The organism is uncultured Ramlibacter sp. (assembly GCF_936925435.1).
GTDB lineage: Bacteria > Pseudomonadota > Gammaproteobacteria > Burkholderiales > Burkholderiaceae_C > Ramlibacter.
The window spans coordinates 161,139-215,662 of sequence record NZ_CAKZHQ010000023.1 but is presented as its reverse complement, the minus strand read 5'-3'; the positions used below and the strand labels follow the sequence as shown (position 1 = coordinate 215,662).

Annotated in this window: 61 protein-coding genes and 1 tRNA gene (2 of these 62 cut by a window edge); 28 read left to right on the top strand and 34 right to left on the bottom strand. The window is 67.5% G+C overall.

The genetic code is table 11. The features are described from left to right. Positions 1–264 carry the end of an ABC-F family ATP-binding cassette domain-containing protein gene (locus Q0632_RS12215; protein ID WP_298929817.1) on the top strand. The gene continues 1,695 nt to the left of window position 1, outside the view, so 264 of the gene's 1,959 nt are visible here — the last part of the coding sequence; its start codon lies off the left edge, out of view; its stop codon occupies positions 262–264. A gap of 41 nt (positions 265–305) precedes the next feature. Then, positions 306–803, top strand: a complete 498-nt coding sequence (locus tag Q0632_RS12210; RefSeq protein ID WP_298929813.1) for a hypothetical protein — start codon at positions 306–308, stop codon at positions 801–803. Here the strand turns inward: Q0632_RS12210 and Q0632_RS12205 are convergent. Then, a complete protein-coding gene (locus tag Q0632_RS12205; protein ID WP_298929808.1) occupies positions 800–1,381 on the bottom strand; it encodes a GAF domain-containing protein in 582 nt (193 codons plus the stop codon). The genes Q0632_RS12210 and Q0632_RS12205 overlap by 4 nt on opposite strands. A gap of 147 nt (positions 1,382–1,528) precedes the next feature. Here Q0632_RS12205 and Q0632_RS12200 point away from each other — a divergent pair, with 147 nt between their 5' ends. Then, positions 1,529–1,861, top strand: coding sequence for a helix-turn-helix transcriptional regulator (locus Q0632_RS12200; RefSeq protein WP_298929924.1), 333 nt, complete (start codon positions 1,529–1,531; stop codon positions 1,859–1,861). 684 nt (positions 1,862–2,545) lie between these two features. Here the strand turns inward: Q0632_RS12200 and Q0632_RS12195 are convergent. The 3 genes from Q0632_RS12195 to Q0632_RS12185 form a co-directional block, all read right to left on the bottom strand. Next, positions 2,546–2,695, bottom strand: coding sequence for a hypothetical protein (locus tag Q0632_RS12195; protein WP_298929804.1), 150 nt, complete (start codon positions 2,693–2,695; stop codon positions 2,546–2,548). A 173-nt stretch (positions 2,696–2,868) separates the two neighbouring features. After that, the gene (locus Q0632_RS12190; RefSeq protein ID WP_298929799.1) at positions 2,869–3,609 is read right to left on the bottom strand and encodes a hypothetical protein; all 741 of its coding nucleotides are present in this window, start codon (positions 3,607–3,609) and stop codon (positions 2,869–2,871) included. A gap of 168 nt (positions 3,610–3,777) precedes the next feature. Beyond that, positions 3,778–4,020 (bottom strand): helix-turn-helix transcriptional regulator, encoded by a 243-nt coding sequence (locus tag Q0632_RS12185; RefSeq protein WP_298929921.1) that lies wholly within the window; start codon positions 4,018–4,020, stop codon positions 3,778–3,780. A 60-nt stretch (positions 4,021–4,080) separates the two neighbouring features. Here Q0632_RS12185 and Q0632_RS12180 point away from each other — a divergent pair, with 60 nt between their 5' ends. Next, the gene (locus Q0632_RS12180) at positions 4,081–4,386 is read left to right on the top strand and encodes a helix-turn-helix domain-containing protein (RefSeq protein ID WP_298929796.1); all 306 of its coding nucleotides are present in this window, start codon (positions 4,081–4,083) and stop codon (positions 4,384–4,386) included. Between the two features lie 90 nt (positions 4,387–4,476). On the opposite strand, the gene Q0632_RS12175 is transcribed toward Q0632_RS12180, so the two are convergent. The 7 genes from Q0632_RS12175 to Q0632_RS12145 all read right to left on the bottom strand — a co-directional run bounded on the left by Q0632_RS12175 (position 4,477) and on the right by Q0632_RS12145 (position 9,703). Then, a tRNA-Lys gene (locus Q0632_RS12175) sits at positions 4,477–4,552 on the bottom strand. A gap of 38 nt (positions 4,553–4,590) precedes the next feature. Next, positions 4,591–5,313, bottom strand: a complete 723-nt coding sequence (locus Q0632_RS12170) for a tRNA threonylcarbamoyladenosine dehydratase (protein WP_298929918.1) — start codon at positions 5,311–5,313, stop codon at positions 4,591–4,593. 82 nt (positions 5,314–5,395) lie between these two features. After that, complete coding sequence (gene ybgF, locus Q0632_RS12165; protein ID WP_298929793.1) at positions 5,396–6,118, bottom strand: tol-pal system protein YbgF; 723 nt, start codon at positions 6,116–6,118, stop codon at positions 5,396–5,398. 116 nt (positions 6,119–6,234) lie between these two features. After that, the gene (gene pal, locus Q0632_RS12160) at positions 6,235–6,765 is read right to left on the bottom strand and encodes a peptidoglycan-associated lipoprotein Pal (protein ID WP_298929788.1); all 531 of its coding nucleotides are present in this window, start codon (positions 6,763–6,765) and stop codon (positions 6,235–6,237) included. Between the two features lie 24 nt (positions 6,766–6,789). Further along, entirely contained in the window at positions 6,790–8,070 is a 1,281-nt protein-coding gene (gene tolB / locus Q0632_RS12155) for a Tol-Pal system beta propeller repeat protein TolB (RefSeq protein WP_298929784.1), read from the bottom strand. Between the two features lie 17 nt (positions 8,071–8,087). Then, complete coding sequence (locus Q0632_RS12150; RefSeq protein WP_298929780.1) at positions 8,088–8,942, bottom strand: galactosyltransferase-related protein; 855 nt, start codon at positions 8,940–8,942, stop codon at positions 8,088–8,090. Next, the gene (locus Q0632_RS12145; RefSeq protein WP_298929775.1) at positions 8,939–9,703 is read right to left on the bottom strand and encodes a glycosyltransferase family 2 protein; all 765 of its coding nucleotides are present in this window, start codon (positions 9,701–9,703) and stop codon (positions 8,939–8,941) included. The genes Q0632_RS12150 and Q0632_RS12145 overlap by 4 nt, the downstream gene beginning before the upstream one ends. A gap of 82 nt (positions 9,704–9,785) precedes the next feature. Here Q0632_RS12145 and galE point away from each other — a divergent pair, with 82 nt between their 5' ends. Genes galE through Q0632_RS12125 form a run of 4 tightly spaced genes read left to right on the top strand, consistent with a single transcriptional unit; the run spans position 9,786 to position 14,852 of the window. Then, positions 9,786–10,799 (top strand): UDP-glucose 4-epimerase GalE, encoded by a 1,014-nt coding sequence (galE, locus tag Q0632_RS12140; RefSeq protein WP_298929770.1) that lies wholly within the window; start codon positions 9,786–9,788, stop codon positions 10,797–10,799. Further along, complete coding sequence (gene msbA, locus Q0632_RS12135) at positions 10,796–12,523, top strand: lipid A export permease/ATP-binding protein MsbA (protein ID WP_298929765.1); 1,728 nt, start codon at positions 10,796–10,798, stop codon at positions 12,521–12,523. The genes galE and msbA overlap by 4 nt, the downstream gene beginning before the upstream one ends. Next, positions 12,520–13,767, top strand: coding sequence for an O-antigen ligase family protein (locus Q0632_RS12130; protein ID WP_298929760.1), 1,248 nt, complete (start codon positions 12,520–12,522; stop codon positions 13,765–13,767). Before msbA ends, Q0632_RS12130 begins: the two co-directional genes overlap by 4 nt. Further along, positions 13,764–14,852: a glycosyltransferase family 9 protein gene (locus tag Q0632_RS12125; RefSeq protein ID WP_298929755.1), complete on the top strand. Its 1,089-nt coding sequence runs from the start codon at positions 13,764–13,766 to the stop codon at positions 14,850–14,852. The genes Q0632_RS12130 and Q0632_RS12125 overlap by 4 nt, the downstream gene beginning before the upstream one ends. 51 nt (positions 14,853–14,903) lie before the next feature. Here Q0632_RS12125 and rng read toward each other — a convergent pair whose 3' ends face one another. Genes rng through Q0632_RS12085 form a run of 8 tightly spaced genes read right to left on the bottom strand, consistent with a single transcriptional unit; the run spans position 14,904 to position 21,760 of the window. Then, positions 14,904–16,379 carry a ribonuclease G gene (gene rng, locus Q0632_RS12120; RefSeq protein WP_298929751.1) on the bottom strand — a complete coding sequence of 492 codons (1,476 nt, stop codon included), beginning with the start codon at positions 16,377–16,379 and terminating at the stop codon, positions 14,904–14,906. A 15-nt stretch (positions 16,380–16,394) separates the two neighbouring features. Beyond that, positions 16,395–16,997, bottom strand: a complete 603-nt coding sequence (locus Q0632_RS12115) for a nucleoside triphosphate pyrophosphatase (RefSeq protein ID WP_298929746.1) — start codon at positions 16,995–16,997, stop codon at positions 16,395–16,397. Positions 16,998–17,003: 6 nt separating this feature from the next. After that, complete coding sequence (gene rlmH / locus Q0632_RS12110) at positions 17,004–17,471, bottom strand: 23S rRNA (pseudouridine(1915)-N(3))-methyltransferase RlmH (RefSeq protein ID WP_298929741.1); 468 nt, start codon at positions 17,469–17,471, stop codon at positions 17,004–17,006. Next, entirely contained in the window at positions 17,468–18,211 is a 744-nt protein-coding gene (gene rsfS / locus Q0632_RS12105; RefSeq protein ID WP_298929736.1) for a ribosome silencing factor, read from the bottom strand. The genes rlmH and rsfS overlap by 4 nt, the downstream gene beginning before the upstream one ends. After that, on the bottom strand, positions 18,211–18,831 hold the full coding sequence (gene nadD / locus Q0632_RS12100; RefSeq protein WP_367181193.1) for a nicotinate-nucleotide adenylyltransferase: 621 nt from the start codon (positions 18,829–18,831) through the stop codon (positions 18,211–18,213). The genes rsfS and nadD overlap by 1 nt, the downstream gene beginning before the upstream one ends. After that, the gene (gene hemF / locus Q0632_RS12095; RefSeq protein WP_298929725.1) at positions 18,822–19,733 is read right to left on the bottom strand and encodes an oxygen-dependent coproporphyrinogen oxidase; all 912 of its coding nucleotides are present in this window, start codon (positions 19,731–19,733) and stop codon (positions 18,822–18,824) included. Before hemF ends, nadD begins: the two co-directional genes overlap by 10 nt. Positions 19,734–19,739: 6 nt before the next feature. Next, positions 19,740–21,020, bottom strand: coding sequence for a phosphoribosylamine--glycine ligase (gene purD, locus Q0632_RS12090; protein WP_298929722.1), 1,281 nt, complete (start codon positions 21,018–21,020; stop codon positions 19,740–19,742). A 14-nt stretch (positions 21,021–21,034) separates the two neighbouring features. Next, on the bottom strand, positions 21,035–21,760 hold the full coding sequence (locus Q0632_RS12085) for a YebC/PmpR family DNA-binding transcriptional regulator (protein ID WP_298929717.1): 726 nt from the start codon (positions 21,758–21,760) through the stop codon (positions 21,035–21,037). Between the two features lie 65 nt (positions 21,761–21,825). On the opposite strand from Q0632_RS12085, the gene Q0632_RS12080 reads away from it, so the two are divergent. The 13 genes from Q0632_RS12080 to Q0632_RS12020 all read left to right on the top strand — a co-directional run bounded on the left by Q0632_RS12080 (position 21,826) and on the right by Q0632_RS12020 (position 36,251). Beyond that, the gene (locus tag Q0632_RS12080; protein ID WP_298929713.1) at positions 21,826–23,334 is read left to right on the top strand and encodes a helicase HerA-like C-terminal domain-containing protein; all 1,509 of its coding nucleotides are present in this window, start codon (positions 21,826–21,828) and stop codon (positions 23,332–23,334) included. 282 nt (positions 23,335–23,616) lie between these two features. Next, positions 23,617–24,579 carry a threo-3-hydroxy-L-aspartate ammonia-lyase gene (locus Q0632_RS12075; RefSeq protein WP_298929708.1) on the top strand — a complete coding sequence of 321 codons (963 nt, stop codon included), beginning with the start codon at positions 23,617–23,619 and terminating at the stop codon, positions 24,577–24,579. Between the two features lie 86 nt (positions 24,580–24,665). Then, a complete protein-coding gene (locus Q0632_RS12070; RefSeq protein WP_298929703.1) occupies positions 24,666–25,919 on the top strand; it encodes a GTP cyclohydrolase II in 1,254 nt (417 codons plus the stop codon). Then, positions 25,916–27,187, top strand: a complete 1,272-nt coding sequence (locus Q0632_RS12065; RefSeq protein WP_298929698.1) for a URC4/urg3 family protein — start codon at positions 25,916–25,918, stop codon at positions 27,185–27,187. The genes Q0632_RS12070 and Q0632_RS12065 overlap by 4 nt, the downstream gene beginning before the upstream one ends. A gap of 15 nt (positions 27,188–27,202) precedes the next feature. After that, the gene (gene upp, locus Q0632_RS12060; RefSeq protein WP_298929693.1) at positions 27,203–27,832 is read left to right on the top strand and encodes a uracil phosphoribosyltransferase; all 630 of its coding nucleotides are present in this window, start codon (positions 27,203–27,205) and stop codon (positions 27,830–27,832) included. Positions 27,833–27,954: 122 nt separating this feature from the next. Next, the gene (locus tag Q0632_RS12055; RefSeq protein WP_298929688.1) at positions 27,955–28,944 is read left to right on the top strand and encodes a BMP family protein; all 990 of its coding nucleotides are present in this window, start codon (positions 27,955–27,957) and stop codon (positions 28,942–28,944) included. 6 nt (positions 28,945–28,950) lie between these two features. Then, positions 28,951–29,877: a 5'-methylthioadenosine/S-adenosylhomocysteine nucleosidase gene (locus Q0632_RS12050; protein ID WP_298929683.1), complete on the top strand. Its 927-nt coding sequence runs from the start codon at positions 28,951–28,953 to the stop codon at positions 29,875–29,877. Further along, positions 29,868–31,385, top strand: coding sequence for an ABC transporter ATP-binding protein (locus Q0632_RS12045; protein WP_298929915.1), 1,518 nt, complete (start codon positions 29,868–29,870; stop codon positions 31,383–31,385). Before Q0632_RS12050 ends, Q0632_RS12045 begins: the two co-directional genes overlap by 10 nt. Continuing rightward, positions 31,382–32,443, top strand: a complete 1,062-nt coding sequence (locus Q0632_RS12040) for an ABC transporter permease (RefSeq protein WP_298929678.1) — start codon at positions 31,382–31,384, stop codon at positions 32,441–32,443. Before Q0632_RS12045 ends, Q0632_RS12040 begins: the two co-directional genes overlap by 4 nt. Positions 32,444–32,614: 171 nt before the next feature. After that, the gene (locus Q0632_RS12035; protein WP_298929912.1) at positions 32,615–33,538 is read left to right on the top strand and encodes an ABC transporter permease; all 924 of its coding nucleotides are present in this window, start codon (positions 32,615–32,617) and stop codon (positions 33,536–33,538) included. Positions 33,539–33,540: 2 nt separating this feature from the next. Further along, positions 33,541–34,140 carry a GNAT family N-acetyltransferase gene (locus Q0632_RS12030; protein ID WP_298929673.1) on the top strand — a complete coding sequence of 200 codons (600 nt, stop codon included), beginning with the start codon at positions 33,541–33,543 and terminating at the stop codon, positions 34,138–34,140. A gap of 15 nt (positions 34,141–34,155) precedes the next feature. Next, entirely contained in the window at positions 34,156–35,439 is a 1,284-nt protein-coding gene (locus tag Q0632_RS12025; protein ID WP_298929668.1) for an amidohydrolase family protein, read from the top strand. Positions 35,440–35,456: 17 nt separating this feature from the next. After that, complete coding sequence (locus Q0632_RS12020; RefSeq protein WP_298929663.1) at positions 35,457–36,251, top strand: endonuclease NucS domain-containing protein; 795 nt, start codon at positions 35,457–35,459, stop codon at positions 36,249–36,251. A 55-nt stretch (positions 36,252–36,306) separates the two neighbouring features. Here the strand turns inward: Q0632_RS12020 and Q0632_RS12015 are convergent, their stop codons facing one another. Beyond that, positions 36,307–37,758: a SulP family inorganic anion transporter gene (locus Q0632_RS12015; RefSeq protein WP_298929658.1), complete on the bottom strand. Its 1,452-nt coding sequence runs from the start codon at positions 37,756–37,758 to the stop codon at positions 36,307–36,309. A gap of 156 nt (positions 37,759–37,914) precedes the next feature. Further along, a complete protein-coding gene (locus tag Q0632_RS12010; protein ID WP_298929653.1) occupies positions 37,915–38,883 on the bottom strand; it encodes a tripartite tricarboxylate transporter substrate binding protein in 969 nt (322 codons plus the stop codon). 66 nt (positions 38,884–38,949) lie between these two features. Here Q0632_RS12010 and Q0632_RS12005 point away from each other — a divergent pair, with 66 nt between their 5' ends. Then, positions 38,950–39,630 carry a glutathione S-transferase family protein gene (locus tag Q0632_RS12005; RefSeq protein WP_298929648.1) on the top strand — a complete coding sequence of 227 codons (681 nt, stop codon included), beginning with the start codon at positions 38,950–38,952 and terminating at the stop codon, positions 39,628–39,630. A 6-nt stretch (positions 39,631–39,636) separates the two neighbouring features. Here the strand turns inward: Q0632_RS12005 and Q0632_RS12000 are convergent, their stop codons facing one another. Then, positions 39,637–39,933 (bottom strand): KTSC domain-containing protein, encoded by a 297-nt coding sequence (locus Q0632_RS12000; RefSeq protein ID WP_298929643.1) that lies wholly within the window; start codon positions 39,931–39,933, stop codon positions 39,637–39,639. Between the two features lie 120 nt (positions 39,934–40,053). Then, positions 40,054–40,548 carry a hypothetical protein gene (locus Q0632_RS11995; protein ID WP_298929638.1) on the bottom strand — a complete coding sequence of 165 codons (495 nt, stop codon included), beginning with the start codon at positions 40,546–40,548 and terminating at the stop codon, positions 40,054–40,056. A gap of 152 nt (positions 40,549–40,700) precedes the next feature. Here Q0632_RS11995 and Q0632_RS11990 point away from each other — a divergent pair, with 152 nt between their 5' ends. After that, positions 40,701–40,871 (top strand): hypothetical protein, encoded by a 171-nt coding sequence (locus Q0632_RS11990; protein ID WP_298929634.1) that lies wholly within the window; start codon positions 40,701–40,703, stop codon positions 40,869–40,871. A gap of 27 nt (positions 40,872–40,898) precedes the next feature. Here Q0632_RS11990 and Q0632_RS11985 read toward each other — a convergent pair whose 3' ends face one another. Next, positions 40,899–41,615: a GAF domain-containing protein gene (locus Q0632_RS11985; RefSeq protein ID WP_298929629.1), complete on the bottom strand. Its 717-nt coding sequence runs from the start codon at positions 41,613–41,615 to the stop codon at positions 40,899–40,901. A 155-nt stretch (positions 41,616–41,770) separates the two neighbouring features. On the opposite strand from Q0632_RS11985, the gene Q0632_RS11980 reads away from it, so the two are divergent. The 4 genes from Q0632_RS11980 to Q0632_RS11965 are packed head-to-tail and all read left to right on the top strand — an operon-like array spanning position 41,771 to position 44,318. Beyond that, positions 41,771–42,172, top strand: a complete 402-nt coding sequence (locus Q0632_RS11980) for a nuclear transport factor 2 family protein (protein ID WP_298929624.1) — start codon at positions 41,771–41,773, stop codon at positions 42,170–42,172. Positions 42,173–42,230: 58 nt separating this feature from the next. Further along, positions 42,231–43,685: an RNB domain-containing ribonuclease gene (locus Q0632_RS11975; protein WP_298929620.1), complete on the top strand. Its 1,455-nt coding sequence runs from the start codon at positions 42,231–42,233 to the stop codon at positions 43,683–43,685. A 38-nt stretch (positions 43,686–43,723) separates the two neighbouring features. Then, positions 43,724–43,936, top strand: coding sequence for a hypothetical protein (locus Q0632_RS11970; protein WP_298929618.1), 213 nt, complete (start codon positions 43,724–43,726; stop codon positions 43,934–43,936). 16 nt (positions 43,937–43,952) lie between these two features. Then, positions 43,953–44,318 carry an STAS/SEC14 domain-containing protein gene (locus Q0632_RS11965; protein WP_298929615.1) on the top strand — a complete coding sequence of 122 codons (366 nt, stop codon included), beginning with the start codon at positions 43,953–43,955 and terminating at the stop codon, positions 44,316–44,318. On the opposite strand, the gene Q0632_RS11960 is transcribed toward Q0632_RS11965, so the two are convergent. Further along, positions 44,315–44,815 (bottom strand): GAF domain-containing protein, encoded by a 501-nt coding sequence (locus Q0632_RS11960; protein WP_298929611.1) that lies wholly within the window; start codon positions 44,813–44,815, stop codon positions 44,315–44,317. The genes Q0632_RS11965 and Q0632_RS11960 overlap by 4 nt on opposite strands. A 108-nt stretch (positions 44,816–44,923) precedes the next feature. Between Q0632_RS11960 and Q0632_RS11955 the strand changes: the two genes are divergently transcribed. Then, positions 44,924–45,586, top strand: a complete 663-nt coding sequence (locus Q0632_RS11955) for a CoA pyrophosphatase (RefSeq protein ID WP_298929606.1) — start codon at positions 44,924–44,926, stop codon at positions 45,584–45,586. Positions 45,587–45,639: 53 nt separating this feature from the next. Here Q0632_RS11955 and Q0632_RS11950 read toward each other — a convergent pair whose 3' ends face one another. The 9 genes from Q0632_RS11950 to Q0632_RS11910 all read right to left on the bottom strand — a co-directional run. Next, a complete protein-coding gene (locus Q0632_RS11950; protein WP_298929601.1) occupies positions 45,640–46,128 on the bottom strand; it encodes a helix-turn-helix domain-containing protein in 489 nt (162 codons plus the stop codon). 60 nt (positions 46,129–46,188) lie between these two features. Further along, on the bottom strand, positions 46,189–47,916 hold the full coding sequence (locus Q0632_RS11945) for a bifunctional protein-serine/threonine kinase/phosphatase (protein WP_298929596.1): 1,728 nt from the start codon (positions 47,914–47,916) through the stop codon (positions 46,189–46,191). A gap of 5 nt (positions 47,917–47,921) precedes the next feature. Continuing rightward, entirely contained in the window at positions 47,922–48,749 is an 828-nt protein-coding gene (locus Q0632_RS11940; protein WP_298929591.1) for a formate/nitrite transporter family protein, read from the bottom strand. Positions 48,750–48,809: 60 nt separating this feature from the next. Continuing rightward, positions 48,810–49,151, bottom strand: coding sequence for a nitrite reductase small subunit NirD (gene nirD / locus Q0632_RS11935; RefSeq protein ID WP_298929586.1), 342 nt, complete (start codon positions 49,149–49,151; stop codon positions 48,810–48,812). Further along, positions 49,148–51,658, bottom strand: a complete 2,511-nt coding sequence (gene nirB, locus Q0632_RS11930) for a nitrite reductase large subunit NirB (RefSeq protein ID WP_298929578.1) — start codon at positions 51,656–51,658, stop codon at positions 49,148–49,150. Before nirB ends, nirD begins: the two co-directional genes overlap by 4 nt. A gap of 309 nt (positions 51,659–51,967) precedes the next feature. Further along, a complete protein-coding gene (locus Q0632_RS11925; protein ID WP_298929572.1) occupies positions 51,968–52,450 on the bottom strand; it encodes an NADH-quinone oxidoreductase subunit B family protein in 483 nt (160 codons plus the stop codon). Positions 52,451–52,474: 24 nt separating this feature from the next. Then, the gene (locus Q0632_RS11920) at positions 52,475–53,314 is read right to left on the bottom strand and encodes an AraC family transcriptional regulator (RefSeq protein WP_298929568.1); all 840 of its coding nucleotides are present in this window, start codon (positions 53,312–53,314) and stop codon (positions 52,475–52,477) included. A 40-nt stretch (positions 53,315–53,354) separates the two neighbouring features. Further along, positions 53,355–53,606, bottom strand: coding sequence for a hypothetical protein (locus Q0632_RS11915; protein WP_298929563.1), 252 nt, complete (start codon positions 53,604–53,606; stop codon positions 53,355–53,357). 144 nt (positions 53,607–53,750) lie between these two features. Beyond that, a protein-coding gene (locus tag Q0632_RS11910) for a LamG-like jellyroll fold domain-containing protein (protein ID WP_298929558.1) crosses the window boundary here: on the bottom strand, positions 53,751–54,524 show its 3' portion. 735 nt of this gene lie beyond the right edge of the window; 774 of the gene's 1,509 nt are visible here — the last part of the coding sequence; the start codon falls outside the window, past its right edge — the gene reads right to left on this strand; the stop codon is at positions 53,751–53,753.

Below are 54,524 nucleotides of genomic sequence, written 5' to 3'. Positions count from 1 at the left end.
CGCAAGCAGGATGCGCAGCAGCGCCAGCAGCAGGCGGGCCTGGCCAAGCCGCTCAAGAAGGAGCTGGAACAGGCCGACAAGCGCATGGCCCAACTGCAGGCCGACAAGGCGGCCCTGGAGGCGCGGATGGCAGGCGCCCTGGCACCGGCCGAACTGGCCGACACCGGCCGCCGGCTCAAGGCCGCCAACGACGAACTGCAGACCCTGGAAGAGCGCTGGCTGGCACTGTCGGGCCAGATCGAGGCGATCGAAACAGGCGCTTGAGCCCTCTTGCAAGCGGGCCTGGCCGGCCGCAAGTGCGGGGGATGGCTACCGCAACCGAGCTCGCCGCCGGCAACCCCGCCTTGCAGGAACGCATCCGCGCCAGCCGGCGCCTGCTGAACCGCCGCGCCATGGTGGCGGCCGCCGCCAGCGCCGTGCCCGTGCCCGGCCTGGACTGGGCGGTTGACGCCGCCCTGCTGTCGCGCCTGGTGCCCGAGATCAACGCCCAGTTCGGCCTGACGCCCCAGCAACTGGACCTGCTGCCCGCCCACAAGCGCGAGAAGGTGCAAAAGGCGGTGAGCGTGGTCGGCTCCATGCTGATCGGCAAGCTCATCACCCGTGACCTGATCCTGCACATGCTGCGCTCCCTGGGCGTGCGCATGACGGCCAAGCAGGCGGCCCGCTTCGTGCCCTTCGCCGGCCAGGCCGTGGCCGCCATGATGGGTTATGCCGCCGTGCGCTACCTGGGCGAACTGCACATCCGCGACTGCGTGGACGTGGTCCGCCAGGCCAGGCTGCAGCTACCCGCGCCGCCGCTCTAGAGCCGGCCCTGGAAGCCCCTGGCGGGCACGGGCTCGAGCGACAGCGCCAGATCCTTCTGGCGTGCCGTCTCGATCTTGCGGGCGGTCAGTTCGGCCGTGTAGCGCAGCTTGTTGAGGTCGCGCTCGGTGATCTGCGGATTGACGCCGAAGCTGAAACAGCACAGCGTTCCGTAGACCTGGCCCGTGCCCAGCACGATGGGCGTGCTCAGGTGGGTGCCGATGGGAAAGGGCGTGGCCAGCGATGGGTCGGCCGCCTGCAGCGGCGCGGCGTCGGCGATCAGCTGGGGCAGCCGGCCGTCGACGACACGCTGGCACCAGGATTCTTCCAGCGGATCGCCACCGCCGGCGGCGATCACTTCCTTGCCGGGCGTCTGCTCCACATAACGGAAGACCCTCTTGCCGTCGGTGAACTCCGAAACGAAGACCACGTCCATCTTCATTTTTTCGCGCAGCAGGCGCAGCACCGCAGGCACCGAATCATCGATCAGGGTGTCGGCCTCGTCGGCCGTTGCCACCAGCAGTTCCGCCACCTTCACTTCCACGTCATCGGGATCGAAGCCCGGGTCATGCCAGTTCATCGTTTGAAAACTCCATGCATTGACAGCTTGCGTCGTTGCTGCAACTTTAGCCGCGCCGGCACGGCCTGTCGTGTCGAAATGTTGGCAATTTCCCCGCCATTTGAGCCATCTCCTGCGGCCGCCAAACAATTCGACTATCATCTAATTATGGAAGAACCAGCAGTCATCAAGGCCTTGGCCGCTCTCGCGCACCCGATCCGCCTGCAGATTTTCCGCGCCCTGGTGGTGGTTGGACAGGACGGCCTGACCCCCTCCAGGATGGCCGAAGGCCTGTCCATGGCGGCAGCCACCCTGTCGTTTCATCTCAAAGAACTCCTCAATGCGCAGCTTGTGACGCAGGAGCGGCTTGGACGCAACCTCGTCTACAGGGCCGCATACGACCAGATGAACGGGGTTCTTGGCTACCTGACAGCGCATTGCTGCCAAGGCCAGGAGTGCCTCGCCCCCGCCGCGCAAGCGGCCTGCATCCAAGGAGATTGACCATGACTCGCTTCCATGATCCGCAACGGCCAGCCGGCGCCTGGAGCCTTGCTCCCGGCCAATCCACCTGCCTGTGTCCGGGTCAATGCGGCCACTTGCGCCTGCGGGGCGGGGGCCTCTGGCTCAATGGAAGGCAGTTGGACCGTGGTGAAGACGTGCGCGTGTGGTCGCACGAGCGGGTGCAATTGAGAAACTTCGCCAGATCGGCAACGGGATTTTTCAGCTGGGACTACTGCGCGCAGCAGCCAGGTGCCCGCGCCAGGGCGCGCAGCCTCCTCACAAGATGGATCGAGTGGCTCGCCGCACCCCTGCAGGCCAAAGTCCAGCCCTGAGGATGGCCCAAAAAAAGGCCCTGGCGCATTCGCGCCAAGGCCTTGATTTTTCACCAAATTCATTTGGTAGGACGTACTGGATTCGAACCAGTGACCAACGGATTAAAAGAGCGCTTACAACCGATATAAGTTATTGATTTGAAAAGACTTTTAGAACATACAGTTCTTTTTACGCTCGCGAACTACAGCAGGGTCGGAACTATCGTTAGGTCGCAGCACTGGTGTCCGCAGAAAGCGTGCTCGTTATCCCCTCACAGCCGCCTCTTTCGTCTCATCGGTTTGGGAAGCTTGATTGACCAGAAAAAAACGCGCTGCAAGCAGCGCGTTTTAGATCTGGCCGCGAGGCCGTGAGTTACTTCTTCTTCGACGGCACGTACTGCGTGAGCGCCGAACCAGCTGCGCTCTTCGCTGACTGGCTGCTTTTCGGATCGGCCAGCACCTTTGCGGCATTGGTGGCCACGCGGGCCGAGGTCTGTTCGTTCGAAGGCTTTTTACCTGACATGATAAGATTTCCTTAACAACAAAAGCAAAAGTTGGGGCGGGTTCCGCCCCTTCGCGTTATCGCCACTCCGGCCCGTATCCAGTTCGTCCCGGCAAAGTTCGTGACTGGTGCGGGCCTTGTTCATTGGGGGCGGGCACCGGCGGCAATGGCAACCCGTCCGCTGAATCATGTTGTCATGGTTGCCCTCCGCCGCCTTGGGCGGCTTCGTCGAGCCGGTAGTTTTCGATGAGGAACTTGGTGATCTTCAGGGCGTAGGCCCACTGTGCGGCAGTCATGTTGTCCGGCAGGAACACTGCGCCGTCAGGCATTCCATGCAGGGGCACCGGAATCTTGACGAAGCCCTGCATCTTGTCGGGAATGCCCTCGTCGTCGTCCTCCTCCTCGGGCTCTTCCACCACGTTGCCGACGCCCTGCGCTGCCTTCTTGGCTTTTTTCTTGGTGCCGTTGGAACTGACGACTTTGGGCGCCTTCACGTGCGGCCCGAGCGTGAGGTTCGCGTCTTTCGCAGCCAAAATGAAAAACGCCATCGCCTTGGTCACGGTAGAACCGCTGACGCCGTAGTCTCTGAACTTCTGCTCCACCTGAGAGCCGGTCGCCTTAGCCAAGTCGATGCTGTTGTCGCGAGTGAATCCGTAACTATCGATCAGCACCTGCTTGAACAAGACGGGGAACTGGGCATCATTGGCATCAACGAGTCCTTCCAGTTTTGGCGTTGGAACATCAGCGGCATCGGTCAGGCCAAGCCAGCGCAGGCTCGGCATCAGCGCCGACTGACTTGAACCAGAAAGCTTCGAAAGAACGCTTTTGTCGATCCGCGACGGAATACCGGTTTCCCTGAGGCTCTTCACAAAGGTGAGGAAGGTCGCGTACGTCACGTACGGCGGGGATTCCTTCTTGTCGACTTCAGTTGCCATGATCCACTCCTCGGTTGTCGAGTAATTGGTCACACTCTAACACAGAGATTTTCTGGGTTGCAAGCACATGACACAGAAAATCGCACAGAGACCTAAAAATCAGTCTTTCGCGATTCTGCGCCATTTCTCGATTTTCAGCCAGTTAGCCGAGCCGGAGGCGGGCAAGAGCTACAGCGCAGCACGCTCCAAGAGCTGGGATGCTTGCAAGCCCAAGGCAGCCGCAAGGCGCATGAGGGTGAGAACAGCTACGTTATTGTCGCCACGCTCTACGCGGCCAACATAACTTCGGTCCACGCCAGCGAGGAGCGCCAGCGCCTCCTGTGACACGCCCTGCTCCATGCGCACCTCTCTGATTGCTGCCCCGAGCGCTAAAAGCGCGGGATCTTGACGCTGTCGAGTTAGGTTTGGCACCAGCGCAGTGTCGAGGCCACGTGCGCCATAATCCACGGACCATGTACCGCAGGAGTTGATATGAAACTGGAGCAGGCCACCGACAAAGACATCCTCGATGTAGTTGAAGCTGCGGAAATCGTGGGTTGCTGCGAGCGCACGATGAAGCAGTTGCTCAGGGACGGCGTGCTACCCGGCATAAAACTCGGGAAAGGCTGGCGCGTTCCGAGGGCCGAGTTAGTCCGCGAACTCAGCTTGATCGCCGTGACAGGGTTGAACCTCAAACGGCAAGCGCTGAATCGGGCTCACGCCGCTCTTAACCGGCCACCCAGCATCGTCAAAGCCCGTAGGCGACCCCGGTCGCCAGAGGGCGGATCGCCACGTTAGCTACGACGCGCGACGTTAGGTCGCGACACAGAAAAAAAGAAGCCTGCTACATTTTTTGTAGCAGGCTTTCGTTATTGGTAGCGGTATTGGTGGTAGGACGTACTGGATTCGAACCAGTGACCAACGGATTAAAAGTCCGCTGCTCTACCAACTGAGCTAACGTCCCACACTTTCTTCACCACCTTGAAGCGGCAAAGCCAACGATTATAGCGTTGCTTGCGAGGGCTTCCGGCTGGCCAGCTGGTCCAGCACCCAGCCGGCTGCGCACTGGCCAAAGGTGGCGGTGACGCTGACCACCGAGCCGTAGCCGTGGCAGTTGAGCGAGCCGTCGCCGTCGATGGCGCAGGAAGGGTCGGGCGGGGCCACGGCTTCGCGGCTGAAGACGCAGGCCACACCGATGGCCTTGCCTTCGCGCGGCGCGCCATGGTGCTTGCGCAGTCGGTAGCGCAGCTGGGCCAGCAACGGGTCGTGTGTGGTGTGGGCCAGGTCGTCGATGTCAACCTTGTGGGCCAGCCGCTTGCCGCCGGCGGCGCCGATGCTGATGAACAACTTCTTGTGCTGGCGCGCCCAGGCGGCCATCGCGGTCTTGGCCTGGACCTGGTCGCAGGCGTCAATCACCGCATCCACGCCGGGCGGCAGCAGCTGCGGCCAGTTGGCCGGCTCGACAAACTCCTCGATGCAATGGACCACGCAGGCGCTGTGGATGTGCGCGATGCGCTCGCGCATGGCCTGCACCTTGGCCTGGCCGACGGTGCTGTCCAGGGCGTGGATCTGGCGGTTGATGTTGGATTCGGCCACGTGGTCCAGGTCGATCAGGGTCAGCTCGCCGACGCCGCTGCGGGCCAGGGCCTCCACCGCCCAGGAACCGACGCCGCCAATGCCGACCACCGCCACATGGGCCTTGCGGATGGCCGCGGCGCCGTCCATTCCATAGAGCCGCTCGAGCCCCCCGAAGCGCCGCTGCAGGTCCTGCTGGGGGTCCAGCACCGTGGCCAGGGTGTCCACGTGCTTAGCGCAGCCGCGCCAGCCGCTCCTTGGCCGCCACAGCGGCCTCGGACTGCGGATAGGCCTTGACCAGGTCGTCCAGCGTCTTGCGCGCGCCGGCGTTGTCCTTGAGCTCGATCTGGCAATTGGCGATGGACAGCACGGCCTCGGGCGCGCGTCCATGGTCGGGCGCCTGCGCCAGCAGGGCACGGAAGTTGGTGATGGCGCCACGGTAGTCGCGGTTGGCGTACTGCGCGTTGCCCAGCCAGAACAGGGCCGTGGGCTTGAAGCCGCTTTGCGGATAGCGCTTGAGGAAGTCGGCAAAGGCCGCCTGCGCCGCCGGGAACTCACCCTTGCGAAAGACCGCCAGCGCGGCATCGAAGTCGCGCTGCTCGGCCGGCTCGGCGGTGAACTCGCGGCCGTCCATGCTCACCTTGGACGGCTCGAACTTGCGCATGCGCTCTTCCACGGCCAGGGCCATGTCCTTCTGGCGCCGTTGGGACTCGGCCAGCTCACGCGTGAGCTGTTCGTCCTGGCCGCGCATGCGTGCCAGCTCGGTGCGCAAGGCCTCGATCTGGGTCTGCAGGTCCAGCAGGCTGCGCCGCAGCTGGGCGTTCTCCTCGCCGGACTTGCTCAGTTCCTCGGTCACCTGCAGGCGCTGCGCTTCCACCCGCTGGCGCACCTCGAGGATGGCGCGGCGCGCCTCGTCGTCCTCGAAGAGCGCGGCGTGCGCGGGCGCGGCGGCCAATGCAAGGAACGAGGCGATGGTCAGTACGTGGGCTACCGCGGATCCGGCTTTGCCGGGCCGCTGGTGGCGCCCCCTTGAGGGGGAGGCGGCCACAGGCCGCTTCGGGGGTGTATTCATTATCTGTAAGCGATCTCGGCTCGGCGGTTTTTCGCCCAGGCAGCTTCGTCGCTACCGGCATCGACGGGCTTTTCCTTGCCGAAGCTCACGGCCTCGATCTGGCTGTCGGCCACGCCCAGCAGCTTCAAAGCGCTGCGCACGGCTTCGGAACGGCGCTGGCCCAGGGCCAGGTTGTACTCGCGGCCGCCGCGCTCGTCGGTGTTGCCTTCGACCGTGATCTTGCGCTTGGCATCCGCCTTGAGAAAGCGCGCGTGGCCTTCGATCAGCGGCTGGAATTCGGCCTTGATGGCGTTGCTGTCGTAGTCGAAATAAATGACGCGGGCGACGCCGGCCGGGCCGGGTTGCAGGTCGCGCGCCGGGTCGACCGCCACCGGCGTGACACCGCTTTGCGTGGCGCCACCCGTGCCCGCGCCGGTGCCCACGCTGGAGCCGCTCTTGTCCTCCACCGGCACGTCGTCGAGCTTGACGTTGGAACCGCAGCCTGCGAGCGCGGCCGCCAGGGCCAGGCCGAAAAGAAAACGCTTGATCATGCAAAAACTCCTGAAGGTGAGATGTTATTTCTGGAAAGGACCCCAGTCGGGTTCGCGCAGGTCGCCGCCCTGACCAGCCAGGCGCGCTTTGATCTTGCCGTCCAGCGTGGTGGTCATCAGGGCTTCGCGACCGCTCTGGCGCGTGGCATAGACGATCAGCCGGCCGTTGGGCGCGAAGCTGGGGCTTTCATCCGCCGTGGTGTCCGTGATGGAGTTCACTGTACCGCTTCCAAGCTCCATGACCTGCAGCTTGAAGGCGCCACCGATACGGGAAATGTAGGCCAGCCACCGTCCGTCCGGGCTCAGCGCGGGGGAGATGTTGTAACCCCCGGTAAAGGTGACGCGCTCGGGGTTTCCACCGGTGGAAGCCATGCGGTAGATCTGCGGCGCGCCGCCACGGTCGCTGACGAAATAGATGGAACGGCCATCGGGCGAGTACACCGGTTCGGTGTCGATGCCCGACGACTGCGTCAGGCGGCGCGGCTCGCCGCCATTGGCATCGATGGTGTACAGCTGCGAGCCGCCCTCGCGGCTGAGCGTGACGGCCAGCGTGCGGCCATCGGGCGCCCAGGCCGGCGCGCTGTTGGAGCCGCGAAAATTGGCCACCAGGCGGCGCTGGCCGCCGGCCACGCTGTGCACGTAAACCACGGGCTTGCGCGACTCAAAGGACACATAGGCCAGCTGCGAGCCGTTGGCCGACCAGGCCGGTGAGATGATGGGTTCGGGACTGGCCAGCGCGGACTGCGCGTTCTCGCCGTCGGCATCGGCCACCCACAGGTTGTAGCGCGTGCCGGCCTTGGTCACATAGGCGATGCGGGTCGAGAAGATGCCCTTTTCGCCGGTGAGCTTCTCGTAGATGAAGTCGGCGATGCGGTGCGCCGCCAGCCGCAGGTCACCGGCGGCCACGGCATAGCTCTGGCCGCCCAGGTCCTGGCCGCGCACCACGTCCCACAGGCGCAAACGCACGTCGTAGCGGCCGTCGGCCAGGCGCGTCACGCTGCCGGTGGCCAGCGAGTCGGCGCCCTTTTGCCGCCAGGGCGTCAGGTCGGGCCGGCTGGTCTCGTCCAGCACGGCACCGGCGGGATCGATGGCGCGGAACTGGCCACTGCGCTCCAGGTCGGCCTGGATGATGGCGCTGATCTTCTGCGGTGCGCCCTCCTCGCCGCGAAAGCGCGCGACCGCGATGGGCAGCTGGGTCAGGCCGACGCCGCTGACTTCCACGCGGAACTGGGCCAGGGCAGGCAGTGCCGCCGCCCCCAACAGGCCCACCAGTTCGCGCCGTCGCCAAAGTGCAGATATCTTCATGTGCGTTTGTCTCTCCGTTAGCGGTTCAGTTCAATGGCCCGGACATCCTTGGCGGCGCCGGCCTGGGCCAGGCCCACATCGGCGCGCGTGATGCCGGTGCGCATGCGTTGCAGCACGCGCTCGCGGTTGACCGATTCATGGTCGCGGCTGGCCTCGCTGTGCCACAGGTGGAACACCTCGGTGCCGAAGAAGCCATTCTTGCGCATGCTGCCGTGGTTGTGCAGCCTGAGCACCAGGTCGGCGTCCTCATGGCCCCAGCCGCTGAAGCTTTCGTCGAAGCCGTTGACGGCCTCGAAGTCACCATACCAGAGGCCGAAGTTGCAGCTGCGAATGCCCTTCCAATGGAAGCGCCGCCCCGTGCGCAATGGCGCGCCCGGCCAGCGTAGCAGTTGCGACAACTTGTTGGCGTCGCCGGCCAGCCGCAGGCGCAACCAGTCAGCCGCCTGCAAGCCTGGCAGATCGACAGCACCGGCACAGGCCTGCGCGCTCAGCCGCTCGCTCAGCAGCACACGGCTGCCGTTGACGAACATGCCCGCCTGGGCCAGCAGCGCGTGCTGGCGAGCGAACTGCGCATTGGGCACGCAGTCGCCGTCCAGGAACACCAGGTAGTCGGCCCCGGCGGCCCTGGCCTGCAAGGCGCCCAGATTGCGCGAGCGCGCCGCGGTGAAACCGACATCGGGATGCCAGACATGGCGCACCGGGCAGGCAAAGCGCGGCAGTCCGTTGCGCAGCGCCAGGATCTGGTCGGGGCGCGAACCGTCGTCGGCCACCACCACCAGATCGCCGGCGCCGCACTGCGAAGCCAGGCCGCGCAGCACGGCCAGCAATGCGTCGCTGCGGTTGTAGGTCAGGACGACGAAGGCCGTCCTCATGGGCGCGGAGGCTCCACCGCCTGGCGCTGCATCAGCCACAGCTTGATGTAGCGGTAGTAGGTGCCCTCGGCATTGGAGACCGCCAGCATGAAGCCCCAGCGGCCGTCCAGGAAGCCCAGGCGCAGCACGTAGGTGCGAAAGAACGCCCACAGGCCGTGCGTGATGGCCTTGGACAGGGAGCCGCTGCGGCCGCGCTCGCGCATGTCGCGGGCGCTGGCCGAGGAATAGCGGTCGACCTTCTCCAGCACTGACTCCATGCTACGGAAGCTGTAGTGCACGATGGGTTCGGCCAGCGACCCGGTGGCGCCCTGCACTTCCAGGTGGGCATGCAGGTAATGCTCGGTGAAGCGGGCCTTGCCGCGCCGCGCCAGCCGCCAGGTGAAGTCAGGCCGCCATCCGCCGTGCTGCATGAAGCGGCCGACGTAGAGAGAGACCCGGGGTACGCGGTAGCCGTCGACGCCGGGTTGGACGATGGCAGCGCGAATCTCGGCCGCCAGGGCCGGCGTGATGCGCTCGTCGGCGTCCAGCGAGAAGAACCAGTCGCCCGTGGCCATGTCGATGCCGCGGTTGTTTTGCGGGCCATAGCCCGGCCAGTCGGTGGTGACCACCGTCGCCCCTTCGGCGCGCGCCAGGTCTGCCGTGGCGTCGGTGCTGCCGGAGTCCAGCACGATGACTTCGTCCGCAAAACGCGCCGAGCGTACGCAGTCGGCGATGTTCAGGGCCTCGTTCTTGGCGACGATGATGATGCTCAGTCTTGTCATGGCGCTTGCGTGGCGCGGAATCGCCGCGTTGCCACGGCATAATCCGACCTCCGGTCAATCGACCCATTATTGCACCCGATTCATGGACAAAACGCCTTCGGTGATCGTTGCAGGAGGCGCCGGCTATATCGGCTCCCACATGGTCCGCATGCTGGGAGACAGCGGCTACCGGCCCATCGTCGTCGACAACCTCACCACCGGCCATGCAGATGCCGTCGGCGGGGCCACGCTGGAGGTCGGCGACATCGGCGACCGCGACTTCATGGCCCGGGTGCTGCGCGAACACCGGCCGCAATGCGTGATGCACTTCGCCGCCTCCAGCCTGGTGGGCGAGTCCATCGTCAAGCCAGCGCTCTACTGGCACAACAATCTTGTCAAGACGCTCTCGCTGCTGGACACGATGCTGGAACACGAAGTGCGCCAGTTCATCTTCTCGTCCACCGCAGCTGTCTTCGGCGATCCGCTGCGCGTGCCGATGGACGAGAGCCATCCGCGCAAGCCGATCAACCCCTACGGCAACAGCAAGGCGGCAGTGGAAAACGCGCTGCATGACTACGGTCGTGCCTATGGCCTGCGTTCAATGGTGCTGCGCTACTTCAACGCCGCCGGCGCCCATCCGGATGGCAGCATCGGCGAGCGCCACGATCCAGAGACGCATCTGATCCCGCTGGTGCTGCAGGTGGCCTCCGGCCGGCGCCCCCACATTGCGCGCTTCGGCTCGAAGCATGCGACGCCGGACGGCTCCTGCCTGCGCGACTACGTCCATGTGAACGACCTGTGCTCGGCCCATCTGCTGGCCCTGCGCAAGCTCGAAGCCGGCGCCGCCAGTGCCGCCTACAACCTGGGCAACGGCGCCGGCCACTCGGTCAATGAGGTGATCGACGCCGTGCGCCGCGTCACCGGACACCCGGTGCCGGTGCGCGACGACCCGGCGCGCGAAGGCGATCCGCCAGCCCTGGTTGCCGATGCCACGCTGGCCCGCGCCGAACTGGGCTGGCAGCCGCGCTACGCCGACCTCGACACCATCGTGGCCCACGCCTGGCAATGGGAACAACGCCTGCACAGCACCACGGGACGCCCAGCCGGCACGCCATGATGCGCGTGGACATGACGGCCGTGCGCTGGCTGCTGCCCTACTTCGCCGGCTCGCGCATCTACTGGCTGGCAGCCATCCTGTGCACCGTCGTCTCTTCGGCGCTGGAGCCGCTGGTGCCGGCCCTGATGAAGCCGCTGCTGGACCGCGGCTTCCAGCCCGGCGGCATCGAGCTGTGGCTGGTGCCGGTCAGCCTGCTGCTGCTGTTCGGCGTGCGCGGCCTGGCCGGCTTCGCCGCTGACTTCGCCCTGGCCCGGATCTCGCAGGACGGCCTGCTGGCACTGCGCAAGGCCATGTTCGCCCGGGTGCTGGACGCGCAGCTGTCGCTGTTCAGCCGCGAGAACGCCACCTCGCTGTCCAACACCGTGGTCTTCGAGGTGCAAAACGGCGTCACCCTGCTGGTCAATTCGGTGATCGCCCTGCTCAAGGACGGCCTGACGGTGACGGCTCTGCTGGTCTACCTGCTGTACCTGAACTGGCAGCTGACCCTGATCGCCTTCCTGATCGTGCCGGGCACGGGCTTGATCATGAACACCATGTCCAAGCGCCTGTACCGGCTGGCGCGCACCACCCAGACCGCCACCAACGACCTGGCCTACGTGGTGGAAGAAAACGTGCTGGCCACGCGCGTGGTGCGCCTGCACGGGGCCCAGGCCACCCAGGCTGGCCGCTTCGACGCCCTGGGCGCGGTGCTGCGCCGGCTGGCGCTCAAATCCGCCGTCGCCTCGGCGGCGATCTCGCCGCTGACCCACCTGCTGTCGGCCGCTGCCCTGTCGGTGGTCATCACCATTGCGCTGTACCAGAGCCGCGGCGGCATCACCGTGGGCACCTTCGCGGCCTTCATCACCGCCATGCTGATGCTGATCGCGCCGCTCAAGCGCCTGTCCGAAGCAACCAGTCCCATCGCCCGCGGCCTGGCCGGCGTGCAGCGCGCCATCGACCTGATCGAGCACGCGCCGCCCGAAAGCGGCGGCAGCCATGCGCCGGGCCGCTCCCGTGGCCACATCGAGCTGCGCGGCGTCGGCCTGCGCTACCGCGAGGACGCCTCGCCGGCGCTAGCCGGCATCAACCTGGACATCGCGCCGGGCCAGATCGTGGCCCTGGTCGGCCCGTCCGGCTCGGGCAAGACCACCCTGGTCAACCTGCTGCCGCGCTTCGTGCTGCCTGATGCAGGCCAGGTCCTGCTCGACGGCCATGACGTGGCGCAGTGGGATCTGAACGCCCTGCGCGCGCAGTTCGCCCTGGTCAGCCAGGACGTGGTGATGTTCAACGGCAGCCTGGCCGACAACATCGCCATGGGCGAAGCGGTCGATGCCGCGCGACTGGCGCGCTGCGTGGACGGCGCCAACCTTCGCGAACTGGTCGATTCCCTGCCGCTGGGCCTGCAGACCGTCACCGGCCACAACGCCACCGAGCTGTCGGGCGGCCAGCGCCAGCGCCTGGCGATCGCCCGCGCGCTGTACAAGGACGCGCCGGTGCTGCTCCTGGACGAGGCCACCTCGGCGCTGGACGCGGCCTCGGAGCGCCTGGTGCAGGACGCACTGCAGCACCTGATGGCCGGCCGCACCACGCTGATCATCGCCCATCGCCTGTCCACCGTGGAGCACGCCGACCGGGTGGTGGTGCTGGAGCAGGGCCGCATCGCCGAAAGCGGCAGCCACGCGCAGCTGCTGGCCCAGGGCGGCCTCTATGCGCGCCTGCATTCGCTGCAACTGGGTGGCGCATGAGCCTTGCCCAGACCCTGGGCACGACGCGGCCGGCGCCGCTGCTGCCGCTGGCCCGGCCGCTGGACATGGCCCTGGGCCTGGCGCTGGCGGCCCTGGGCCTGTTCCTGCCTTTCTCCACCGCTGGCGTGTCGCTGTCGCTGGCCGCCCTGGCCCTGCTGGCCCTGGCCGCCGCACCGGCTGTCTGGCGCAGCGCGCCCTGGCGTGAGCCGACCATGGCGATGGGCCTGCTGCTGCTGGCCTACATCGCGGGCCACACCCTGTGGAGCAGCGGCTTCGCGCCGCCGGCCTGGCGCCTGGTCAACCGCTACCACGAGCTGCTGATGGCGCCCATCCTGTTCGCCCTGTTCCGGCTGGCGTCCAACCAGCGGGCCTTTCTGTGGGGTCTGAGCTTGAGCGTGATCGGCTATGCCGCCGTGCACTGGCTGGCCCTGCTGTGGCCGGAGCTGGCGACGCAACTTCAGCCGCGCCGCATCTCGGCCGGCTTCATTCTGGCGGTCAGCGCCTTCCTGCTGCTGGAACTGGCGCGCGGCAACGCCCGACCCTGGGCCTGGCGCGCGGCAGCGGCCTTCCTGGCGGTCACGGTGCTGTTCGCCATCGATGGGCGCACCGGCCACCTGGTGCTTTTGCTGCTGGCGGCCTGCGCCGCCTGGTTGCACAGCCCACGGCGCTGGCGCTGGGCCGCCATCGTCGTCGTGCCCGCCCTGTTGCTGCTGGTCGCGCTCGGCTCCAAGGCGGTGCAGCAGCGCGTCAACGAAACCCTGGCCGGCTCCTATGTGCTCCAGGACGGCAGCCTGTCGTCCACCGGCATCCGCATCGAGCTGCTGCGCAACGGGCTGGACCTTGCGCAGCGCTACGGCCTGGCGGGCGCGGGCTTCACCCGCTACGCCGAGTTGCACGAGCAGTCCGTGCGGGAGCGCCATGCGGCCGACCCGGCGCACACCCCGTCGGCGGACGGCGCCTGGGTGCGCACCGTCAATCCGCACAACGAGTACCTGATGCAGCTGGTGGGCGGCGGCGCCGTCGCGCTGCTGCTGTTCCTGGCCTGGCTGGTCCTGCCCATGCTGCGCAAGGCACAGTCCGGCCAGGTTCATGCGGCGCTGGTCGGCGCCAGCCTGGCCTTTGCCGCTGGCTGCCTGTTCAACTCCTTGCTGATGGACTTCACCGAAGGCCATTTCTACAGCGTCGTCCTGGCCTGGTTGCTGGCCCAGACCGGGACCACAGCACGCGACCAGACCGGCCCGTGAAGCGCATCCTGGTCATCGCCACCCGCCAGATCGGCGACGTGCTGCTGACCACGCCACTGGTGCGCGCGGCGCGCCAGCGCTGGCCGCAAGCCCACATCGAGGTGCTGGGCTTTGCCGGCACCCTGGGCATGCTGCGCGGCAACCCGGACATCGACAAGCTCATCGAATCCCCTGCGCGCCTGCGCTGGGACAGCTTGCGCGCCCTGCTGCGGCAGCTGTGGCGCCGCTACGACCTGGCCCTGGTGACCCAGCCGGGCGACCGCGCCCACATCCTGGGCTGGGTGGCGGCACGCCAGCGCAGCGGCATCGTGCCGGCCGGCGGTAGCAGCAACTGGTGGAAGGCCTTGTTGCTGGACCACGCCGTGCACAGCGCCGGCGACCGCGGCGGCGTCCATGCGGTCGCCGAGAAGCTGGAGCTGCTGGCACCCTGGCGGACGGCCGGCCCAGGCGCGCACGCCCAAGTGGTGCCGCCCGCCGCCGCACCCTTGCCCGCCGACCTGCTGGCGCAGTTGCTGCCCGGTGCGGTGGTGCTGCATGTTCCGTCCATGTGGGACTACAAGCAGTGGCCGCTCGGCCACTACCGCGAGCTGGCCGCCGGCCTTCTGGCGCAAGGCCGGCAGGTGCTGCTGACCGGCAGCGCCAGCGCCCGCGACAAGGCCTGCATCGCCCCCTTGCTGGACCTGGCGGCAGCACCGCAATTGCTGGACCTGTCGGGCCGGCTGGACTTCAGCCAGCTGACAGCGCTGCTGGGCCGGGCGGCGCTGTACATCGGGCCGGACACCTCGGTCTCGCACCTGGCGGCCGCCGCCGGGCTGCCTGTCATTGCCATCTTTGGCCCGACCAACCCGCAGCGCTGGGCGCCCTGGCCGGCCGGACCCGCCGCGCAGGCCCTGTTCGAGCGCTCGGCGCTGCAGCAGGTGCGCGGCAACGTCACGCTGCTGCAAGGCGGCATCTCCTGCGTGCCCTGCAGCCTGGCCGGCTGCGAAGACCACCTGCACAGCCGCAGCGACTGCCTGCTGGCCATCACGCCGCAGCGCGTGCTCGAGCGCGCGCTGCAACTCCTCGCCGCGCCCGCATCACTCTGATTTTAATAGCACCCCAGGAAGAACTGCCGCGGGGTACAGGCCGATATGGCCTTAAAGCAGGACGATGTCGTACTGCTCCTGGCCCATGGCATTCTCACTTTGCAGCGAGATTGGCTTGCCGATGAAGTCCGACAGGCCGGCCAGGTGCTGGCTTTCTTCGTCCAGGAACAGCTCCACCACCTTGGGCGAGGCGACGATGCGGTACTCGCGCGGGTTGAACTGCCTGGCCTCGCGCAGGATCTCGCGCAGGATGTCGTAGCAGACGCTGCGCGCGGTCTTGAGGATGCCCTTGCCCTCGCAGGCCGGGCAGGGCTCGCACAGCATGTGGGCCAGCGATTCGCGGGTGCGCTTGCGCGTCATCTCGACCAGGCCCAGCTGCGAGAAGCCGCCGGCCATGGTCTTGACCCGGTCTCGCCCCAGCTGCTTGCGGAACTCGCTGAGCACGGCGTCGCGGTGGTCCTCACGGGCCATGTCGATGAAGTCGACGATGACGATGCCGCCCAGGTTGCGCAGGCGCAGCTGGCGGGCGATGGCGTGGGCCGCCTCCAGGTTGGTCTTGAAGATGGTGTCGTCGAAGTTGCGCGCGCCCACGTAGCCGCCGGTGTTGACGTCGACGGTGGTCAGGGCCTCGGTCTGGTCGACGATCAGGTAGCCGCCGGACTTGAGCTGCACGCGCCGGCCCAGGGCCAGCGCGATCTCCTCGTCGATGGAATACAGGTCGAAGATGGGCCGCTCGCCCTTGTACAGTGCCAGCCGCTCGGCTGCCGCAGGCATGAACTCATGGGCAAAGGCCTGCAGCGCGCTGAACTGCTCGTTCGAGTCGATGCGGATGGTCTGGGTCTCTTCGCTGACCAGGTCGCGCAGCACGCGCTGCAGCAGGCTCAGGTCCTGGTGCAGCAGCGAGGTCGGCGGCAGGCGCAGCGCCGCGTCCTTGATGCGCGCCCAGGTCTTGCGCAGGTAGGCGATGTCCTCGGCCAGTTCGCTGTCCGAAGCATCTTCCCCGTTCGTGCGCAGGATGAAGCCGCCGCCCTGCGCGCCCACCAGGGTCTGCAGGCGCGCGCGCAGTGCGTCGCGCTGGTCGGTGGGGATCTTCTGCGAGACGCCGATGTGGTCGTCCTGCGGCAGGAAGACCAGCAGGCGGCCGGCCACGCTGATCTGGGTGGACAGGCGCGCGCCCTTGGTGCCGATGGGGTCCTTGATGACCTGCACCATCAGCGGCTGGCCCTCGAAGACCTGCTTTTCGATCGGCACCTGCGGCTGGGTGTTGCGCACGAAGCCCGGCGGCTCGCCCTCGGGCTGGCGGTGCCAGACGTCGGCCACGTGCAGGAAGGCGGCGCGCTCCAGCCCGATGTCGATGAAGGCCGACTGCATGCCCGGCAGCACCCTTGCGACCTTGCCCAGATAGACGTTGCCCACCAGGCCACGCTCCAGGGTGCGCTCGACGTGCAGTTCCTGCACCGCGCCGCTTTCGACGACCGCCACCCGAGTCTCCTGGGGCGACCAGTTGATCAGGATGTCCTGCTGCATGTTGTTTTGGATCTTTTAGAGCTTGAAGCCGATGGCGCGCAGCAACTGCGCTGTCTCATGCATCGGCAGTCCCATGATGCCAGAGTAGCTGCCACTGATGTGGCTGATGAAGGCCGCCGCCCTGCCCTGCACCGCATAGGCGCCGGCCTTGCCCGTGGGCTCGCCGCCGGCCACGTAGGCCTTGATCTGCGCCGGCGTCATGGCGGCAAAGCTCACGCGCGATTCGCTCAAGGCCTCCAGGCGCTTGCGGCCCTTTTGTACGGCCACGGCGGTGAGCACGCGGTGGGTGGCACCCGAGAGCTCGCGCAGCATGCGCGCCGCATCGGCCGCATCCTCGGGCTTGCCGTAGATCGTTTTGCCCAGGGCCACGGTGGTGTCGGAGCACAGGATGGGCGCAGCCGGCAGGCCGCGCGCCTTCAAACGCGCCAGCGCTGCGTCCAGCTTCAGGCCGGTGACGCGCCGCACGTAAGGGGCCGGCGCCTCGCCCGACAGCACGGCCTCGATGCTCTCGGTGTCTTCGCCCGGCTCGGGCAGCAACAGCTCGTGGCGCACGCCCAGCTGTTCCAGCAGCTGGCGGCGGCGCGGACTCTGGGAGGCCAGGTAGATAAAGTCACTCACGTCAATCTATTCGCGGTGGTAAGGATGGTTGGCATTGACCGACCAGGCGCGGTACAGCTGCTCGACCAGCAGCACGCGCACCATGGCGTGCGGCAGGGTCAGGTCGGACAGGCGGATGCGCTCGTGGGCGGCCTGGCGGAAGGCCGGGTCCAGGCCGTCGGGGCCGCCGATCACCAGGGCGACGTTGTCGGCCTCGAGCTGCCAGGACTTGAGTTTGGCCGCCAGCGCCAGGGTGGTCAGCGTGGTGCCGCGCTCGTCCAGCGCGACGATGCGGCAGCCCTTGGGGATGGCCGCCTCGATGCGCTCGCGCTCGGCGGCGTACAGGGTTTCCAGGGTCTTGGAGCCGCGCGGCTCGGTCTTGACCGCCTTGAGTTCGACCTTGATCTCGGGCGGGAATCGCTTGGCGTAGTCGTCCCAGGCGGTCTGGGCCCAGTCGGGCACGCGCTGGCCGACTGCGACCACATAGAGCTTCACTTCCTGGGAGCGCTCTTCTTGGCCGCAGCCTTCTTGGCCGGCGCGCCGCGGGCGGACGTGCTCCTGGCCGGCGCGCTTTTCACCGGCGCGCTGCGTGCAGGCGCCTTCTTGGCCGCCGGCTTGCCGGCCACCACCTTGGTGATGCTGCGCTTGGCGGGCACGCTCTTGCCGGCCGCGCCCCTGGCCACCGTCTTCTTGGCGGCCGGTTTGCGCGCCGGCTTGCCCTTGGCTTCGCGGGCCTCCTGCTCGGCGGCCTTGATCGCCGTCTTGGCGGCGCTGGCACGGCGGATCGAGGGACCCAGGTCGGGCTTGGCCTTGCCCTTCTTGGCCGGCGCGGGCTCTTCTTCAGCCTGGGCCATCGTCGGCTTGGTGGTGCCGAACTTCAGGCGCACAGGCTTGTCGCCCCAGATCTCTTCCAGGTGGTAGTAGGTGCGGATGGCCGGCTGCATGACGTGGACCACGGCAGCGCCGCAGTCGACGATGATCCACTCGCCGTTTTCCTCGCCCTCGGTGCGCGGCTTGGGAAAGCCCGCTTCACGCACCGCATCGCGCACGCTGGCCGCCAGCGCCTTGGTCTGGCGGTTGGACGTGCCCGAGGCCACGATGACCCGCTCGAACAATGGGGACAGATGCTCTGTGTTGAAAACCGAGATGTCCTGCGCTTTCACATCCTCCAGGCCATCGACGATGGCGCGCTGCAGGCGCTGGGTGTCTTTTTTGGCGGCGGTTTCTTGGGTCATCAGGCGGATCGGTAAAGGGAATGTTGGGCAATATAGCCTGCTACGGCCTCGGGAACCAGCTTGGAAATGGATTGGCCCGAGGCCACCCGCTGGCGGATTTCGGTGGCGCTGACAGGCATCGGGGCAAGCTCGACAGGGGCAAGCCGCGCCGCGCCCAGGCGGGAGGCGTCAAAAAAGCCCTCTGCCCGCACGGGACGGGCCCGAGCAGCTACAGATATTGTAGCAAGCCGCTTGATCTCATCGCTTTCGCGCCAGCCTTGCAGGGCTTCGGCCTGGTCGGCGCCGATCACCAGCAGCAGTTCGGCGCCCGGATGTTGGGCCTGCAGTTCGCGCAGGGTGTCCACTGTGTAGGTGGGGCCGGTGCGCTGCAATTCGCGACCATCGACCACGGCGTGCGGCACATCGGCGAAGGCCATGCGCGCCATTTCCAGCCGGTGGGCGGCCGGCGACAGGTCGCGCGCCTTGTGCCAGGCCTGGCCGGTGGGGAAGATGCGCAGTTCATCCAGGCCCAGCTGTTGCACCGCGGCCCGGGCCAGGGCCACATGGGCCACATGGGGCGGGTCAAAAGAGCCGCCGAACATGCCCAGCCGCTTTGGCCGCACCGCGGCCGTCAAACCCACTCCCTGCGCACGAGGTACTGGCTGGCCAGTTCCGCCTCGGGCGAACCCGGCGCTTCCTCACGCCGGTAGGACCAATTGGCCTGCGGTGGCATGGACATCAGGATGGATTCGGTGCGGCCACCCGACTGCAGGCCGAAATGCGTGCCGCGGTCCCAGACCAGGTTGAACTCCACATAGCGGCCGCGCCGGTGCAGCTGGAAATCGCGCTCGCGCTCGCTATAGGGCGTGTCCTTGCGCCGCGCCAGGATGGGCAGATAGGCGCCCAGAAAGGCGTCGCCCACCGAACGCAGCATGGCAAAGCCTTGCTCTTCGCCCAGCTCGGAAAAGTCGTCGAAGAAGATGCCGCCGATGCCGCGCGGCTCATTGCGGTGCTTGAGGAAGAAATACTCGTCGCACCAGGTCTTGAAGCGCGGGTATTTGTCGTCGCCAAAAGGCGCGAGGGCCGCCTTGCAGCTGGCATGGAAGTGGACTGCGTCCTCCTCGAAGCCGTAGTACGGCGTCAAGTCCATGCCCCCGCCAAACCAGAAAGCAGGCACTCCGCTAGCCGCAGTCGCCGACAGCATGCGCACGTTCATATGGACCGTGGGCGCATAGGGGTTGCGCGGGTGGAAGACCAGGGACACGCCCAGGGCCTCGAACGGCGCGCCGGCCAGTTCGGGCCGGTGCTGTGTGGCCGAAGGCGGCAGGCGCGGCCCGGTCACGTGCGAGAAGCCGCAGCCGGCCCGCTCGAAGACGGCGCCGTCCTCCAGGATCATGGTGATGCCATTGCCCTGAAGCGACTCGCCCGGTGCCTTGCTCCAGGGGTCGGCGCGAAAAGCCTGGCCATCGACCTCGGTGCAGGCCGCTGTGATGCGTGCCTGCAGGTCCAGCAGATAGGCGCGTACGGTGTCGGTCTGGCGCATGGTCGGCTAGCCACGCAGGGCGCGAAAGCCGATGTCGCGGCGGTATTGCGCGCCGTCGAAGTGGATGGCCTGGGCGACCTCGTAGGCGCGCTGCTGGGCCGCCTTGACGCTGTCGGCGAGCGCCGTCACGCACAGCACCCGGCCGCCGGCGGTCACGGTGGCGCCGTCCCTGGGCAGCGTTCCGGCGTGGAAGACCACGGCATCGTCCGTGTCCTTGGCCAAGCCGGTGATCAGGTCACCCTTGCGCGGGTTCAGCGGGTAGCCGGCGGCGGCCATCACCACGCCCAGCGCGGTGCGGCGGTCCCAGTCCAGCTCCACCTTGTCCAGGCCGCCCGAGGTGGCGGCCATCATCACGTCGAACAGGTCGGATTTGAGGCGCAGCATGATGGGCTGGGTCTCCGGATCGCCCATGCGGCAGTTGAACTCCAGGGTCTTGACCTGGCCCTGCGGGTCGATCATCAGGCCGGCGTAGAGGAAGCCGGTGAAGGGGATGCCGTCCTTTTCCATGCCCTTGATGGTAGGCAGGATGATCTCGCGCATGGCGCGGTTGTGGACCTCGGGCGTGACCACAGGCGCCGGCGAATACGCGCCCATGCCGCCGGTATTGGGCCCCTGGTCGTCATCGAGCAGGCGCTTGTGGTCCTGGCTGGTGGCCAGGGCGGTGACGTTCTTGCCGTCGCACAGCACGATGAAGCTGGCTTCCTCGCCCTGCAAAAACTCCTCGATCACCACCCGCGCGCCGCCCTCGTTGTGGGTGACGCCCAGCTTGTTGTCCAGGAGCATGAAGTCGATGGCCTCGTGCGCCTCGGCCGCCGTCATGGCCACGACCACGCCCTTGCCGGCCGCCAGGCCGTCGGCCTTGATGACGATGGGCGCGCCCTGGGCGTCCACATAGGCATGGGCCTGCGCCGGGTCAGAGAAAGTCTGGTACTGCGCGGTCGGGATGCCGTGGCGCTGCATGAATGCCTTGGAAAAGGCCTTGGAGCTTTCCAGCTGCGCCGCCTTCTGCGTGGGGCCGAAGACGCGCAGGCCGTGGGCACGGAACTCATCGACCACGCCAGCGGCCAGCGGACCCTCGGGGCCGACCACGGTCAAGGCGATCTTTTCATCCAGCGCCCACTGGCGCAGGGCCGCGATGTCGGTGATGGGGATGTTTTCCAGCCGTGCATCCAGGGCCGTGCCGCCGTTGCCCGGCGCCACATAGACGGCCTGCACCTTGGGCGACTGCGCCAGCTTCCAGGCCAGCGCATGTTCGCGGCCGCCGCCGCCAATCACGAGAACTTTCATTCGGGAAACAATCTTTAGTCGTTGATCTGGGCGTTGTGGAAGACGTCTTGCACGTCGTCCAGGTCCTCGATGACGTCGAGGAGCTTTTGCATCTTCGCGGCATCTTCGCCGCTCAGTTCGATGGTGTTCTCAGGCCGCATGGTCACCTCGGCCACCTCGGCCTTCAGGCCGGCTGCCTCCAGGGCGTTCTTCACCGCCTCGAAGTCCGGATAGGCGGTCAGCACCTCGATGGAGCCGTCCTCGCCGGTGATGACGTCCTCGGCACCCGCTTCCAGCGCCACTTCCATCAGCTTGTCCTCGCTGGTGCCGGGCGCGAAGATCAACTGGCCGCAGTGCTTGAACTGGAAGGCCACCGAGCCGGCCGTGCCCATGCTGCCGCCGTACTTGCTGAAGGCATGGCGCACGTCGGCCACGGTGCGCACCTTGTTGTCAGTCATGGTGTCGACGATGATGGCCGCCCCGCCGATGCCGTAGCCCTCGTAGCGGATTTCCTCGTAATTGACGCCTTCGAGGTTGCCGGTGGCCTTGTCGATGTTGCGCTTGACGGTGTCGATCGGCAGGTTGGCGGCCTTGGCCTTTTCCACCGCGAGCCGCAGCCGCGGGTTGATCGCCAGGTCGCCGCCGCCCAGGCGGGCCGCCACCATGATTTCGCGGATCACACGGGTCCAGATCTTGCCGCGCTTCTCATCCTGGCGGCCCTTGCGGTGCTGGATGTTGGCCCATTTGCTGTGTCCTGCCACGAAAAATCCTCGTTGTTGCTGTCGGCGCTATATTGGCGCAATCCCCTATTTTACTTTTCCAGACCATGGCCGACCCCCTGCTGATCGCCAAGAACGGCGCCATTGAGTGCCTTTTGCTGCCAGGACTGGCCAACCGGCACGGCCTGATCACCGGGGCCACCGGCACGGGCAAGACCGTCACCCTGCAGACCATGGCCGAGAATTTCTCGAAGATCGGCGTGCCGGTCTTCCTGGCCGACGTCAAGGGCGACCTGACCGGCATCAGCCAGGCCGGCAGCCTGGGCGAGAAGATGGCGGCCATCCTCAAGGAGCGCGGGCTGGAACCCACAGCCTCGGCGGCCTGCCCCGTCAGCCTGTGGGATGTGTTCGGCGACCAGGGCCACCCGGTGCGCGCCACGGTCAGCGACATGGGGCCGCTGCTGCTGGCCCGCATGCTGGACCTCAACGAGACCCAGGCGGGCGTGCTCAACCTGGTGTTCAAGATCGCCGACGACAACGGCATGCTGGTGCTGGACCTGAAAGACCTGCGCGCCATGCTGCAGCACGTGGGCGACAACGCCTCCGAGTTCCGCACCCAGTACGGCAACATCAGTGCCGCCAGCGTGGGCGCCATCCAGCGCGGCCTGATGCAGATCGAAAGCCAGGGCGGCGACCGCTTCTTCGGCGAGCCCATGCTGGACATCGCCGACTTCATGCAGACCGTCGGCGGCAAGGGCGTGATCAACATCCTGGCGGCCGACAAGCTGCTCAATGCGCCCCGCCTGTACGCCACCTTCCTGCTGTGGATGCTGTCCGAGCTGTTCGAGCAGCTGCCCGAGATCGGCGACCCGGACAAGCCCAAGCTGGTGTTCTTCTTCGATGAAGCCCACCTGCTGTTCAACGAGGCGCCCAAGGTGCTGGTCGAGCGCATCGAGCTGGTGGTGCGCCTGGTGCGCTCCAAGGGCGTGGGCGTGTATTTCGTGACGCAAAACCCGCTGGACATCCCCGACAGCGTGCTGGCCCAGCTGGGCAACCGCGTGCAGCATGCGCTGCGCGCCTTCACGCCGCGCGACCAGAAAGCCGTCAAGGCCACGGCCCAGACCATGCGGCAAAAGCCCGGCCTGGACATCGAGACAGCCATCACCGAGCTGGCCGTGGGAGAAGCATTGATCAGCCTGCTCGATACCAAGGGCCGGCCCAGCGTGACCGAGCGGGTCTATGTGCTGCCACCTGGCAGCCAGATCGGTCCCATCACGCCGCCGCAGCGCCAGCAGCTGATTTCCGGCTCGCTGGTGGCCGGTGTGTATGAAAAGACCGCCAACCGTGAATCGGCCTACGAGAAGCTGCAGGCCCGCGCCGAACAGGCGCCCTCGCCCACCTCCTCGGGCGGCGGCGGCGCCACCGACACTGCAACTGGCAGCATGATGGGCGGCCTGGGCGACATCCTCTTTGGCTCCACCGGCCCGCGCGGCGGCCGGCGCGAAGGCATGGTCGAGGCCATGGCGAAATCCGCAGTGCGCACCATGGGCAGCACCGTGGGCCGCGAGATCATCCGCGGCGTGCTGGGCGGGTTGCTGGGCGGCAAAAAGCGCTGAGCGCGGCGGACGCCACTAGGTGCGGGTGAAGGGGTCTAGCCTGTTGTTGGCCAGCCCGCGCAAGGAAAACACCTGGCAGCCGCAGCCTGCGCATAGGTACAGGCGCGACAGCGGGATGATGCGCATCCAGGCCGACCGGTGGATGCGCGACCACGGCCCGCCGCGGCATAAGCATCTGTTCAATCGCAACATGGTTTCCCCCTCTCTTGTTCTTCAATACGGTAATACTGCACGATCCCGGCAAAAACATATGGTTGCAATCGTCTGAATATGAACAATTCCATGCATTTGCTCCCCACATACGACGATGTCGTCGCCGCCGCCCAGCGCCTGCAAGGCCAGGCCCACCGCACGCCGGTGCTCAGTTCCAGCACGGCCGATGCGCAGTTGGGCGCCCAGCTGTTCTTCAAGTGCGAGAACTTTCAGCGCATGGGCGCCTTCAAGTTCCGCGGCGGCTTCAATGCGCTGGCGCAGTTCACGCCCGAGCAGAAAAAGCACGGCGCCCTGGCCTTCTCGTCGGGCAACCACGCCCAGGCGATCGCCCTGGCAGCGCGCATCCTGGGCATGCCAGCCACCATCCTGATGCCGCAGGACGCGCCGGCCGCCAAGCTGGCCGCCACCCGCGGCTACGGCGCTGAGGTCATCACTTTCGACCGTTTCCGTGACGACCGTGAGGCACTGGCCCGCCGTCTGTCCCAGGAACGCGGCATGACCCTGATCCCGCCCTTCGACCACGCCCACGTCATCGCCGGCCAGGGCACGGCGGCCAAGGAGCTGTTCGAGGAGGTGCCGGACCTGACGCATTTGTTCGTCTGCGTCGGCGGCGGCGGCCTGATCAGCGGCTGCGCGCTGGCAGCCAAGGCCCTGGCGCCCGATTGCAAGGTCTATGGCGTGGAGCCGCTGGCCGGCAACGACGGCCAGCAGTCGCTGCAGCGCGGCGAGCGGGTCAGGATCGAGATGCCCGAGACCATCGCCGACGGTGCCCAGACCCAGCAGCTGGGCGTCATCACCTTCGAGGTGATCCGCCGCGACGTCGAGGCCATCTTCACAGTCCCCGACAGCCAGCTGGCCAGCGAGATGCGCTTTTATGCCGAGCGCATGAAGATGGTCGTCGAGCCCACTGGCTGCCTCTCGCTGGCCGGCGCGCGCCACAGCGGCCTGGACCTCAAGGGTGCCCGCATCGGCATTCTGGTCAGCGGCGGGAATGTGGACATGTCCCGGTTTTCCGATCTCATCGCTGGTTGATGCGCACCATCAGTCCCTGCTCAGGCACATAACTTGCCAGTGCTGCATCCGACCAGTACAGTACTTTTTTGAAGGGCTTTTCTTTCATGGTTGCTGAAGTTTCCGCCCCCCGCCACATCCGGTTGACCTCCCACAGTGGCGGCTTCGGTGCCCTCCCCATCAACTGGGGCGCCCAGACCGCCGCCGAGCGCGGGCCCATCGTGGGCACCACCACCAGCCGCGCCCACCGCAACGTCATCGGCACCCACAGTGGCTCCTACAGCGTCTACCGCGCCCTGGCCGTCGCCGCCGGCGCCCTCAAGCGCGAGCACAAGGCGGACCTGACCAACACCTCGCCCACGGATGTCATCGGCCCCTACCCGCAGTGGAGCGATCCGGGCAAGATCGTCAGCCTGGACCCCTGGGGCGCGACAGTGGCCGATGTGTTTTCCAGCGAGCTGGCGGCCGGCTACGACATCCGTCCCACCATCGCCATCACCCAGGCGCACGTCATCCTGCCCGAGGTGATCGAGGCCCTGCAGTCCGGGCGCCTGAAGGCCGACGGCAAATTCCTCACCGCCAGCGGCGCCGCCATGGTCACCAAGGCGGCGATCGAGCCGGTCTGGTACCTGCCCGGCGTGGCCAAGCGCTTCGGCGTTTCTGAGACGGACCTGCGCCGCGTGCTGTTCGAAGAGACGGGCGGCATGTACCCCGAGCTGGTCACCCGCTCCGACCTGGAAGTCTTCCTGCCGCCGATCGGCGGCCAGACCCTCTACATCTTCGGCGAGCCGCGCGACCTGGCCGACACATCGGTCGAATTGACGGCCCGCATCCACGACGAATGCAACGGCTCGGACGTGTTCGGTTCCGACATCTGCACCTGCCGCCCCTACCTCACCCACGCCATCGAGGAGTGCATCCAGGGCGCGCAGCGCGGCGGCGTCGGCCTGGTGGCCTATTCGCGCAAGGAAGGCCGGGCCCTCGGAGAAGTGACCAAGTTCCTGGTCTACAACGCCCGCAAGCGCCAGGTCGGCGGCGACACGGCCGACCAGTATTTCGCCCGCACCGAGTGCGTGGCCGGCGTGCAGGACATGCGCTTCCAGGAGCTGATGCCCGATGTCTTCCACTGGCTGGGCATCAAGAAGATACACCGCCTGGTCTCCATGAGCAACATGAAGTTCGACGCCATCACCGGCTCGGGCATCGAGATCGGCGAGCGGGTCAACATCCCCGACGAACTGATCCCGGCCGACGCGCGCGTCGAGATGGACGCCAAGGTCGCGGCGGGCTACTTCACCTCCGGCGCCGTGCCCGACGCAGACGAGCTCAAGAAGGCCAAGGGCCGGGAGCTGGAGAAGTGACCGCTCCTGATCTGGAAGCAATCAATCCAGCATTGGCGGGGGCCACAGCCCAATTACGCACCACAAGCGCAGTGCGCGAGCGGTCCCGCCAGCTGCTGGCCCGCGCCCGCCAGGGGCAGTCGCGCTGGTTCGCCGTGGACGACGGCTTCATGGAAACAGCGGCCGGCGAAGTGGTGGCTGCCACCCGAGAGCGCTACCCCAAACTGCACATCCCGTACCACAGCCGCTGGCGCCACTTCGAGGCCGGCGGCGTCGACCGCAAGGCGCAGCTGGACCAGCGGATGGCCGGCTGGAGCGCGCCCGAGAAAGCCCACACGCGGATCGACCTGGCCGTGGTCAGCGTGCTGCTGGACGCCGGCGCCGGCGCCGACTGGAAGTACGTGGAGCCTGCCAGCGGCCAGACCTTCACCCGCAGTGAAGGCCTGGGCGTGGCCAGCTTCCATGCCTTCAGCGCCGGCCTGTTCTCCAGCGACAAGAACCGCCCGTTGCAGGCCGATGCGCAGGGCCTGCGCGCCCTGGTCAGCGACCACCTGGCCGCCGCCTTCCAGGTCGGCCCGCACAACCCACTGGTTGGCCTGGAGGGCCGCGTCACCCTGCTGCGCCGTCTGGGTGAGGCCCTGTCCGAGCAGCCCGAGGTCTTTGGCGACGAGGTGCAGCGCCCCGGCGGCCTGTTCGACATGCTGGTCAGCCCGCTGGGCCCGGCCGTGCCGCCCACCGCCGACATCGCGGCGCACGACATCCTGTCGCAGCTGCTGGCATCGTTCTCCGGCATCTGGCCCTCGGGCAGCAGCCTGGGCACGGTGCCGCTGGGCGACTGCTGGCGCCATGAGGCGGTGCAGGGCGAAGGCCTGACGGCCGGCTGGATTCCCTTCCACAAGCTGTCGCAGTGGCTGAGCTATTCGCTGCTGGAGCCTTTCGAGTGGGCCGGCGTGCAGGTGCGCGGGCTCGATGCCCTCACGGCCTTGCCCGAGTACCGCAACGGCGGCCTGCTGCTCGATGCCGGCGTGCTGCGCCTGCGCGATGGCGCCGCGGCCAGCCAGGTGTGGCTGCCCTCGGATGAGATCATCGTCGAGTGGCGCGCCCTGACTGTCGCCCTGCTGGACGAACTGGCACGCGATGTGCGGCTGCAGCTGGGCCTGGATGAGGCCCGCCTGCCCCTGGCCTGCGTGCTCGAAGGCGGCACCTGGGCGGCAGGACGCGCCCTGGCCCAGCGCCTGCGCGCCGGCCTGCCGCCGCTGCAGGTGCAAAGTGACGGAACAGTGTTTTAAAGCAAGGAACAAAAATTGAGCAACGTCCACGTCGTCAACCATCCCCTGGTGCAGCACAAGCTGACCCTGATGCGCCGCAAGGATGCATCGACCAACAGCTTCCGCCGCCTGCTCAACGAGCTGTCCAGCCTGATGGCCTATGAGGTCACGCGCGACGTGGCCATGCAGGACATCGAGATCGAGACCCCGCTGGAGACCATGACGGCCAAGGTCATCGACGGCAAGAAGCTGGTCTTCGTCTCCATCCTGCGCGCCGGCAACGGCATCCTGGAAGGCATGCTCAACGTCGTGCCCGGCGCCCGCGTCGGCCACATCGGCCTGTACCGCGACCCGAAGACGCTGACGGCGGTGGAGTACTACTTCAAGATGCCGCAGGACATGCCGTCCCGCGACGTGGTGATCGTGGACCCGATGCTGGCCACAGGCAACTCCGCCATCGCGGCGGTGGAGCGCCTCAAGGAGATGAACCCCAAGTCCATCAAGTTCGTCTGCCTGCTGACCTGCCCGGAAGGCGTGGCCGCCCTGCAAAAGGCCCACCCCGATGTGCCGATCTACACGGCCGCCATCGACCGCGAGCTCAACGACCACGGCTACATCCTGCCGGGCCTGGGCGACGCCGGCGACCGCATTTTCGGCACGCAATAAGCTTGTCATCCCCGCGGAGGCGGGGACCCAGGGCGCCCTGGACTCCTGCGTTCGCGGGAATGACGGAAGACAGTGGCACGATGCTTGCAAATTGATCCGATCTTTCAACGAGGAGAAATCCCATGTTCCAACGTCGCTCCCTGATCGCCCTGGCCGCCGCGGCCGCGCTGGCGGCCCCCGGCCTGGCCCTGGCACAAGCCAAGCTCAAGGTCGCCGGCATCTACACCGTGCCCTTCGAGCAGCAATGGGCGGGCCGCATCCACCAGGCGCTCAAGGCGGCCGAGGCGCGCGGCGAGATCGAATACAAGGCCAGCGAGAACGTCTCCAACGCCGACTACGAGCGCGTCATGCGCGAGTACGCCACCGGCGGCAGCCAGTTGATCGTGGGCGAGGCCTTCGCGGTCGAAGCCGCCGCCCGCAAGGTGGCCAAGGACTTCCCCAAGACCTCCTTCCTGATGGGTTCGTCGGGCAAGCCCACGGCGCCTAACTTCAGCGTCTTCGACAATTACATCCAGGAGCCGGCCTACCTGACCGGCATGGTGGCCGGCAGCATGACCAAGAGCAACAAGATCGGCCTGGTCGGCGGCTTCCCCATCCCCGAGGTCAACCGCCTGATGCACGCCTTCATGGCCGGCGCCAAAGAGACCAACCCCAAGGTGGAGTTCACCGTCAGCTTCATCAACAGCTGGTTCGACCCGCCCAAGGCCAAGGAAGCGGCCTTCGCCATGATCGACAAGGGCGCGGACGTGCTCTACGCAGAGCGCTTCGGTGTCTCGGACGCGGCCAAGGAAAAAGGCAAGCTGGCCATCGGCAACGTCATCAACACGCAAGACAAGTACCCTGACACGGTGGTGGCCTCGGCCCTGTGGAAGATGGAGCCCACCATCGACCGCGCCGTCAAGCTGGCCAAGGATGGCAAGTTCACGGCGGAAGACTACGGCCAATATTCCATGATGAAGCACAAGGGCTCCGAGATGGCGCCCCTGGGCACTTTCGAGAAGAAGGTGCCGGCCGACATCGTCGCCAAGGTCAAGGCCAAGGAAGCCGCCATCGTGGCCGGCAAGTTCACCGTCAAGGTGGACGACAGCCAACCCAAGTCCACAGCGAAGTAGGCCACCATGCGTCTCGCGCGCATCCTGCTGGCGCTCGCGCTGGCCGGCGCCGTGCTGGCCGGTTGCGCCACGGCGCCGCCGGCCGGCGGCAAGCTCGACGCCACGCCGCGCATTGCGGTCGTGTCGGCCTTCCAGCCCGAGCTGACACTCCTGCTGGGCCGGCTGCAGCAAAGCGCCAAGCACAGCGTCAACGGCGTGGATTTCACCACCGGCGTGCTCGAAGGCAAGCCGGTCGTGCTCTTCCTCTCGGGCATCAGCATGACCAATGCCGCCATGAACACCCAGCTGGCCCTGGACCGCTTCCAGGTCAGCCACCTGGTGGTCAGCGGCATCGCCGGCGGCGTCAATCCCGGCCTGCACATCGGCGACGTGACCGTGGCCCAGCGCTGGGGCCAGTACCTGGAGGTGCTGGCGGCGCGCGAAGTGGCGCCCGGCCAGTACAAGGCGCCCGGCTGGATGAACGACGTCAAGCTGCCCAACTTCGGCATGTTGCACCCACGGCCGGTGCAGGTGCGCTCGGCCGGCCGCGCCGGCATCGAGGAAAAATTCTGGTTCGAGGCCGACCCGGCCTTGCTGGCCGTGGCCGGGCGCATCGCCGCAACGCCCCTGGGGCGTTGCGATGCGGCGCAAAACTGCCTGAGCCAGGCGCCCAAGGTGGTGGTCGGCGGCAACGGCGTCTCCGGACCGGCCTTCGTCGACAACGCGGCGTTCCGCGAATACAGCTTCAAGACCTTCCAGGCCAATGTGCTGGACATGGAGACCGCAGCCATGGCCCATGTGGCCTACAGCAACGGCGTGCCCTACATCGCCTTCCGCTCCCTGTCCGACCTGGCCGGCGGCGGCGAGGGCGAGAACGAGATCGGCACCTTCTTCAAGATCGCCGCCGACAACTCGGCCCGGGTGCTGCTGGCCTTCCTCACTGCATTGAAGTGAGCGTCCTTCGCCTCTCCGGCATCAGCAAGCGCTTCGGCTCCCTGGTCGCCAACGACGCCATCTCGCTGGAGCTGGCCGGCGGCGAGGTGCTGGCCCTGCTGGGTGAGAACGGCGCCGGCAAATCCACCCTGGTCTCCATCCTGTTCGGCCACTACACGGCCGACGAGGGCAGCATCGAGGTCTTTGGCCAACCGCTGGCGCCGGGCAACCCCCGCGCCGCCCTGGCAGCCGGCATCGGCATGGTGCACCAGCACTTCACCCTGGCCGACAACCTGAGCGTGCTGGACAACATCGTGCTGGGCACGGAGCCGCTGTGGCAGCCCTTCATGCGGCGTGACGCTGCGCGCGACAAGCTGATGGCGGTGTCGAAGCGCTTCGGCCTGGCGGTCGACCCCGCGGCCCGCGTCGGCGCCCTGTCCGTCGGTGAGCGCCAGCGGGTGGAGATCCTCAAAGCCTTGTACCGCGGTGCGCGCATCCTGATCCTGGACGAACCCACTGCCGTGCTGACGCCGCAAGAGAGCGAAGCCCTGTTCGCCACTCTGGGCCAGATGGTGGCCCAGGGCCTGTCCATCATCTTCATCAGCCACAAGCTGGCCGAGGTGCTGCGCGTGGCGCATCGCGTGGCCGTGCTGCGCGGCGGCAAGCTGGTGGCACAGGCGCCGGCAGCAGTTACCAGCCAGGCCCAGCTGGCGCAGTGGATGGTCGGCCATGCGGTGGCCGCCACCGAGCGCCGGCCCTCCACTTCCGTCGGTGAGGCCGTCTGCGTGTTGAACGAAGTGAGCACCGTAGCGGCCGGCCGCGACAAGCTGGAAAAAGTCTCTCTGGAGCTGAACGCCGGCGAGATCGTGGCGATTGCCGGTGTCTCGGGCAACGGCCAGGTGGCGCTGGCCGACCTGCTGTGCGGCGTGCGCCGCGCCACCGGCGGCAGTGTCCGGTTTCTGGACCAGCCCATGGCGGCAACACCGGCCGTGCTGGTGCGCCAAGGCGTGGCCCGCATCCCGGAAGACCGCCATGCCGTGGGCGTGGTGGGCGACCTGCCGGTGTGGGAGAACGCAGTGTCCGAGCGCTTGCGCAGTCGCGATTTTTCTCGCGCGCTCTGGGTCAAACGCAAGGCGGCACGCGCCCATGCCCAGCGCGTGCTGCAGGCCTTCGACGTGCGCGGCGGCGGTCCCGCTTCACCGGCGCGCGCGCTGTCCGGCGGCAACATGCAAAAGCTGATCCTGGGACGGGCGTTGATGGCCCCCGACGGCACGCCGCCCAAGCTGATCGTCGCCCACCAGCCCACCTGGGGCCTGGACATCGGCGCCGTCACCTACGTGCAGCAGCAGCTGATCGCCGCCCGCGACGCCGGCGCCGCCGTGCTGCTGATCTCCGACGACCTGGACGAGGTCATGGCCATGGGCGACCGCATCGCCGTGGTGCATGAGGGCCAGTTGACGCGGGCGCTGCCGGCCGGCGAGTGGACGCGCGAATCGATTGGCCTGGCGATGGCGGGTGTTACAGCATGAGACTCGAACGCCGCTCCACCACTTCCGTCGCCGCCCTGGCGCTGGCGCCGCTGGGGGCCGTGGCCTTCACCCTGGCCATCAGCGCCCTGCTGGTGCTGTGGGCCGGCGCGCCCATCGGCCAGACCTATGTGCTGCTGTTCCAGGGCGCTTTCGGCTCCACCTTTGCCTGGAGCGAAACCCTGACCCGCGCCATCCCGCTGATGCTCACCGGCCTGGCCGCCACCGTGGCCTTCAAGGCGCGGCTGTTCAACATCGGCGCCGAGGGCCAGCTCTATGCCGGCGCGCTGGCGGCCATCGCGGTGGGCGGCATGCACGGCGGCACCGGCATCGAGTGGCCGACCTGGGCCCTGTTCCCCTTGATGATGGCGGCCGCCGCCCTGGCCGGCGCCCTGCTGCTGCTGGGCCCGGCCCTGATGAAGACCAGGCTGGGCGTGGACGAAGTCGTCACCACCTTGCTGCTGAACTTCATCGTGCTGCTGGGTGTGGGCGCCATGTTGGATGGGCCGATGAAGGACCCCACGGCCATGGGCTGGCCGCAGAGCGTGGCCCTGCAGTCCGAGCTGGAGCTGGGCAAGCTGATCGCCCAGACCCGCGTGCACACCGGCCTGCTGGGCGCGCTGGCCCTGGCCGTTGGCGTCTGGGCTCTGTTCAAGTACACGGTGCTGGGCTTTGACATCCGCGCCACCGGCGCCAACGCCCGCGCCGCCGCCTTTGCCGGCGTGCCGGTCACGCGCACCGTGGTGCTGGTGGCCCTGCTCTCGGGCGCGTTGGCCGGCCTGGCCGGCGCCATCGAGGTGGCGGGCCGCACCAGCTATGTAACGTTGGACATGTCGCCCGGCTATGGCTTCAGCGGCATCGTGATTGCCATGCTGGCGGGACTGCACCCGCTGGGCGTGGTGGCCGCCAGCGTCTTTGTCGCCGGCATGCTGGTGGGGGCAGACAGCATGAGCCGCGCCGTGGGCGTGCCAACCTACATCGCCGACGTCATCGTCGCCGCATCGCTGATCGCGGTGCTGGTGGCGACGCTGTTGACGCAGTACCGGGTGAAACGGCGATGAAAGCCGTTTTGAGAGGTCAATCGGCCCCTAGCCCCCGGCGGATTGACCTAGCGCGCTATCAAGACCATAGCGCTTCTTGTCATGCCGGACTTGATCCGGCATCCATCGAGGCAGGCGGCAGCGCCTCTTCAACGCCACCATGGATTGCGGGTCAAGCCCGCAATGACAGTTGTGCTTGAACTGCTGGACCTCCTCACCAACCCGGCCTTCTGGACGGCGGTGCTGCGCATCGCCACGCCCTTGATCCTGGGCACGCTGGGCGTGTTGCTGTGCGAGCGGGCGGGGGTGTTGAACCTGGGCATCGAAGGGATCATGGTGGCCGGCGCCTTCAGCGGCTGGCTGGCCGTGTACCTGGGCGCGCCGCTGTGGCTGGGCGTCGTCGTCGCAGGCCTGACAGGCGCCGCCTTCGGCCTGCTGCACGCGGCGCTGACGGTGGGACTGGCCCTGTCGCAACATGTCTCCGGCCTGGGCATCACCTTGCTGGCCACGGCGCTGAGCTACTACGGCTACCGCGTCAGCTTCCCCAAGGTCAACACGCCGCCCACGGTGACGCCGTTTGCGCCCATGGACTGGCTGCCCATCCCCATCCTGAACACCCAGACGGCGCTGACCCTGCTGGCCCTGCTGCTGGTGCCGGCAATCGGCTGGTTGCTGTACCGCACGCCGGCCGGCCTGGCGGTGCGCATGGTGGGCGAGAACCCGGCATCGGCCGAGGGCCAGGGCATCAGCGTGGCGCGCACGCGTACGGCCGCCATCGTCGCCGGCTCCGCCCTGATGGGCGTGGCCGGCAGCTTTTTGACGCTGGCCGCCTTCAACGCCTTCTTCTTCAACATGGTCAACGGCCGCGGTTGGATCTGCGTGGCCCTGGTGGTGTTTGCCTCGTGGCGGCCCGGCAAGGCCTTGCTGGGCGCCCTGCTGTTTGCCTTCTTCGACGCGCTGCAGCTGCGCCTGCAGCAGCAGGGCGACGCCGCCCTGCCCTACCAGCTGTACCTGATGCTGCCCTATCTGCTGTCCATCCTGGCCCTGGTACTGGTGGCCCGCAAGGCCGCCTATCCACAGGCACTGATGAAGCCCTACCGAAAAGGAGAACGCTGAGCATGCAACTCGAGCCGCCAGGCCACACGGCCATTCCCCCCGACCTGCTGCAAGGCCAGCGCGTGCGCCTGCGGCACTGGACTGCAGAAGACCGCGCGCCCTTTGCCGCCATGATGGCCGACCCCCGGGTGATGCAGTTCCTGCCCGGCCTGATGACGCGGGCGCAGAGCGACGCCCACGTGGCGCGCATCAGCGGCGCCATCGACGAGCGCGGCTGGGGCTTTTGGGCGGCCGAGCACCTGCCGCCAGACGGCGGCGCGCCGCAGTTCATGGGCTTCATCGGCCTGAACCACCCGCTGCACGACCTGCACTTCAACCCCTGTGTAGAGATCGGCTGGCGCCTGGCCACGCCCTTCTGGGGCCAGGGCCTGGCCAGCGAGGGCGCGCGCCTGGCGCTGCGCGTGGGCTTCGAGGCCCTGGACCTGGACGAGATCGTCGGCTTCACCAGCCTGCGCAACGCCCGCTCGCGCGCGCTGATGGAGCGCCTGGGCATGCGCGAGTGCCCGACCGAGACCTTCGACCATCCCGCCGTGCCCGCAGGCAACCCCATCATGCGCCACTGCCTGTACCGGCTGGACCGCGCGCGCTGGACGGCCGCTTAGCCGGAGAATCACCCCATGCTCGACCTCCTCATCACCAACTGCACCCTCCCCGACGGCCGCAAGAACATGTCGGTGGCCGTCCAGGCCGGCAAGATCAGCGAAGTGACCGAGGGGCCGATCGCCGGCGCCCAGGCCAAGGAGACCGTCGACGCCAAGAGCTACCTGCTGAGCCCGCACTTTGTCGACCCGCACTTCCACATGGACGCGACGCTGAGCTACGGCCTGCCGCGCGTCAACGAGAGCGGCACCCTGCTGGAGGGCATCGCGCTGTGGGGCGAATTGAAACCCTTGCTCAAGGCCGAGGACATGATCGAACGCGCCCTGACGTATTGCGACTGGGCGGTGGCGCGCGGCCTGCTGGCCATCCGCAGCCATGTGGACACGAGTGATGCCAGCATGCTGCCGGTGGAGGCCATGCTGGAGGTGAAGAAGCGCGTGGCCGGCTACATCGATCTGCAGCTGGTGGCCTTCCCGCAGGACGGCGTGCTCAGGACCAAGGGCGGCATGGACAGCCTGAAGAAGGCGCTCGACATGGGCGTGGACGTGGTCGGCGGCATCCCCCACTTCGAGCGCACCATGGCCCAGGGGGCAGAGAGCGTGAAGCTGCTGTGCGAGATGGCGGCCGAGCGCGGCAAGCTGGTCGACATGCACTGCGACGAGACCGACGACCCCCTGAGCCGCCACATCGAGAGCCTGGCGTTTGAAACCCAGAGGCTGGGCCTGCAGGGCCGCGTCAACGGCAGCCACTGCACCTCCATGCACAGCATGGACAACTACTACGTGAGCAAGCTGATCCCGCTGATCGCCGAATCAGGCGTGAGCGTGATCGCCAACCCGTTGATCAACATCACCCTGCAGGGCCGCCACGACACGTATCCCAAGCGCCGCGGCATGACCCGCGTGCCCGAGCTGATGGCCGCCGGCGTCAACGTCGCCTTCGGCCACGACTGCGTGATGGACCCCTGGTACGGCATGGGCAGCGCCGACATGCTGGAGGTGGCCCACATGGGCTTGCATGTGGCGCAGATGACGAGTCAGAAAGGCATCAAGGCCTGCTACGACGCCGTGACCGTCAATGCGGCGAAGGTGATGCACTTGGAAGGGTATGGCATCGAGGCTGGGTGCGATGCGAGCTTTGTGCTGCTGCAGGCGCGGGATGTGGTGGAGGCAATCCGGTTGCGGGGGAATCGGTTGAAGGTATTCAAGAGCGGGGCTGTCATCGCCCAGACTCCGGAAGTGGGCGCGTCAATCAACATTTCGGGGCGGCCAGACACTGTCCGCTTCTCCACCTTCAGCTGAGCAATTTGGGGGATCCAATGGCACGCACGATCTATGACAAGCCCACCAGGGCACTTCTTAAAGATATGCTGAAAGACATGGGCTTGAAGCCCGGTCAGGTCTTCACCAGAACCAGAACTATTGAATGGTTCGCGCAACACTACCCCAAGCTTCAGGCAACCAGCATCCGCGCCCACCTTGTCCAGGCCTCAACTAACGACAAAAGCAGGTTGCATCATCCGTCCACCAACACGACCGATGACTTGCTTTTCAAGGTGGGCTCCGGTCAGTACCGACTATATGAGCCCGGCAAGGATCCAGCGCCCATTCATGAGTTTGTTGAGGGGGACGTAGCCCGTGAAGAGGAGATCGCTGCTGATGTGGAGGAGGCGGACGACGGCGAAGCGCCGCCCGGCTCGTCTGAGTTCTTACTCGAACGGGATCTCCAACGCTATCTGGCCGAAAATCTCGAATGCATTGAGATGGGGTTAAAGCTGTACGACGTTGATGAAGTTCGCGGACTTGAGTTTGACGCGGGCGGCGGACGGCGAATTGACATCTTGGCGACCGATGCGGCCGGTTCGCTTGTTGTTCTCGAATTGAAGGTATCAAAGGGCTACGACCGCGTCGTTGGTCAACTTCTTCGCTACGTTAACTGGGTGCGCCAGAACCTCGCTGAACCGGGTCAACGTGTGCGTGGAATGATTGTTTGCCGGACGATGACAGAAGACCTGCGTCTCGCATGCGCAGATATCAAAAACATCGAGCTATTCGAATACACCCTGTCGGTGAGCGTGCAAAAAATCCCCGCTCTAGAGCTTCGCGGGACTTGATTTCCGGCGCAACGGGCGTTCGGGGCACAGCGGCTGGCCGCATGCGCGCAATTCGCTATTCAATCCCCAAATCCAGCTTAGCCACCAGCGCCCTCCCCTGCGCATTCATCCCCACCACCTCCACCGTGCTGCCATGCTTGCGCAGCCGCTGGCAGACTTTGTCGAGGGCATTCACGGCCGTGACGTCCCAGAAATGCGCGCCGCTCAGATCGATGGTCACCGGCTTGCCTTCAATGTCCCGCACGTCGAAGGCGTCGACCAGCATGTCGGCCGAGGCGAAGAACACCTGGCCCGTCACGCGGTAGGTCAGGTTCTCGTCGCCTGACCTCACCACGGTCAGCAGCCGCGCCACCTTGAAGGTGAAGAACACGCCGCTCAGGAGCACGCCGACGGCCACTCCGGCGGCCAGGTTGTCGGTGGCGACGGTCACCGCCACCGTCGCCACCATCACGGCGCTGGACAGCTTGGGGTGCTTGAGCAGCGCCCGGGCCGAGCCCCAGTCCAGGGTCGAGGCCGAGACCATCACCATGATGGCCACCAGCGCGGCCACGGGCACCTGCGCCACCCAGGGCCTGAGCAGCACCATCAGGATCAGCAAAAAGGCGCCGGCGAACAGCGTGGACAACCTGCCCCGGCCGCCGTAGCGCACGTTGCCCACGGTCTGGCCGATCATTCCGCAGCCCGCGATGCCGCCGAACAGGCTGGCCGCGATGTTGGCCGCACCCAGGCCGCTGCACTCGCGGCTCTTGGAGCTGGGCGTGTCGGTCAGTTCGTCCACCACGCTGGCCGTCATCATCGACTCCAGCAGGCCGACCATGGCAATCGCCAGCGCAGGCAAGGCGATGAGCCGCAACGTCTCCAGCGACAGCGGCACCTGCGGTAGGCCGAACGACGGCAGGCCGGCAGGCAGCAGGCCCAGGTCCGCCACGGTCTTGAGCGGCAGTTGCAGCCATTGCGCCACCAGCGTCAGCACCACGATGCACACCAGCGGCGACGGCACGACCTTGGTCAGCCGCGGCAAGCCATAGATGATCACCAGGCCGGCGCCGACCATCGCCCAGGTGGCGGCGTTGGCGCCGACCAGGTGCGGCATCTGGGCCGAGAAGATCAGGATGGCCAGCGCGTTGACAAAGCCCGTGCGCACCGAGCCCGACACGTAGCGCATCAACACGCCCAGGCGCAGCCAGCCGAAGAGGATCTGCACCGCGCCGGCCAGGATGCCGGCGGCAAACAGGTACTGCACGCCGTGGGCGTGGACCAGCGGCGCCGCCACCAGGGCCACCGAGCCGGCCGCCGCGGACACCATCGCGGGCCGCCCGCCCGCGAAGGCAATGACGATGCTGATGACGAAGGACGCAAACAAGCCCACAGCCGGGTCGACGCCGGCGACGAACGAAAAGGCGATCACCTCGGGGATGAGGGCGAAGGTGGCCACCGCGCCGGCCATGAGCTCGCGCGGAATGCTGGGCGCCCATTCGGCGCGAAAGGGATGGGGGTGTCTGGACATGAAAGCCGGCCCCAGAGTGCTGGGGCCCATGGATGCGGCGGAGCGGCATCCTACCGCGGCGCGGTTCGTTCCACTTTTAAGAGGGAAATCGGCCTGTAGCCCCCGTCCATATTGCGCAATGCGCTACAGAAAAGATAGCGCCTGGGGCAATGAACCCTACTGCGGCACCAAGCCCGCCGCCTTCACCAGCTCCGCGTGCAGCTTGATGTCCTCGGAGATCACCTGCTTGAGCGGCTTGGCCTCATCGCCGGCCGGCTCCATGCCCAGCTCCACCAGCCTGGTCTTGGCGTCACCGGCCAGCAACGCCTTCACCGATTTGCCAAGCTTGTCCAGCACGGGCTGCGGTGTGCCGGCCGGCGCCAGCAGGCCAATCCAGGCGGACAGGTAGACGTTGTCGACACCGCCCTCCTTCAGCGTCGGGATGTTCGGCGTGGCGGCGGCGCGCTTTTCGCTCAGGGTGCCCACGGGGTGCAGCTTGCCCGACTTGATGTGTGGCAGCGCCTCCGGCAGCGGCGCGAAGGCCATGTCCACCTGGCCGCCGATCAGGTCGGTGATGGCGGGGGCGCCGCCCTTGTAGGGCACATGCAGCAGCTTGACGCCGCTGCGGTGCTCGAACAGCAGGCCGGCCAGGTGCTGCGGGCTGCCGTCGCCGCTGGACGCATAGGTCAGCTTGCCCGGGCTGGCCTTGGCCGCCGCCAGGATCTGGGCGGCCGTGCCGTACTTGGCCTTGTCGTTCACCACCAGCACCATGGCCTGGTTGACCAGCTTGGTCACGGGGGCGAAGTCGGCCTCCGGGTTGTAGGGCAGGGCCTTGAAGATGCTCTTGTTGGTGGTGAGAAAGGACGCCGGCGACACCATCAGGGTGTAGCCGTCCGGCGGCGCCTTGGCCACCAGGGGCACGCCGATCTGTCCGGAGGCGCCCGCCTTGTTGTCCACCACAAAGGGCTGGCCCAGGTCGGTCTGCAGCTGCTGGCTGACCAGCCGGGCGATCATGTCCACGCTGCCGCCGGCCGGCAGGGCCACGATCACTTTCACCGGCTTGTTGGGATAGGCGTCCTGCGCCGCGGCCGGGAGGATGGATGCTGCGGCGCACAGCGCCAGGAAGAGTTTTCGGGTGATGGGCATGCGCGTCTCCTTCTCAAAAAGATACGCTGCCAGCCGCAATTTGCATGCCCGCCCTACACTGCGCCCATGGCCCTCGCCCTCTACCACCACCCCCTGTCCTCCCACTGCCACAAGGTGCTAATTGCGCTGTACGAGCTGGCCCTGCCTTTCGAGCCGCACCTTCTCAACCTGGGCGATCCGCAGCAGCGCAGCGACTTCCTGGCCCTGTGGCCGACGGGCAAGATCCCGCTGCTGCTGGACGGTGACCTCCTGGTGCCGGAGACCAGCATCCAGGTCGAATACCTGGCCCAGCACCACGCCCCGTCCGGCCAGACGCTGCTGCCCGCCGATGCGCAGGCGGCGCTGGAGGTGCGGCTGATGGACCGCCTGGTGGACCTGTATGTGATGCACCCCATGCAGGCCATCGTGGCCGACCGCCTGCGCGGCGAAGGCAAGGGTGATCCCATCGCAGTGGCCAAGGCCAAGGAGACCCTGGCGATGGCCTACGGCCTGCTCGAAAAGCGCATCGGTGAGCGCACCTGGCTCGCTGGCGATGCCTTCAGCCTGGCCGACTGTACGGCCGCACCCTCGCTGTTCTACGCCACCACCCTGGTGCCTCTGGCGCCGGCCCATCAACGCCTGGCGGCCTACTTCGAGCGCTTGCTTGCGCGCCCCTCGGTCGCGCGCGTGCTCGACGAAGCGCGGCCGTTCTTCCAGTACTACCCCTACCGCGAGGCATTGCCCGCGCGCTTCTACAAACCGGAGTAGTCCACCTCAGTCCGCTGTCTCCTCGTCGCCGCCGAACAGGTCGCTCAGGTCGCTCAGGTCCTTGGGCTTGGCCCCGCCCTGCCCTGGCTGCGCCATGGGCCGCACCTTGGGGTATTCCTCGGCGATGCGGTCTTCCCAGTAGGTGGCAGGGTTGGGCGCCTGGCACAGGCGCCGGAAGACTTCGTCGGGCACAGGTTTGTAGCCCAGCACGGAGCCGCCTGTGAAGTGCAGGTCCAGCTGGCGCGTGGCGCGGTCGAAAACCGCCTTGCGCAGCTTGCCGGTGGTGAAGTCGCGTGTCTCCATGGCTTATTTTGAACGCTCTGGATTCCCGCCTCCGCGGGAATGACGAATGAAGGACGAAAAAAATCCGGGGCACTGGCAGCAGCGCCCCGGATAGGGTCTTAGCGGAAAGGGACCAGGCGCTTAGCGGCCGTCTTTGTCCGAGTCACCCGGGATGGCGCGTTCCACGCTGTTGCTCAGGCGGTCCCAGGCGTCGCGGGCGGCGGGCCTGGCGTGTTCCCACTCCAGCGAGGAGCGGCCGCGGTTGCTGTTCCAGTCGCGGCCCAGCTCGGGCTCGATCTCGTCGAAGCTGCGGCCCGGGTTGCGCGAGTAAGACTCCACGCCGGTGCGGTAGGCCGGGCTGTAGTCCTCGAAGCTGGCCTCCTTGTTCGCATAGGGGCGGCTCGAATAGTTGTCGCGCCAGTACTTGTCTTCCAGCACCGGGTCGGCCTTGTGGCGGTTGGCGATGGCGCCTGCAGCGGCGCCGATGGCGGCGCCCACGGCCGCGCCCACGGGGCCGGTCACGCCGCCCACGAGGGCGCCTGCCACAGCACCACCGGCCGCGCCGCCTGCTGCAGCGCCCACAACGGCGCCGGTGCCGGCGCCCGTCTTCTTGTTGTCCTTGTCGATCGTCATCATGGTCTCCTGTTGGTTGATGAAAACGCGAGGTTAGAGGCGCCGCTGCGGGCGCCGGCTAGGAGAGCGCCCCGCCGGCGCATAGCCTTGTTCCTACACGCCCAGTACCTGCGCCCGCGCAGAATCCATTCACACCAAAGAAGGAGATTGCCCACATGACCGACCTCAACGACGCAGGCATCGAGCCACCGGAAGAATCGCGCCGCAAGCTGGAACAAGCCGAGGAAGAAAGCCGCAAGCTCGATTCGCCGCGGCGCACCAACGACTCCACCATCGCGCCCGAGCGCCCGGAGCAAGACATCCTCAAGGGCTTCCACGGCGGCTGAGCCCGCTGGGCGCAGCCGCCCCTGCGCTCAAACCGGGCCTGACTGCAGGTACAGCGGCAACAGCCCAGCCGCCCTTTCCAGGAACAGGAACTCGTCGTCACTGACCTCGTGGTCGACCAGGTCGAAGTGGCACAGCGTGCCGCGCAGGGCGCCGCCCTGGGTGCTGACGGGCACGCCCACATACGAGCCCACGATGCCGCTGTAGGGATGGCCCTTGAGGCGCTCGTCCTCGCCCGAGCCCGGCGTGAGGAACAGGCCGTCGCGCAGCACGAACTGGCAAAAGCTGTCTTTCAACGGCACGACCTTCAGGTCCAGCGCGTCCAGGTGTTTGTGCTTGTCGTGCACGGCCACGTTGCGCAGCACCGGGCCGTCCAGGCGGTACAGGGCCGTGAAGCGGTGCACCACCCGGGTGTTCAAGAAGTCCAGCAGGCCGGACAAGCCGCCTTGCGCCAGGCTGGATTCGGCGTCGAACAAGGCTTTGGCCATCGCGGCGGGCGGCAGAGGCGTGCCCTCGGTGCCGAACAGGCCGCGCTCAACGTCGGCATTGAACATGGGCAGCCAGGCCTGCGACTCAGCTGTGTCGTAGACGGTGGCGGCGCCCCGGCCCGCCACCCGCACCTTGAAACCCTTGCCGGCCGGATCGGCCAGCTTGCGCAGTTTGAAGGTTGTGGGGTCGGCGCCCGCCCGTTTGACCAGCAGGCTGAACTGCCGGGCCTCCTGGGGCCCGATTTCGATGGGGACCATTGTTTTCCTGACTGCTGTGGCAACGCGTGCGCCATTCTCAGCTGTATTGCCGCCCGGCGCTGTCGGACAAGGCTGACGAATGGATGGCGGCTTGTCTGGTGGGCCCTCCCCTGTGGCCGACCAAGATGAAGTTTTGGCAAGCAAGGAGTGCAAACATGCCCAATTCAAGCAAGACCCTGATCGACCTGGAAACGAAGTTCTGGCAAGCCATGGTCGACAACGATTCCGAAACCGCCACCGCGCTGCTGGCCGAGCCGGCCCTGATCGTCGGCGGAAAGGGTGCCATGCAGTTCGACCATGCCGGCTACCGCAAGATGGCCAGCCAGGGGCCGCAGGTTCTCACCTCGTTCGAGCTGGACGACATACAGGTCGTCTTCCCCAACGAAGACACGGCCGTGCTGACCTACCGCGCCACGCAGGGCGTGGCGCCGCGCGGCAACAAGGAAGCGGAAGAGTTCGAGGAAATGAACGATTCTTCCACCTGGGTGCGCGCCGGCAAGGCCTGGAAGTGCGTGCTGCACACCGAGACGCCCGTCGCCACCGAGGCCGCGCACTGAAGCCCGCCCAGGCGCTGGATCCCGAGCTGCAAGTTTGAAGGGCATCGCACAATCGCGCATGCCCGCCATCGACCTCCACGCCCTCGCCGTCCAGTCCATGCAGGCCCACGGCCTGCTTCATACCTTCTCTGCCCAGGCTGTGGCCGAGGCCCAGGCAGCCGTCGGGTCCGCCCCGGAGCAGTCGCCCGCCATCGAGGACCAGCGGCGGCTGCCGTGGTTCTCCATCGACAACGACGACACCCAGGACCTGGACCAGCTGAGCGTGGCGCAGCAGCTGCCCGCTGGCGCGGTGCGGCTGCGGGTGGCGGTGGCGGATGTGGATTGGCTGGTGCCCGCGGGCGGGGCGATGGACGCTCATGCGGCCCACAACACCAGCTCGGTCTATACCGCGGCCGGTGTCTTCCCCATGCTGCCCGAGCTGCTGTCCAACGACGCCAGCTCGCTGCACCAAGGCCAGGACAGGCTGGCCATGGTGGTCGACATGCAGGTGGCGGCAGATGGCCAGGTGGCGGCCGCCAGCATCTACCGCGCCCTGGTGCGCAACCACGCCAAGCTCACTTACAACGCGGTCGCCGCCTGGCTCGACGACACTGGCCCGCCGCCGGCGCAGCTGACCAGCGTGCCTCAGCTGGAAGCCCAGCTGCGCCTGCACGACACGCTGGCCGCCAGCTTGCGCCAATGGCGGCAGTCGCATGGGGCGCTGCAGGTCGACACGGTGGCGCCACGCCCGGTGTTCGATGCCGCCGGCCGGTTGGTGGACCTGCGGCCCGAGCCGCGCAATCGCGCGAAAGAACTGATCGCCGACCTGATGGTGGCGGCCAACGGCGCCACCGCCCGCTTTCTGGCGGACAAAGGCTCGCCCTCGCTGCGCCGCTTCCTGCAGGCGCCGCGCCGCTGGGACCGCCTGGTGGCGCTCGCCGCCGGCCACGGCGTGCAGCTGCCGGCCCAGGCCGACGCCCAGGCGCTGGAGCACTTCCTGGCCGCGCGCCGCAAAGCCGACACTGCCGGCTTTGCCGACCTGTCGCTGGCCGTGGTCAAGCTGCTGGGCGCCGGCGGCTATGCGGCCGCCGCGGCCGGCGGCAGCGGCGCCGGGCATTTCGGCCTGGCCGTGGCCGACTACGCGCATTCGACGGCACCCAACCGGCGCTTTCCCGACCTGGTGACCCAGCGCCTGCTCAAGGCCGCATTGACCGGCGCGCCGCCGCCCTACTGCGCCGACGATCTGGCCCGCATCGCAAGCCATTGCACGGCGCAGGAGAGCGCGGCCAACAAGGTCGAGCGCGAGGTGCTCAAGGCGGCAGGCGCCTTCCTGCTGCAGGGGCGCATCGGCGAGGTCTTCGACGCCATCGTCACCGGCGCCGCGGCCAAGGGCACCTTCGTGCGCATTGCCAGCCCCATGGTGGAAGGCCGTGTGCTGCGCGGCTTCGAAGGCCTGGACGTGGGTGATGCCGCGCGGGTGCGGCTGCTGGCGGTGGATGCGGCGCTGAGCCACATCGATTTCGAGCAGGCCTAAGATGGGCCTGGGCAATCTGCCCGGCACTGGAGACAAGCATGACCCTGGACGAATACAACAACGCGGTGAAGCAGATCATGGGCGAGCAGCAAAGCATCGCGCAAACCACGGCGCAGCTGGCGATGACCGGCAAGGCCAACCCCACCAGCCCGGAGTTCACCCAGATCATGGCCAAGCAGTGGAGCCTGGTCCAGCAGATGGCCAAGCTCAACACCGATCTCATGATGGGTGTGATGTCGCCCAAAAAGTGACCAAAACACTAGCAACATGAGCATCAGCTTCCAGGTCGAGCAGCGCACCCGGTACGCCGTGGTCCGCGTCGACGGCGAGCCGGCCCTGGAAGAGTTCCTGGACTTCATCGCGCAGATCGGGGCGCAATCGCAGGCATGGCCGACGCCACGCCTGCTGGTGGACCTGCGCAGCATCCGCAGCCTGAAGAGCTTCACCGAGCACTACGCCATCGGTGGCGCCGTGGCGCGGCACATGGCTCACCTCAATCAGGTGGCCTCGGTGGTGCCTGCAGACCGCATCACCCGCGCCAGCGAAAAAACCGCGCAGAAGGCCGGCGTCAACCTGGCGGTCTTCACCAGCGAGGGCGGGGCCATCGCCTGGCTGACCGGCGCGGCGGCCTAGCTTGCCTTGTCTGCTTCGATCTGCTGCGACACCAGCCTGGCCACGGCCTTGAGGTGGGTGACGTCGGACTCCGATGCCTCTTCGTCCACCTGGAAGGAGAAGGCGCACAGCGTGCCGTAGACGCTGCCGTTGGCCAGCACCACAGGCACGCTCAGGTAGGTGCCAATCTCGAAGGGGGGCTGCGGCACCTGGCCGCTTTCGACCAGAGGCCTGCCGTCGCGGATCAGCATGGGCAGGCGGCCGTCGACGATGTGGTGGCACCAGCTCTGTTCCACCGGGTCCGACATGCCGGGGCGGATCAGGTCGCGGCCGGGCGCGCTGTCCACCGCCACGAAGCTGCGGCGCCCGTCGGCGATCTGCGCGACGAAGACCACATCCATGGCGATCTGCTCGCGCAGCACCTTGAGCATCTGGTGCAGGGCCTCGGGCAAGGCCTCGTCCTGGTAGTCGCTGGTGGCCACCAGCAGGTCTTGCAACTGTTTTTCCAGTTCGTCCATGACTGGCTTCCCACGAATGTAATGCGGCCCACTGTCTACCTGTTCCCCGGCGCGCGCAATGGGACTTACAGGCCGCTCACGGCGCGGCACAATGGCTCTCCACTTGCCATGCAGTTCTCCCCCGCCCTGCGCGAGCAGATCCACGCCGCCCTGCGCGCGCACGAGGTGCACAGCCTGCATGCCGGCGGGCGCCGCGCGGCGGCCGTGGCCCTGGCGCTGACCGAGGAAGGCACGGGCGCCCAGTTGGCCGGCATGGCCGCGCCAGAGGGCTGGAGCACGCAGGCCGCCCTCCTGCTGACCCGCCGCGCCGAGAACCTGCGCAGCCATCCGGGCCAGTGGGCCTTGCCCGGCGGCAGTGTGGATGCGGGTGAGACGCCCGAGCAGGCCGCCCTGCGCGAGCTGCAGGAGGAAGTGGGCCTCACGCTCCACGAAGACGCCGTGCTGGGCCGGCTCGACGACTATGTCACCCGCTCGGGCTATGCCATCACGCCGGTGGTGGTCTGGGCCGGCGCCGCGCCGCAACTGCTGGCCAATCCGGATGAAGTGGCCAGCATCCACCGCATCCCGGCCGCAGAGTTCATGCGCGCCGACGCGCCCCTGCTGGACGCCATCGCCGACAGCGAACACCCCGTGCTGCGCATGCCGGTCGGCCAGGGCCACTGGATCGCCGCGCCCACCGCCGCCTTCCTCTACCAGTTCCGCGAGGTCTGCCTGTCGGGCCGCAGCACCCGCGTGGCGCATTTCGAGCAGCCGCTGTTCGCGCGGCGCTAAAGCTTCAGACGATCACGCGGCGCAGCGCGCGAATGCGCTGGTGGTACGGCCGCTCAAACGCCAACACCGTCCTCCAGGGCCAGGCGCAGGGCATCGACCAGGTCCTGCTCCTCTTGCGACAGCGTGGATGGACCGATGTGGCGCCAATTGCGCTGGTAGATGTCCCAGGCCGCGCGCGGCGTCAGCTCGGGCGTGCCATGGACCTGCCAGGCCAGCTCCTGCAGCCGGGGCCAGTCAGCGATGCGCACGCGCGCGGGGATCCAGCCCTTGCGGCCGGCCGTTGCGGCCTTGTCGGCGGCCTCTTCCTGCGCCAGCAGCTGCGCCTTCAGGCCCAGCGCTGCGCAGGCCGCCATGTAGGCACCGGCAGTGACCGAGGGCTCGCCCTTCTCGATGCGGTGCAGGGTGACGCGGGACATGCCGGCCGCCTCGGCCGCCGCGACCGCGCTGACCCGCAGGGCTTTGCGCCGGCGTGCGATGGCCTGCCCCACGGTCACAAGCGCCTCGGTGGCTTGCGCCGTCAAAGGGGGTGCGTTGGCTGGCATATGTTTCTCATTATGTACAAATCATGTGATTTGTCAGTAATGAGAAACTAAATACGATGCCTAGCCCCGTCTGACCAGCAGCCCCAGCAAGACCACACAGCACACGGCCAGCACCAGGGCCAGGCTGCGCCAGAAGGTCAGCGGGTCGCGCTCCACCAAGGGCAGGCTGCTGCGCCGCAGGCCGGGCGCGGGATGCTGCAGGGCATAGGAAAACTCGGCCACGTCGCCGTGGCGCTTGTCCGGCTCCGGCTGCAAGGCCTTGCGCAGGGCCTCGTCCACCCAGGCCGGCACGTCGCGCCGCACGGCGTGCAATGACTGGTAGTGCAGGCGCTTTTGCTCGGCCAGGCTGTGGCACTTGGGCACCTCCATGCCATAGGGCAGGCGCCCGCCCAGCATCTGGTAGGCGATGACGGCCAGCGAGAACAGGTCGCTTTGCTGCGTGCCCTGCCCGCCCAGGAAAAACTCCGGCGCCATGTACTGGGCCAGGCCCGGCAGGGCCAGGGCTTGGGCGTCGGCCATTTCCTCGATGCCGGCCACGCTGGCGGCGCCGAAGTCGATGATCTTCACGCTGCCGGTGGCATCGACCATGATGTTCTCGGGCCGCAGGTCCTGGTGCACCATGCCGGCCCGGTGCAGGGCCCGCAGGCCGCGCGCAGCCTGGGCCACGATGCCGCGCACCGCCTCCAGCGAGGGCCGGGGGTGGTCGACCATCCATTGCGCCAGGGTCTGGCCCGGCACGTATTCCATCACCGTGTACAGGTGGCCGCGCCTGCGCTCGCCGCCGCCAAAGGCCTTGAGCAAATGGGCGTGGTCCACCCGGCGCGCCACCCACTCCTCCAGCATCAGCCGCTCCAGCGCGCGCGGGTCCTCGCGCTGCTCGGTGGCCGGCACCTTGATCACCACCGTCTGCTGGCTTTCCTCATCCAGCGCCACGAAGGCATGGCTGCGGGCGCTGGCATGGAGCTCGCGCACGATGCGGTAGCCCTCGAACAGCATGCGCGGCGCCAGCTCGGGCGGCAGTGGCAGGCCGGCCGCGCCGCGCAGCGCCTCCACCGCCTCGGCCTGCGGCAGCGCCTCCACGCGCAGCAGCTGCACCGTCAGGTTGTCGTCGCTGCCACGCTGCAAGGCCTCATCGACCATGGCCTTGGCGGCGGCGTCCAGGTCACCGGCATGCTGCTCCAGGGCGGCCAGCACGGCGGCGTGCGGCAGGTGGTCATAGACGCCGTCCGTGGCCAGCACGAAGGTGTCGCCCTCCTCCAGCGTCAGCTGGTGGTAGTCGATCTCCACCCGCGGCGCGATGCCCAGGGCCCGGCCCAGGTAGGTCTCGTCACCGGACTGCACGCGGTGGTCGGTGGTCAGCTGCTCCAGGGCGCGGCCCTGCACCTGGTAGATGCGCGTATCGCCGACATGGAAGATGTGGGCGGTGCGCGACTTGAGCACCATGGCGCTGAAGGTGCAGACCCAGCCGTGGTCCTTGTCGTAGCGGCCGGCACCGGCCTGGGTCTGGGCGTAGAGCCAGGAGTTGGCGGCGCCGACCACCCGCTCGGCCGACTGCTTGACCGACCAGGCGTCGGGCGTGCAGTAGTAGTCCTCCAGAAAGCTGGTCACCGCCGCCCGGCTGGCCAGGTGGGCGGCTTCGCTGCTGCTGATGCCGTCGGCCAGGGCCAGGGCCACGCCCTTGGCCGCCAGCGCCGCCGCGGGCGGCAGCCGGTGGCCGTGGAAGTCCTGGTTGGCGCTCTTGCGGCCGGCGTCGGAATGCTGGCCGACGCGGACCTGGAGCGATCCCATCCCAGTTAAGCGACGCGCTTCAGGCGGGCGTCGCGCTTGGGGCCGGTCTTGATGTGGGTGGCGTACAGGGTCAAGCCGGTGAAGGCCAGGCCGCCCACCAGGTTGCCCAGCACGGTGGGGATCTCGTTCCAGATCAGGTAATCCATGATGGTGAACTTGGCGCCCAGCAGCAGGCCCGAGGGGAACAGGAACATGTTGACGATGGAGTGCTCGAAGACCATGTAGAAGAACAGCATGATGGGCATCCACATGGCGATCACCTTGCCGCTGACCTGGGTGGAGATCATCGCACCGACCACGCCGGCCGAGACCATCCAGTTGCACAGCATGCCGCGCACGAACAGGGTGAGCATGCCGTTGGCGCCATGCGCCTGATAGCCCAGGGTGCGGTTCTCGCCGGTGATGCCGATGGCAATGCCCACAGCGCTGGGCGGTGTCGAGAAGCCATTGGTCACGTAGATCGCCATCATCACGGCCACCGTGAAGGCGCCAAAGAAGTTGCCGACGAAGACCAGGCCCCAGTTGCGCAGCACGCCCTTGATGGTGACGCCGGGACGCTTGTCGATCAGCGCCAGCGGGGTCAGCACGAAGACGCCGGTCAGCAGGTCGAAGCCGAACAGGTAGAGCATGACGAAGCCCACCGGGAACAGCACGGCGCCCAGCAGGGGCTGGCCGGTCTGGACGTTGATGGTGACGGCGAACCAGGCGGCCAGGGCGAGGATGGCGCCGGCCATGTAGGCGCGGATCAGGGTGTCGCGCGTGCTCATGTGGATCTTGGATTCACCGGCGTCCACCATCTTGGTGACGAACTCGGTCGGGGCAAGGTAAGACATTGCAGTGCTTTCTTGAAGTGGCGTTTTGGTTGAATCAGGTGGATGGCGTGGATGGGGTGATCAGACGGCGACCTGCACCGTGCTGCCTTCCAGGCGCACGGGGTAGGCGGTGACCGAGTTGTGCGGCGCTTCCAGGCATTCGCCGCTGGCCAGGTCAAAGTGCTGCTTGAAGATGGGCGAGGCGACGACGGTGCGCGCGCCCAGATTGCCCACCAGGCCGCGCGAGAGCACATTGGCGCCGGCGTTGGGGTCGAAGTTGTCGATGGCGTAGAGCGCCGGCGCCTCACCCTCGACGCGGAAGATGGCGACAGAGCGCTCCTTGACCAGGGCGCAGACACCGCTGTCGGGCAGGATGTCGTCCAGCTGGCAGACGGGGCTCCAGTGCAGGTCGTTGCGGTTCATGCGATTTCCTTGAGGCGTTCTTCGGCGGTGGCCGGGCGGATCTGCGAGCGCTCCTGCACGAAGACCACGTTGGCATCGGGCTGGTCGCTGTTGACGAAGTGGCGGAAGCGCTTGCGCGTCTCGGGGTCGGTGACGGCGTTCTTCCACTCGCAGGAAAAGCTGTCGGCCAGTTGTTGCATGTCGGCCTCCAGTTCGGCCGCCAGGCCCAGGCTGTCGTCCACCACCACGGCCTTGAGGTAGTCCAGGCCGCCTTCCAGGCTCTCGCGCCAGGTGCTGGTGCGCTGCAGGCGGTCGGCCGTGCGCACATAGAACATCAGGAAGCGGTCGATGTAGGCGATCAGCTGTTCCTTGGACAGGTCCGAGGCCAGCAGTTCGGCGTGGCGCGGCTTCATGCCGCCGTTGCCGGCGACGTAGAGGTTCCAGCCCTTGTCGGTGGCGATGATGCCCACGTCCTTGCCCTGGGCTTCGGCGCACTCGCGGGTGCAGCCAGAGACGCCGAACTTGATCTTGTGCGGCGCGCGCAGGCCCTTGTAGCGGTTCTCCAGCTCCACCGCCAGGCCCACGCTGTCGCCCACGCCGTAGCGGCACCAGGTCGAGCCCACGCAGGATTTGACCGTGCGCAGCGCCTTGCCGTAGGCATGGCCGGACTCAAAGCCGGCGGCGATCAGCTCTTCCCAGATGGCGGGCAGCTGCTCGACCCGGGCGCCGAACAGGTCGACGCGCTGGCCGCCGGTGATCTTGGTGTACAGGCCGTACTTCTTGGCCACCTGGCCGACGGCGATCAGGCCCTCGGGCGTGACCTCGCCGGCCGGCATGCGCGGCACAACCGAGTAGGTGCCGTCCTTCTGAATGTTGCCCAGGAAGTAGTCGTTGCTGTCCTGCAAGGCGGCGTGCTCGCGCTTGAGCACGAACTCGTTCCAGCAGGAGGCGAAGATGCTGGCGGCCACCGGCTTGCAGATGTCACAGCCCCGGCCCTTGCCGTGGCGCGCCAGCAGCTCGCCGAAGGTGCGGATCTGGCCGATCTTGACCAGGTGGAACAGCTCCTGGCGGGTGTGGGCAAAGTGCTCGCACAGGTGGTTGTTCACCGCCATGCCGCGCTTTTTCATCTCGGCCTTCATCACCTGGGTGACCAGGGGCACGCAGCCGCCGCAGGTGGCGCCGGCCTTGGTGCAGGCCTTGATCTCGGCGATGGTGCAGGCGCCCTCGCCCACGGCCTGGCAGATGCGGCCCTTGCTGACGTTGTTGCACGAGCAGATCTGCGCCGTGTCGGGCAGCGCGTCCACACCCAGGCCGGGCCTGGCCTTGCCGTCGGACTGCGGCAGGATCAGGAACTCGGGCTGCTCGGGCAGGGCGATGCCGTTGAGCGCCATCTGCAGCAGCTCGCCGTATTCGGTGGCGTCGCCCACCATCACCGCGCCCAGCAGCTTCTTGCCGCACTCGGACACCACGATCTTCTTGTAGACGTTGCGCCGGCCGTCGGTGAACTGGTAGCTGCGGCTGCCGGCGGTCTTGCCCTGGGCGTCGCCGATGCTGGCAACATCGACGCCCATCAGCTTGAGCTTGGTGCTCATGTCGGCGCCGCGGAAGGCGTGGTCGGCGCCGGCGAGCTGGGCGGCCGCCACGCGGGCCATCTCGTAGCCCGGGGCCACCAGGCCGTAGACATTGCCATTCCAGGAGGCGCACTCGCCGATGGCCAGGATGTCGGGGTCGCTGGTGCGGGTGGCGTCGTCCACCACGATGCCGCCGCGCGCCCCGACTTCCAGGCCGGTCTCGCGGGCCAGCTGGTCGCGCGGGCGGATGCCGGCCGAGAAGACCAGCATGTCGGTCTCCAGGTGGCTGCCGTCGGCGAAGTTCAGGCGGTGCCGGGCCTGCTGGCCATCGACGATCTCCAGCGTGTTCTTCTGGGTGTGGACAGTGACCCCAAGAGCCTCTATGTGGCTGCGCAGCATGCGGCCGCCGTCGTCGTCCACCTGCAGCGTCATCAGGCGCGGCGCGAACTCCACCACATGGGTGGGCAACTGCATGTCGCGCAAGGCCTTGGCGCATTCCAGGCCCAGCAGGCCGCCGCCGATGACCACGCCGCTCTTGGAACGGGCGCCGCACTCCTGCATCGCCTCCAGGTCCTCGATGGTGCGGTAGACAAAGCAGTCGGCCCGCTCGCGGCCGGGCACCGGCGGCACGAAGGGCGAGGAGCCGGTGGCCAGCACCAGCTTGTCGTAGGCCAGGGTCTCACCGGTGTTGGTGGTGACCGTCTTGGCCACGCGGTCGATGGCGACGGCCTGGGCATTGAGCTTGAGCACGCGGTTGGCGCGCTCAAAAAAGCCCGGTTGCACCAGGGACAGCTCGTCGGCGCTGCGGCCGCTGAAGAATTCAGACAGGTGGACGCGGTCGTAGGCGGGGCGAGGCTCTTCGCACAGCACAGTGACTTGCGCATCCAGCCCGGACGCATCCAGGCTTTCGAGAAATTTGTGGCCCACCATGCCGTGGCCAATGAGGACGATGTTCAATTGAGGCAACCCGGTAAGAACCCAAACTCGGTCCCGCAAAGCAAGCAATGCGGGACGGCGGGCCTGATGCGTCCAGTGCGGCGGCATCGCGCACTTGACGACGCACTGCATCGTGCGCCGGGGGCATGAGCGGCACGCGGTACTCACGTGCGCTTCTCAGGTGAGGGGGTTGATGCAAGCACCGTGCCAGTGCGAAATCCCCGTCAATCCTGGGCTTTCCATGGATGGGCAGGCGCCGGACTTGTGCGCCGCACCATGGTGAAGCAGTTGCGCCGCCATTTGTGTGCCGCCGTGGTGCGGCCGGTGGCTCTAGCGGAAGATGGTCTGCTGGCGGATCTTGCGCTGCAGCTGCAACACCCCGTACAGCAGGGCCTCGGGCGTGGGCGGACAGCCCGGCACATAGACATCGACCGGGATGATGCGGTCGCAGCCGCGCACCACCGAGTAGCTGTAGTGGTAGTAGCCGCCGCCGTTGGCGCAGGAGCCCATGGAGATCACGTAGCGCGGCTCGGCCATCTGGTCGTAGACCTTGCGGATGGCCGGGGCCATCTTGTTGGTCAGGGTGCCCGAGACAATCATCAGGTCGGCCTGGCGCGGGCTGGCCCGCGGGATCATGCCGAAGCGGTCGAAGTCGTAGCGGGCGGCGGCGGTGTGCATCATCTCCACCGCGCAGCAGGCCAGGCCGAAGGTCAGGTACCAGAGGCTGCCGGACTGGGCGGCGCGCACCGCCTCGTCGACGGTGGTGACCAGGAAGCCGGCGTCGCCGGGACGGGAACTGGGGTCTGCGGACATGCGGCCAGATTAGGGCCGCGGCGCTCAGCGGTCTTGAACCAATCGGACACGCGCGGCCTGCAGCGCCCACTGGCCTTTGCCGCGCCCGAGCAGGCGCTGCAGCTGGGCCGGCGACTGGCGCGCGAAGGCCCGCACGTCGCGGCTCATGTGGGCCTGGTCGGCGTAGCCCGCGTGAGCGGACAGTTCGGCCAGCGGCAGCGCGCTGGCCCCGTCCGCCAGATCCTGCACCGCGTCCTCCCAACGGCGAATGCGCAACCAGGCGGCCGGGCCCAGGCCCATGTGGCGGGCGAACTGGCGCCGGTAGTGGCGTTCGCTGCAGCCCAGGCGCAGCGCCGCCGCTTGCACGCCCTGGGCGCGCAGCAGCTCTACGGCCAGCGCGGGCGGCTGCACGGCCAGCACCAGCGGGCGCAGCTGGGACCACACGGCCTCCAAGGCAATGGCGCCCTCGCCCGCCGCGCGCAGGCCCGCGCACAAGCGATCGAGCACGGGATGGGCAATCGAGGCCGTGTCCACCAGGCGGCCGGCCATCGCATCGGCCTGCAGGCCGGCCAGGGCCGGCAACAGCCAGGGCTGCAGCACCAGGCTGAACGACTCCACCCCTGTGGCCACGCTGGTTTCCACGGGCGCGGAGAACGGACCGGTCAGGAAGCTGGCCGGCAGGCCGGCACCGGCAGCCTGCACACCGCCTTTGGTGATGACGTTCAGGCAGGCGTAGGTGTTGGCATGGATCCAGGCCTGCAAGGGGGCCTGGCCGCTGGCACCGTGCACGCGGCGCCCGATGGCGCAGGGCAGCCAGGGACGCAGAGCGGGCGACGCTGGGTGGACCAGCACCTCTTCATGGACGGGAGCAGCGCGCTTGGGCATCGCGCGCCATCGTAACTGGCGGCGCTGCCGCGGCTGCCGCTCAGCGCTTGCGCGCCCTGCTCTTGCTGTTCCGCATGGGCCCGACCGAGCGGCGCATCCAGGCCAGCAAGGTCAGCATCACGACCGCGCCGGCCACGGCCAGGCCCAGTTGCAGGGCAAAGCTTTGCGCCGGATCGCCCTTGGTGTGCAGCATGGCCGAGAGGAATTCGCCGCCAATGAAGGCGCCGAAGACACCGACCAGCACTTCCTCGACCCGGGTGGACTTGGTGGCATTGGCTGCCAGGGTGCCCACCAGCAAGCCGATGACGGCGCCGACGGCGCACCAGATATAGGGATTGATATGCGCTTTCTGCCCACGAAAGCCGTGGAGGCCCAGCTTGACAGGGATTGGGCCCCGCTGCGGCCTGGTTTGGCCTCAAGCGACGGACGGTCACCCTCAGTGGTCACGCCACTTCTGCACCATCACCTGCTGGACCTTGCCCTTGAAGAAGTAGCGGCGGTCGGTCGCGCCCTGCGGGTCGGCGCCGATCACCACCGGGCTGTTGTTGGCGGTGACGCCGCCGCTGATGGACGCCGAAGCGGTCTTTTCCACGTTGTTGACCCACAGCCGCACCGCGCCGTTGCCGTCGTAGGCGCCCACGATGAAATACGAACTGGTGCCGTCAAAACCGGACAGCGGCGCCGTCGCATAGGTGTAAGCGCCGTTCACCTGGACGCCAAAGCGCAGCAGGGTGCCGGCCTGCTCCAGGGCAAAGCCGCCGCTGTCGCTCTTGGCGACGATGGCGGCGGTGGCGCCAGATGTGAGGTCGTCGAAATTGACCACCGCCGTCACCAGAAAGCCGCCAGCCGCCGCGTTGTCGGCGTCATAGGTGGTCAGTGACTGGGCGCCGGCGAAGACCATGCTGCCGCCCACCCGGTCCTCGTCCGAGCCCACGGCCAGTTGCTCGAAGGCCGGGGTCGTCCCGCTGGACGCCACGGTGTGGTCGGTGGTGTTGGTGCGTTTGTAGTTGACCGGGTAGCCGGTCTGCTGCGCGGTGTTGACATAGGCCAGGGCGGTGGCCTCCTGGATCAGGGCGCGTGCCGATGAAGCAGCGGCGCTGGCGCCGCGGTCGTAGTCGGTGGTGATGAAGTCCATGTCTTCGCGCATCGCCGACAGGTAGAGCTCGCCCATGCTGGCCGGCGCCGTGTAGACGCCCACGCCCAGGCCCAG

Bases quoted from the DNA above. Each gene is read 5' to 3' on its own strand.
- Q0632_RS12080 (WP_298929713.1), top strand. From the start codon at position 21,826: ATGGCCGACCCCCTGCTGATCGCCAAGAACGGCGCCATTGAGTGCCTT.
- tolB (WP_298929784.1), bottom strand. From the start codon at position 8,070: ATGAAGATATCTGCACTTTGGCGACGGCGCGAACTGGTGGGCCTGTTG.
- Q0632_RS12070 (WP_298929703.1), top strand. From the start codon at position 24,666: ATGGTTGCTGAAGTTTCCGCCCCCCGCCACATCCGGTTGACCTCCCAC.
- Q0632_RS12170 (WP_298929918.1), bottom strand. From the start codon at position 5,313: ATGGACGGCGCCGCGGCCATCCGCAAGGCCCATGTGGCGGTGGTCGGC.
- Q0632_RS12210 (WP_298929813.1), top strand. From the start codon at position 306: ATGGCTACCGCAACCGAGCTCGCCGCCGGCAACCCCGCCTTGCAGGAA.
- Q0632_RS12195 (WP_298929804.1), bottom strand. From the start codon at position 2,695: ATGTCAGGTAAAAAGCCTTCGAACGAACAGACCTCGGCCCGCGTGGCC.
- pal (WP_298929788.1), bottom strand. From the start codon at position 6,765: ATGATCAAGCGTTTTCTTTTCGGCCTGGCCCTGGCGGCCGCGCTCGCA.
- Q0632_RS12145 (WP_298929775.1), bottom strand. From the start codon at position 9,703: ATGACAAGACTGAGCATCATCATCGTCGCCAAGAACGAGGCCCTGAAC.
- nirD (WP_298929586.1), bottom strand. From the start codon at position 49,151: ATGAACCGCAACGACCTGCACTGGAGCCCCGTCTGCCAGCTGGACGAC.
- Q0632_RS12015 (WP_298929658.1), bottom strand. From the start codon at position 37,758: ATGTCCAGACACCCCCATCCCTTTCGCGCCGAATGGGCGCCCAGCATT.
- Q0632_RS12180 (WP_298929796.1), top strand. From the start codon at position 4,081: ATGAAACTGGAGCAGGCCACCGACAAAGACATCCTCGATGTAGTTGAA.
- Q0632_RS11980 (WP_298929624.1), top strand. From the start codon at position 41,771: ATGCCCAATTCAAGCAAGACCCTGATCGACCTGGAAACGAAGTTCTGG.
- Q0632_RS12150 (WP_298929780.1), bottom strand. From the start codon at position 8,942: ATGAGGACGGCCTTCGTCGTCCTGACCTACAACCGCAGCGACGCATTG.
- Q0632_RS11970 (WP_298929618.1), top strand. From the start codon at position 43,724: ATGACCCTGGACGAATACAACAACGCGGTGAAGCAGATCATGGGCGAG.
- Q0632_RS11975 (WP_298929620.1), top strand. From the start codon at position 42,231: ATGCCCGCCATCGACCTCCACGCCCTCGCCGTCCAGTCCATGCAGGCC.
- msbA (WP_298929765.1), top strand. From the start codon at position 10,796: ATGATGCGCGTGGACATGACGGCCGTGCGCTGGCTGCTGCCCTACTTC.
- Q0632_RS11925 (WP_298929572.1), bottom strand. From the start codon at position 52,450: ATGTCCGCAGACCCCAGTTCCCGTCCCGGCGACGCCGGCTTCCTGGTC.
- rng (WP_298929751.1), bottom strand. From the start codon at position 16,379: ATGCAGCAGGACATCCTGATCAACTGGTCGCCCCAGGAGACTCGGGTG.
- Q0632_RS11990 (WP_298929634.1), top strand. From the start codon at position 40,701: ATGACCGACCTCAACGACGCAGGCATCGAGCCACCGGAAGAATCGCGC.
- Q0632_RS12010 (WP_298929653.1), bottom strand. From the start codon at position 38,883: ATGCCCATCACCCGAAAACTCTTCCTGGCGCTGTGCGCCGCAGCATCC.
- Q0632_RS12055 (WP_298929688.1), top strand. From the start codon at position 27,955: ATGTTCCAACGTCGCTCCCTGATCGCCCTGGCCGCCGCGGCCGCGCTG.
- rsfS (WP_298929736.1), bottom strand. From the start codon at position 18,211: ATGACCCAAGAAACCGCCGCCAAAAAAGACACCCAGCGCCTGCAGCGC.
- Q0632_RS12130 (WP_298929760.1), top strand. From the start codon at position 12,520: ATGAGCCTTGCCCAGACCCTGGGCACGACGCGGCCGGCGCCGCTGCTG.
- Q0632_RS12030 (WP_298929673.1), top strand. From the start codon at position 33,541: ATGCAACTCGAGCCGCCAGGCCACACGGCCATTCCCCCCGACCTGCTG.
- Q0632_RS12205 (WP_298929808.1), bottom strand. From the start codon at position 1,381: ATGAACTGGCATGACCCGGGCTTCGATCCCGATGACGTGGAAGTGAAG.
- hemF (WP_298929725.1), bottom strand. From the start codon at position 19,733: ATGCGCCAGACCGACACCGTACGCGCCTATCTGCTGGACCTGCAGGCA.
- Q0632_RS11955 (WP_298929606.1), top strand. From the start codon at position 44,924: ATGCAGTTCTCCCCCGCCCTGCGCGAGCAGATCCACGCCGCCCTGCGC.
- Q0632_RS12005 (WP_298929648.1), top strand. From the start codon at position 38,950: ATGGCCCTCGCCCTCTACCACCACCCCCTGTCCTCCCACTGCCACAAG.
- galE (WP_298929770.1), top strand. From the start codon at position 9,786: ATGGACAAAACGCCTTCGGTGATCGTTGCAGGAGGCGCCGGCTATATC.
- Q0632_RS12190 (WP_298929799.1), bottom strand. From the start codon at position 3,609: ATGGCAACTGAAGTCGACAAGAAGGAATCCCCGCCGTACGTGACGTAC.
- Q0632_RS12075 (WP_298929708.1), top strand. From the start codon at position 23,617: ATGCATTTGCTCCCCACATACGACGATGTCGTCGCCGCCGCCCAGCGC.
- Q0632_RS12200 (WP_298929924.1), top strand. From the start codon at position 1,529: ATGGAAGAACCAGCAGTCATCAAGGCCTTGGCCGCTCTCGCGCACCCG.
- Q0632_RS11920 (WP_298929568.1), bottom strand. From the start codon at position 53,314: ATGCCCAAGCGCGCTGCTCCCGTCCATGAAGAGGTGCTGGTCCACCCA.
- Q0632_RS11945 (WP_298929596.1), bottom strand. From the start codon at position 47,916: ATGGGATCGCTCCAGGTCCGCGTCGGCCAGCATTCCGACGCCGGCCGC.
- Q0632_RS11995 (WP_298929638.1), bottom strand. From the start codon at position 40,548: ATGATGACGATCGACAAGGACAACAAGAAGACGGGCGCCGGCACCGGC.
- Q0632_RS12025 (WP_298929668.1), top strand. From the start codon at position 34,156: ATGCTCGACCTCCTCATCACCAACTGCACCCTCCCCGACGGCCGCAAG.
- Q0632_RS12020 (WP_298929663.1), top strand. From the start codon at position 35,457: ATGGCACGCACGATCTATGACAAGCCCACCAGGGCACTTCTTAAAGAT.
- Q0632_RS11965 (WP_298929615.1), top strand. From the start codon at position 43,953: ATGAGCATCAGCTTCCAGGTCGAGCAGCGCACCCGGTACGCCGTGGTC.
- Q0632_RS11940 (WP_298929591.1), bottom strand. From the start codon at position 48,749: ATGTCTTACCTTGCCCCGACCGAGTTCGTCACCAAGATGGTGGACGCC.
- Q0632_RS12000 (WP_298929643.1), bottom strand. From the start codon at position 39,933: ATGGAGACACGCGACTTCACCACCGGCAAGCTGCGCAAGGCGGTTTTC.
- Q0632_RS11960 (WP_298929611.1), bottom strand. From the start codon at position 44,815: ATGGACGAACTGGAAAAACAGTTGCAAGACCTGCTGGTGGCCACCAGC.
- purD (WP_298929722.1), bottom strand. From the start codon at position 21,020: ATGAAAGTTCTCGTGATTGGCGGCGGCGGCCGCGAACATGCGCTGGCC.
- Q0632_RS12050 (WP_298929683.1), top strand. From the start codon at position 28,951: ATGCGTCTCGCGCGCATCCTGCTGGCGCTCGCGCTGGCCGGCGCCGTG.
- Q0632_RS11985 (WP_298929629.1), bottom strand. From the start codon at position 41,615: ATGGTCCCCATCGAAATCGGGCCCCAGGAGGCCCGGCAGTTCAGCCTG.
- Q0632_RS11950 (WP_298929601.1), bottom strand. From the start codon at position 46,128: ATGCCAGCCAACGCACCCCCTTTGACGGCGCAAGCCACCGAGGCGCTT.
- Q0632_RS12040 (WP_298929678.1), top strand. From the start codon at position 31,382: ATGAGACTCGAACGCCGCTCCACCACTTCCGTCGCCGCCCTGGCGCTG.